General features: G+C 46.4%; 58 protein-coding genes (1 of these 58 running past the window's edge). 37 read left to right on the plus strand and 21 right to left on the minus strand.

The window, feature by feature from the left end; all coding sequences use genetic code 11:
• From I8U27_RS06020 to I8U27_RS06045, 6 genes are all read left to right on the plus strand, one after another.
• Nucleotides 1-726, plus strand: partial view of an ABC transporter ATP-binding protein gene (locus tag I8U27_RS06020; protein ID WP_269751004.1) — the 3' portion only. Its footprint begins 261 nt before the window's first position; 726 of the gene's 987 nt are visible here — the last part of the coding sequence; its start codon lies off the left edge, out of view; its stop codon occupies nt 724-726.
• Nucleotides 723-1,709: an ABC transporter ATP-binding protein gene (locus tag I8U27_RS06025; RefSeq protein ID WP_181750927.1), complete on the plus strand. Its 987-nt coding sequence runs from the start codon at nt 723-725 to the stop codon at nt 1,707-1,709. Before I8U27_RS06020 ends, I8U27_RS06025 begins: the two co-directional genes overlap by 4 nt.
• Nucleotides 1,710-1,795: 86 nt before the next feature.
• Nucleotides 1,796-3,409, plus strand: coding sequence for an ABC transporter substrate-binding protein (locus tag I8U27_RS06030; RefSeq protein WP_181750928.1), 1,614 nt, complete (start codon nt 1,796-1,798; stop codon nt 3,407-3,409).
• Between the two features lie 82 nt (nt 3,410-3,491).
• Nucleotides 3,492-4,502 carry an ABC transporter permease gene (locus I8U27_RS06035; protein WP_181751034.1) on the plus strand — a complete coding sequence of 337 codons (1,011 nt, stop codon included), beginning with the start codon at nt 3,492-3,494 and terminating at the stop codon, nt 4,500-4,502.
• 6 nt (nt 4,503-4,508) lie between these two features.
• Nucleotides 4,509-5,429, plus strand: a complete 921-nt coding sequence (locus I8U27_RS06040) for an ABC transporter permease (RefSeq protein ID WP_181750929.1) — start codon at nt 4,509-4,511, stop codon at nt 5,427-5,429.
• A gap of 167 nt (nt 5,430-5,596) precedes the next feature.
• Nucleotides 5,597-6,388, plus strand: coding sequence for a TIGR00266 family protein (locus I8U27_RS06045; protein WP_181750930.1), 792 nt, complete (start codon nt 5,597-5,599; stop codon nt 6,386-6,388).
• Nucleotides 6,389-6,525: 137 nt separating this feature from the next.
• Here the strand turns inward: I8U27_RS06045 and I8U27_RS06050 are convergent, their stop codons facing one another.
• Nucleotides 6,526-8,286, minus strand: coding sequence for a UbiD family decarboxylase (locus I8U27_RS06050; protein ID WP_181750931.1), 1,761 nt, complete (start codon nt 8,284-8,286; stop codon nt 6,526-6,528).
• Nucleotides 8,287-8,516: 230 nt separating this feature from the next.
• The gene (locus tag I8U27_RS06055; RefSeq protein ID WP_181750932.1) at nt 8,517-9,812 is read right to left on the minus strand and encodes an amidase domain-containing protein; all 1,296 of its coding nucleotides are present in this window, start codon (nt 9,810-9,812) and stop codon (nt 8,517-8,519) included.
• Between the two features lie 202 nt (nt 9,813-10,014).
• On the opposite strand from I8U27_RS06055, the gene I8U27_RS06060 reads away from it, so the two are divergent.
• Nucleotides 10,015-10,248 carry a glutaredoxin family protein gene (locus I8U27_RS06060; protein ID WP_181750933.1) on the plus strand — a complete coding sequence of 78 codons (234 nt, stop codon included), beginning with the start codon at nt 10,015-10,017 and terminating at the stop codon, nt 10,246-10,248.
• A gap of 145 nt (nt 10,249-10,393) precedes the next feature.
• Entirely contained in the window at nt 10,394-11,869 is a 1,476-nt protein-coding gene (locus I8U27_RS06065) for an amino acid permease (protein ID WP_181750934.1), read from the plus strand.
• A 50-nt stretch (nt 11,870-11,919) separates the two neighbouring features.
• On the opposite strand, the gene I8U27_RS06070 is transcribed toward I8U27_RS06065, so the two are convergent.
• Both I8U27_RS06070 and I8U27_RS06075 read right to left on the minus strand, forming a co-directional pair.
• Entirely contained in the window at nt 11,920-12,960 is a 1,041-nt protein-coding gene (locus I8U27_RS06070) for a M23 family metallopeptidase (protein WP_181750935.1), read from the minus strand.
• Nucleotides 12,961-13,090: 130 nt separating this feature from the next.
• Nucleotides 13,091-14,050 carry an ABC transporter substrate-binding protein gene (locus tag I8U27_RS06075; RefSeq protein ID WP_181750936.1) on the minus strand — a complete coding sequence of 320 codons (960 nt, stop codon included), beginning with the start codon at nt 14,048-14,050 and terminating at the stop codon, nt 13,091-13,093.
• A gap of 296 nt (nt 14,051-14,346) precedes the next feature.
• Between I8U27_RS06075 and I8U27_RS06080 the strand changes: the two genes are divergently transcribed.
• The 3 genes from I8U27_RS06080 (at nt 14,347) to lipA (ending at nt 17,473) form a co-directional block, all read left to right on the plus strand.
• Nucleotides 14,347-15,351, plus strand: coding sequence for a FecCD family ABC transporter permease (locus I8U27_RS06080; RefSeq protein WP_374057908.1), 1,005 nt, complete (start codon nt 14,347-14,349; stop codon nt 15,349-15,351).
• A complete protein-coding gene (locus I8U27_RS06085; protein WP_181750937.1) occupies nt 15,348-16,403 on the plus strand; it encodes a FecCD family ABC transporter permease in 1,056 nt (351 codons plus the stop codon). The genes I8U27_RS06080 and I8U27_RS06085 overlap by 4 nt, the downstream gene beginning before the upstream one ends.
• 164 nt (nt 16,404-16,567) lie before the next feature.
• Nucleotides 16,568-17,473: a lipoyl synthase gene (gene lipA, locus I8U27_RS06090; RefSeq protein WP_309506100.1), complete on the plus strand. Its 906-nt coding sequence runs from the start codon at nt 16,568-16,570 to the stop codon at nt 17,471-17,473.
• Between the two features lie 254 nt (nt 17,474-17,727).
• On the opposite strand, the gene I8U27_RS06095 is transcribed toward lipA, so the two are convergent.
• Nucleotides 17,728-18,384, minus strand: a complete 657-nt coding sequence (locus I8U27_RS06095) for a YhcN/YlaJ family sporulation lipoprotein (RefSeq protein ID WP_181750939.1) — start codon at nt 18,382-18,384, stop codon at nt 17,728-17,730.
• A gap of 146 nt (nt 18,385-18,530) precedes the next feature.
• Here I8U27_RS06095 and I8U27_RS06100 point away from each other — a divergent pair, with 146 nt between their 5' ends.
• Nucleotides 18,531-18,806 carry a YutD family protein gene (locus I8U27_RS06100; RefSeq protein WP_181750940.1) on the plus strand — a complete coding sequence of 92 codons (276 nt, stop codon included), beginning with the start codon at nt 18,531-18,533 and terminating at the stop codon, nt 18,804-18,806.
• Nucleotides 18,807-19,073: 267 nt separating this feature from the next.
• Here the strand turns inward: I8U27_RS06100 and I8U27_RS06105 are convergent, their stop codons facing one another.
• The 6 genes from I8U27_RS06105 to I8U27_RS06130 form a co-directional block, all read right to left on the minus strand.
• Nucleotides 19,074-19,337, minus strand: coding sequence for a hypothetical protein (locus tag I8U27_RS06105; protein ID WP_181750941.1), 264 nt, complete (start codon nt 19,335-19,337; stop codon nt 19,074-19,076).
• A 49-nt stretch (nt 19,338-19,386) separates the two neighbouring features.
• Nucleotides 19,387-19,659, minus strand: a complete 273-nt coding sequence (locus I8U27_RS06110) for a DUF3055 domain-containing protein (RefSeq protein ID WP_181750942.1) — start codon at nt 19,657-19,659, stop codon at nt 19,387-19,389.
• Nucleotides 19,660-19,724: 65 nt separating this feature from the next.
• Nucleotides 19,725-20,348 (minus strand): MerR family transcriptional regulator, encoded by a 624-nt coding sequence (locus I8U27_RS06115; protein WP_181750943.1) that lies wholly within the window; start codon nt 20,346-20,348, stop codon nt 19,725-19,727.
• Nucleotides 20,349-20,529: 181 nt separating this feature from the next.
• Nucleotides 20,530-20,889: a spore coat protein gene (locus tag I8U27_RS06120; protein ID WP_181750944.1), complete on the minus strand. Its 360-nt coding sequence runs from the start codon at nt 20,887-20,889 to the stop codon at nt 20,530-20,532.
• Nucleotides 20,890-20,904: 15 nt separating this feature from the next.
• Entirely contained in the window at nt 20,905-21,123 is a 219-nt protein-coding gene (locus tag I8U27_RS06125; RefSeq protein ID WP_181750945.1) for a hypothetical protein, read from the minus strand.
• 46 nt (nt 21,124-21,169) lie between these two features.
• Complete coding sequence (locus I8U27_RS06130) at nt 21,170-22,099, minus strand: DUF4349 domain-containing protein (RefSeq protein ID WP_181750946.1); 930 nt, start codon at nt 22,097-22,099, stop codon at nt 21,170-21,172.
• 89 nt (nt 22,100-22,188) lie between these two features.
• Here I8U27_RS06130 and I8U27_RS06135 point away from each other — a divergent pair, with 89 nt between their 5' ends.
• The 5 genes from I8U27_RS06135 to I8U27_RS06155 all read left to right on the plus strand — a co-directional run bounded on the left by I8U27_RS06135 (nt 22,189) and on the right by I8U27_RS06155 (nt 25,896).
• On the plus strand, nt 22,189-22,620 hold the full coding sequence (locus I8U27_RS06135; RefSeq protein ID WP_181750947.1) for a DUF86 domain-containing protein: 432 nt from the start codon (nt 22,189-22,191) through the stop codon (nt 22,618-22,620).
• A 49-nt stretch (nt 22,621-22,669) separates the two neighbouring features.
• Nucleotides 22,670-23,302, plus strand: a complete 633-nt coding sequence (locus tag I8U27_RS06140) for a helix-turn-helix transcriptional regulator (protein WP_181750948.1) — start codon at nt 22,670-22,672, stop codon at nt 23,300-23,302.
• 121 nt (nt 23,303-23,423) lie between these two features.
• A complete protein-coding gene (locus I8U27_RS06145; RefSeq protein ID WP_181750949.1) occupies nt 23,424-24,155 on the plus strand; it encodes a class I SAM-dependent methyltransferase in 732 nt (243 codons plus the stop codon).
• On the plus strand, nt 24,152-24,916 hold the full coding sequence (locus tag I8U27_RS06150) for a TIGR01457 family HAD-type hydrolase (protein WP_181750950.1): 765 nt from the start codon (nt 24,152-24,154) through the stop codon (nt 24,914-24,916). The genes I8U27_RS06145 and I8U27_RS06150 overlap by 4 nt, the downstream gene beginning before the upstream one ends.
• Before the next feature lie 14 nt (nt 24,917-24,930).
• Nucleotides 24,931-25,896 carry an MBL fold metallo-hydrolase gene (locus I8U27_RS06155; protein ID WP_181750951.1) on the plus strand — a complete coding sequence of 322 codons (966 nt, stop codon included), beginning with the start codon at nt 24,931-24,933 and terminating at the stop codon, nt 25,894-25,896.
• Nucleotides 25,897-25,943: 47 nt separating this feature from the next.
• Here I8U27_RS06155 and I8U27_RS06160 read toward each other — a convergent pair whose 3' ends face one another.
• Nucleotides 25,944-26,465 carry a phosphatidylglycerophosphatase A family protein gene (locus tag I8U27_RS06160; protein ID WP_181750952.1) on the minus strand — a complete coding sequence of 174 codons (522 nt, stop codon included), beginning with the start codon at nt 26,463-26,465 and terminating at the stop codon, nt 25,944-25,946.
• A 138-nt stretch (nt 26,466-26,603) separates the two neighbouring features.
• Between I8U27_RS06160 and I8U27_RS06165 the strand changes: the two genes are divergently transcribed.
• From I8U27_RS06165 to I8U27_RS06180, 4 genes are all read left to right on the plus strand, one after another.
• A complete protein-coding gene (locus tag I8U27_RS06165) occupies nt 26,604-27,398 on the plus strand; it encodes an SDR family oxidoreductase (protein ID WP_181750953.1) in 795 nt (264 codons plus the stop codon).
• Between the two features lie 55 nt (nt 27,399-27,453).
• Complete coding sequence (locus I8U27_RS06170; RefSeq protein ID WP_181750954.1) at nt 27,454-28,536, plus strand: phosphotransferase; 1,083 nt, start codon at nt 27,454-27,456, stop codon at nt 28,534-28,536.
• A 674-nt stretch (nt 28,537-29,210) separates the two neighbouring features.
• Nucleotides 29,211-30,839, plus strand: coding sequence for a hypothetical protein (locus I8U27_RS06175; RefSeq protein WP_198065852.1), 1,629 nt, complete (start codon nt 29,211-29,213; stop codon nt 30,837-30,839).
• A gap of 2 nt (nt 30,840-30,841) precedes the next feature.
• On the plus strand, nt 30,842-31,294 hold the full coding sequence (locus I8U27_RS06180; protein ID WP_181750955.1) for a hypothetical protein: 453 nt from the start codon (nt 30,842-30,844) through the stop codon (nt 31,292-31,294).
• Nucleotides 31,295-31,389: 95 nt separating this feature from the next.
• Here I8U27_RS06180 and I8U27_RS06185 read toward each other — a convergent pair whose 3' ends face one another.
• Together I8U27_RS06185 and I8U27_RS06190 are read right to left on the minus strand one after the other, a co-directional pair.
• Nucleotides 31,390-32,775 carry a (Fe-S)-binding protein gene (locus I8U27_RS06185; protein ID WP_181750956.1) on the minus strand — a complete coding sequence of 462 codons (1,386 nt, stop codon included), beginning with the start codon at nt 32,773-32,775 and terminating at the stop codon, nt 31,390-31,392.
• A complete protein-coding gene (locus I8U27_RS06190) occupies nt 32,751-34,181 on the minus strand; it encodes an FAD-binding oxidoreductase (RefSeq protein WP_181750957.1) in 1,431 nt (476 codons plus the stop codon). Before I8U27_RS06190 ends, I8U27_RS06185 begins: the two co-directional genes overlap by 25 nt.
• A 180-nt stretch (nt 34,182-34,361) precedes the next feature.
• On the opposite strand from I8U27_RS06190, the gene I8U27_RS06195 reads away from it, so the two are divergent.
• Nucleotides 34,362-35,096 (plus strand): FadR/GntR family transcriptional regulator, encoded by a 735-nt coding sequence (locus I8U27_RS06195; RefSeq protein WP_181750958.1) that lies wholly within the window; start codon nt 34,362-34,364, stop codon nt 35,094-35,096.
• Nucleotides 35,097-35,376: 280 nt separating this feature from the next.
• On the opposite strand, the gene I8U27_RS06200 is transcribed toward I8U27_RS06195, so the two are convergent.
• On the minus strand, nt 35,377-35,694 hold the full coding sequence (locus I8U27_RS06200) for a hypothetical protein (protein ID WP_181750959.1): 318 nt from the start codon (nt 35,692-35,694) through the stop codon (nt 35,377-35,379).
• 219 nt (nt 35,695-35,913) lie between these two features.
• Between I8U27_RS06200 and I8U27_RS06205 the strand changes: the two genes are divergently transcribed.
• The 3 genes from I8U27_RS06205 (at nt 35,914) to I8U27_RS21275 (ending at nt 38,585) form a co-directional block, all read left to right on the plus strand.
• Nucleotides 35,914-37,809: an OPT family oligopeptide transporter gene (locus I8U27_RS06205; RefSeq protein WP_181750960.1), complete on the plus strand. Its 1,896-nt coding sequence runs from the start codon at nt 35,914-35,916 to the stop codon at nt 37,807-37,809.
• A gap of 21 nt (nt 37,810-37,830) precedes the next feature.
• Nucleotides 37,831-38,193, plus strand: a complete 363-nt coding sequence (locus I8U27_RS06210) for a PqqD family protein (RefSeq protein WP_232345270.1) — start codon at nt 37,831-37,833, stop codon at nt 38,191-38,193.
• A 146-nt stretch (nt 38,194-38,339) separates the two neighbouring features.
• The gene (locus tag I8U27_RS21275; protein ID WP_374057905.1) at nt 38,340-38,585 is read left to right on the plus strand and encodes a DUF1450 domain-containing protein; all 246 of its coding nucleotides are present in this window, start codon (nt 38,340-38,342) and stop codon (nt 38,583-38,585) included.
• Here the strand turns inward: I8U27_RS21275 and I8U27_RS06220 are convergent.
• A complete protein-coding gene (locus tag I8U27_RS06220) occupies nt 38,573-38,953 on the minus strand; it encodes a DUF3899 domain-containing protein (protein WP_181750962.1) in 381 nt (126 codons plus the stop codon). The two genes, I8U27_RS21275 and I8U27_RS06220, sit on opposite strands and share 13 nt — an antisense overlap.
• A gap of 185 nt (nt 38,954-39,138) precedes the next feature.
• Between I8U27_RS06220 and I8U27_RS06225 the strand changes: the two genes are divergently transcribed.
• The 6 genes from I8U27_RS06225 (at nt 39,139) to I8U27_RS06250 (ending at nt 46,845) form a co-directional block, all read left to right on the plus strand.
• Nucleotides 39,139-40,797: a peptide ABC transporter substrate-binding protein gene (locus I8U27_RS06225; protein ID WP_181750963.1), complete on the plus strand. Its 1,659-nt coding sequence runs from the start codon at nt 39,139-39,141 to the stop codon at nt 40,795-40,797.
• 391 nt (nt 40,798-41,188) lie between these two features.
• Nucleotides 41,189-42,811, plus strand: a complete 1,623-nt coding sequence (locus tag I8U27_RS06230; RefSeq protein ID WP_181750964.1) for a peptide ABC transporter substrate-binding protein — start codon at nt 41,189-41,191, stop codon at nt 42,809-42,811.
• Nucleotides 42,812-42,929: 118 nt separating this feature from the next.
• Nucleotides 42,930-43,859 carry an ABC transporter permease gene (locus tag I8U27_RS06235; protein ID WP_181750965.1) on the plus strand — a complete coding sequence of 310 codons (930 nt, stop codon included), beginning with the start codon at nt 42,930-42,932 and terminating at the stop codon, nt 43,857-43,859.
• Nucleotides 43,860-43,866: 7 nt separating this feature from the next.
• Entirely contained in the window at nt 43,867-44,796 is a 930-nt protein-coding gene (locus tag I8U27_RS06240; protein ID WP_181750966.1) for an ABC transporter permease, read from the plus strand.
• A 13-nt stretch (nt 44,797-44,809) separates the two neighbouring features.
• On the plus strand, nt 44,810-45,826 hold the full coding sequence (locus I8U27_RS06245; protein ID WP_181750967.1) for an ABC transporter ATP-binding protein: 1,017 nt from the start codon (nt 44,810-44,812) through the stop codon (nt 45,824-45,826).
• A gap of 101 nt (nt 45,827-45,927) precedes the next feature.
• Complete coding sequence (locus I8U27_RS06250) at nt 45,928-46,845, plus strand: ABC transporter ATP-binding protein (RefSeq protein ID WP_269751006.1); 918 nt, start codon at nt 45,928-45,930, stop codon at nt 46,843-46,845.
• A gap of 124 nt (nt 46,846-46,969) precedes the next feature.
• On the opposite strand, the gene I8U27_RS06255 is transcribed toward I8U27_RS06250, so the two are convergent.
• From I8U27_RS06255 to I8U27_RS06265, 3 genes are all read right to left on the minus strand, one after another.
• A complete protein-coding gene (locus I8U27_RS06255) occupies nt 46,970-48,220 on the minus strand; it encodes an MFS transporter (protein WP_181750969.1) in 1,251 nt (416 codons plus the stop codon).
• 442 nt (nt 48,221-48,662) lie between these two features.
• Nucleotides 48,663-49,937 (minus strand): Nramp family divalent metal transporter, encoded by a 1,275-nt coding sequence (locus tag I8U27_RS06260; protein ID WP_181750970.1) that lies wholly within the window; start codon nt 49,935-49,937, stop codon nt 48,663-48,665.
• A gap of 162 nt (nt 49,938-50,099) precedes the next feature.
• Complete coding sequence (locus tag I8U27_RS06265; RefSeq protein WP_181750971.1) at nt 50,100-50,321, minus strand: NifU family protein; 222 nt, start codon at nt 50,319-50,321, stop codon at nt 50,100-50,102.
• Between the two features lie 317 nt (nt 50,322-50,638).
• On the opposite strand from I8U27_RS06265, the gene cysK reads away from it, so the two are divergent.
• The 6 genes from cysK to I8U27_RS06295 all read left to right on the plus strand — a co-directional run bounded on the left by cysK (nt 50,639) and on the right by I8U27_RS06295 (nt 54,758).
• On the plus strand, nt 50,639-51,565 hold the full coding sequence (cysK, locus tag I8U27_RS06270) for a cysteine synthase A (RefSeq protein WP_181750972.1): 927 nt from the start codon (nt 50,639-50,641) through the stop codon (nt 51,563-51,565).
• Between the two features lie 4 nt (nt 51,566-51,569).
• A complete protein-coding gene (locus tag I8U27_RS06275) occupies nt 51,570-52,703 on the plus strand; it encodes a bifunctional cystathionine gamma-lyase/homocysteine desulfhydrase (RefSeq protein ID WP_181750973.1) in 1,134 nt (377 codons plus the stop codon).
• A gap of 20 nt (nt 52,704-52,723) precedes the next feature.
• Nucleotides 52,724-53,053, plus strand: coding sequence for a YuzD family protein (locus tag I8U27_RS06280; RefSeq protein WP_181750974.1), 330 nt, complete (start codon nt 52,724-52,726; stop codon nt 53,051-53,053).
• A 280-nt stretch (nt 53,054-53,333) separates the two neighbouring features.
• Nucleotides 53,334-53,705 carry a hypothetical protein gene (locus tag I8U27_RS06285; RefSeq protein WP_181750975.1) on the plus strand — a complete coding sequence of 124 codons (372 nt, stop codon included), beginning with the start codon at nt 53,334-53,336 and terminating at the stop codon, nt 53,703-53,705.
• Between the two features lie 54 nt (nt 53,706-53,759).
• Nucleotides 53,760-54,134 (plus strand): hypothetical protein, encoded by a 375-nt coding sequence (locus I8U27_RS06290; RefSeq protein ID WP_181750976.1) that lies wholly within the window; start codon nt 53,760-53,762, stop codon nt 54,132-54,134.
• 384 nt (nt 54,135-54,518) lie between these two features.
• Nucleotides 54,519-54,758, plus strand: coding sequence for a DUF1450 domain-containing protein (locus I8U27_RS06295; protein ID WP_181750978.1), 240 nt, complete (start codon nt 54,519-54,521; stop codon nt 54,756-54,758).
• Between the two features lie 65 nt (nt 54,759-54,823).
• Here I8U27_RS06295 and mqnE (I8U27_RS06300) read toward each other — a convergent pair whose 3' ends face one another.
• Together mqnE (I8U27_RS06300) and mqnE (I8U27_RS06305) are read right to left on the minus strand one after the other, a co-directional pair.
• Entirely contained in the window at nt 54,824-55,921 is a 1,098-nt protein-coding gene (mqnE, locus tag I8U27_RS06300; RefSeq protein WP_181750979.1) for an aminofutalosine synthase MqnE, read from the minus strand.
• 26 nt (nt 55,922-55,947) lie between these two features.
• Nucleotides 55,948-57,060, minus strand: a complete 1,113-nt coding sequence (gene mqnE / locus I8U27_RS06305; protein WP_181750980.1) for an aminofutalosine synthase MqnE — start codon at nt 57,058-57,060, stop codon at nt 55,948-55,950.
• Between the last annotated feature and the right edge of the window lie 217 nt (nt 57,061-57,277).

Consider the following 57,277-nt stretch of genomic DNA (forward strand, 5'->3'; position numbering starts at 1 on the left):
AGCATACGTGGGAATGAAATGGCGATGATCTTTCAGGAACCAATGACTTCTCTCAATCCTCTGTTTACGATTGGAAATCAGTTGATCGAAGCGATTCGCACTCATCGTAAGTGTTCCAAGAAAGAAGCAATATCCATGGCGTTGCAGATGTTGGAAAAAGTGGGGATCAAACGTCCCGGTATTTTGAACGATTATCCGCATCAGTTGTCCGGCGGGATGAGGCAGCGGGTGATGATTGCCATGGCAATGGTATTAAATCCCCGCCTTTTGATTGCCGATGAGCCGACAACAGCGTTGGATGTGACGATTCAAGCGCAGATTTTGGACTTGATGAAATCGTTGAACAAAGAGTTTGGTACCGCTATTCTGCTTATCACACATGATTTGGGAGTGGTGGCGGAGATGTGTGACCGGGTGGTCGTCATGTATGCCGGCCAAGTGGTGGAAGAGACCGACCGGCACCGCTTGTACCGCGATCCCAAACATCCGTACACGCAGGGACTTCTCAAATCCATCCCCAAGCTGGATGACCAGAAAGAGCGCCTGTACTCCATCCGCGGACAAGTTCCCAACCCGCTCCAAATGCCACAGGGATGCCGGTTTGCACCACGCTGTGAATATGCGATGGAGATTTGCCGCCGGAAAGAACCACAGCTTCTCCCTGTAGAAAAAGAACATCTCAGCCGGTGCTGGCTGCATCAGGAGGAGAGTGAGAAGCAACCATGAGCCAGACGACACCTTTATTGGAAGTACGCAATCTGAAAAAATCATTTCCCATCCGCGGCGGAATTTTTGGCAGAAAATTGGGGGAAATCAAAGCAGTCGATGATGTCAGTTTTACGGTAAAAAATGGAGAAACACTGGGTATTGTCGGCGAAAGCGGGTGTGGGAAATCAACGACCGGCAGGACGATTCTCCGCTTATATGAGCCGACCGGAGGAGAGGTGAAATTTGAAGGGAGATCACTTCTCCGGCTGGGAACCGAAGAAATGCGGCAGGCGAGAAGAGAGCTGCAGATGATATTTCAAGATCCCTTTGCTTCGCTCAATCCGCGGCAGAAAGTGGCGGACATTCTTGAAGAACCGTTGATCGTTCACAAGATGGGAGATGACCGGGAGCGCAAGGAACAGGTACAGGAATTACTCCGGGTTGTCGGGCTGGACAAGATGCATGCCGGCCGGTATCCGCATCAGTTCAGCGGAGGGCAGCGCCAGCGGATCGGCATCGCACGTGCCCTTTCAACCAAACCCAAGTTGATTGTAGCAGATGAGCCTGTTTCTGCCCTGGATGTCTCCATCCAATCCCAGGTATTGAATCTGATGGCAGACCTCCAGGAGCAGTTTGAATTGGCCTACCTGTTTATTGCCCACGATCTCAGTGTGGTCAAGCATATCAGCGACCGCGTTGGAGTGATGTATCTCGGGCAGATGGTGGAACTTGCAGACCGTGAAGATCTTTACCGCAATCCTCTTCATCCTTATACCCAGGCTCTGATGTCTGCTGTCCCGATCCCCGATCCCGAGGTGAAAAAAGAGCGGATCATCCTGGGAGGAGATGTGCCGAGCCCGTCCAATCCTCCGAAAGGGTGTGCTTTTCATCCGCGCTGTCCACATGTGATGGAAATCTGTAAAGAAGTGAGGCCCGCCTTTGAAGATCAAGGCGGCGGGCATTTCGTCGCCTGCCACTTGATGAACAAAGCGGAAGTGTAATCCCATAGATGTTTAAGGGGGTGATGGGTCAAAGAGTCAAAGAAGTCTCATAAATCCAAACCGATCCATTTCAAGGGGGTAGACAGATGAAAAAGAAAGTCTGGATCATCACACTGGCACTGCTATTTGTCTTATCATCTATTTTAGCCGGTTGTTCAGGAAACAAGCCTTCAAGTGCCAAATCCAAAACATTGATCTTTGGCCGCGGGGCAGATTCCAAGTTGCTGGACCCGGCTCAAGTGACTGATGGCGAATCTTTGCATGTAACGGAACAGATCTTTGAAACCCTGGTCAAGTATGATAAAAAAACCACTGAGGTTCAGCCGCATCTGGCGGAAAGCTGGGAGACCAGCCCGGATGGACTGGTATGGACTTTTAAGCTGAAGCAGGGGGTTAAATTCCACGACGGCACGCCTTTTAATGCAGAGGCAGTCGTTTATAACTTTAACCGCTGGATGGACAAAAGCCACCCTGAACATAAAGGCGGCGAATTCCCTTACTATGGCTACATGTTTGGCGGCTACAAAGGTGACAAGGGTCACGTCATTAAAAGTGTAACCGCTGTAGACGAGCATACTGTGAAATTTGAGCTTAATTTTCCGCAGGGTCCTTTCTTGAGCAATCTGGCAATGCCGCCATTTGCAATCGCCTCACCGGCAGCTGTGAAAAAAGGCCCGGACCAGTTTGCGCAAAAACCCGAAGGGGGAGGAACGGGGCCGTTTAAATTTGTAGAATGGAAGAAAAATGACTCCATCACGCTGGAGAAAAACAAAGAATACTGGGAAAAAGGGCTGCCCAAGCTGGATAAAGTCATCTTCAGGTCAATCCCGGATAATGCTGCCCGCTTTACCGCTCTGCAATCCGGGGACATTGATATGATGGATGGGTTAAATCCCAACGATGTTCAGTTAATCAAAGGCAATAACAAATTAAAATTGTACGAACAGCCTGGTATGAACGTGGCTTATCTTGCCTTTAATACCCAGAAAAAACCGTTCGACAATCCTAAAGTGCGCCAGGCCTTAAACCATGCAACAAACAAAGAAGGCATTATTAAGAGTTTCTACGCGGGTATGGCCGTACCGGCAGTCAACCCGATGCCCGATATCATGTGGGGATATAACAAAAATATCAAAGATTATGAGTATAACCTGGAAAAAGCAAAACAATTACTGGCGGAAGCCGGTTATCCCAACGGTTTTGAAGTGGAATTTTATGCGATGACGGAACCGCGCCCGTATATGCCGGATGGTAAGAAAGTAGCCGAGTATATGGCTGAGGATTTCGCGAAAATCGGTGTGAAAACAAAAATTGTTACCTATGACTGGCAAACGTACTTAGACCGGACGGGTAAAGGGGAGCATTCAATGGCCCTGATGGGGTGGAACGGAGATAACGGTGACCCTGATAACTTCCTCTATGTCCTGTTGGATAAAGATAATACCCGGACACCGGATGCCGGGAATATTGCTTTCTATAAGAGTGACGAGCTGCATGATGTCTTAATTAAGGCACAACGCGCGACCAAGCAAGAGGAGCGCACACAGCTGTATATGAAAGCTCAGGAAATTATCAAGCGGGATGCTCCATGGGTTCCATTGGTTCACGCCACGGCACCGCTGGCTTCCAAAGCGGAGGTTACCGGGTTTGTTCCCCATCCCACCTCAAACGTTGATTTGCGTGAGGTAGATATAAAATAGTTGAACAATTAAAAAGGTGGCATTGCAAGATGCAAGCAATGCCACTTTCTACATATGGATTCCATGGGTGGTGAAATCAAACATGCTCGCTTATACAATCCGAAGAATTCTGATGCTGATCCCGGTGTTGATCGGGATGTCCATCATTACATTTGCAATTGTCCATGCCATCCCAGGGGACCCTGCCAAAACCATTGTCGGGGATAAAGCAACTCCTGAACAGATTGCTGAAGTAAGGGAGAGTTTAGGTCTTAATAAGCCCGCCTATATCCAGTACTTTCATTACCTCGGTGACTTGTTGCAAGGAGATCTTGGTACATCCCTGACCAGGAAAGTGCCTATTTCAGAGGAAATCGGCCCCTTTTTGGCGGCGACGACGGAATTGGCTGTAGCCAGTTTGCTGATTGCGATCTTTTTCGGAGTGAATCTGGGGATTCTGTCGGCCTGGCGGCAAAACTCCTGGCTTGATTATAGCGCGATGTTAATCGCTCTGATCGGTGTGTCGATGCCGGTTTTCTGGCTCGGTTTGATGGAACAGTGGCTTTTTGCCCAGAATTTGGGATGGCTGCCGTCCAACGGGCGGGTGGATGCCCGGATGGGATTTGAAGGAATCACGGACTTTTATGTCATTGATGCCTTAATAACGGGAGATTTTGTATTTCTTACCGATGTGCTGACTCATCTGATTCTGCCAGCTGTGGCTTTAGGAACGATTCCGATGGCAATCATTGCCCGTATGACCCGCTCCAGCATGTTGGAAGTGATGAGATCGGATTATATCCGCACGGCCAGGGCAAAGGGGCTGTCAGAGTTCTGGGTGGTTTATAAACACACCTTAAAAAATGCCTGTATCCCCGTATTAACCGTTGCCGGTTTACAGCTGGGACTTCTTCTGGGGGGAGCAGTACTGACAGAAACGATCTTTAGCTGGCCGGGTGTTGGAAGGTATATTTATGATGCGATCAATGCCCGGGATTATCCGGTGATCCAGTCGGGAATTTTGATATTGGCCACCATCTTTGTTGTCATTAACTTAATCGTCGATCTGTTGTATGCCTGGATCGACCCGAGAATTCAATACGGGAAGGAGTGATTCTCCATGTCATCTGAATCAAATATCGCTTCCATACCACCTGATCTTTCGTCCGGGCAATCGCCGGCACCTGACCACTCCTCCGGCTATGAAACACCTGTGAAGGACTTTATGCGTACCTTTTTTCGCCATAAATCAGCACTTATTGGAAGTATTGTGGTCCTCTTTTTTATCCTTATGGCGATTTTCGCTCCGTTTATCGCTCCGTATGAATATACCGAACGCAGCGAAGACCGTTTGCAGCCTCCTTCAGCAGAGCATTGGTTTGGCACGGATGAAATGGGAAGAGATCTGTTCACCCGTGTTGTCTATGGTTCCCGCATTTCCCTGTGGGTTGGCTTTTTTGCCGTTTCCGGTTCCATTATCGTCGGCAGTTTTTTGGGATTGATTGCCGGTTTCTATGGTGGCGCAAGAGATACGATCATTTCGCGCTTATTTGATATCCTGCTCGCATTTCCGGGAATCCTGCTGGCCATTGCGATTGTAGCCATGCTGGGTCCGGGATTGAATAATGCCCTGATCGCAATTGCAATCATTAATATTCCTACCTTTGGGAGATTGATGCGCTCCCGGGTGTTTAGTGTCAAAGCAGAAGACTTTGTTTTAGCTGCCCGGGCGATCGGAATGAAAAACAGCCGAATTTTGTGGAAGCATATTTTTCCCAACTGTTGGGCCCCGATCATGGTACAGGGAACTCTCGGCTTTGCCACTGCAGTCATTGAAGCGGCTGCTCTCGGCTTTCTCGGATTGGGAGCACAACCGCCGGAGCCGGAGTGGGGAACGATGCTTTCCGATGCGAGACAATTTATCCAGCTCGCCCCCTGGACGATGATTTTTCCCGGCTTGGCGATGATGTTGACAGTGTTGGGCTTTAACTTGCTCGGAGACGGTCTGCGTGATATTTTTGATCCCCGGATGAAACAATAGAGGAGATATGGAAAAGTCAGAGTTCAGAAACAAGCAGACTGAACTCTGCTTTTTTTACTTAACAATATAAATCCATGTCAAATATGGACAAGTTAAACATGATTCGACATCCATTTGGTAAAATAAAAAAGAAAATGTGACTATTCTCGACTTGGGGAGGACCGCCCATGGCAAATGCACACGAGATTGATTACAAGATATATGGCGATGATATGCAGTTCGTAGAGATTGAGCTGGACCCGCAAGAAAGCGTGATCGCTGAGGCGGGCAGTTTGATGATGATGGAAGACGGCATTCAGATGGAGACAATCTTCGGGGATGGGAGCGACTCGGGCAAAGGCTTAATGGGCAAATTGTTTGGGGCCGGAAAACGGCTCCTCACAGGTGAAAGTTTATTTATGACCGTCTTTACTCACATGGGTCAAGGAAAGAAACATGTTTCCTTTGCTGCTCCCTACCCGGGAAAAATTATTCCGCTCAACCTGGCTGAACTGGGTGGAAAAGTTATTTGCCAAAAAGACGCTTTCCTGTGTGCGGCCAAAGGAGTATCGGTGGGAGTGGAGTTTCAACGCAAGCTGGGAACCGGATTCTTCGGCGGTGAAGGTTTTATCATGCAGAAATTAGAAGGAGACGGTTTAGGTTTTGTTCATGCCGGGGGTACCATCTTTGAAAAAGAACTGCAGCCGGGAGAACTGATCCGGATCGACACAGGATGTTTAGTAGCAATGACACAGCATGTAGATTATAACATCGAATTTGTGGGCGGAGTCAAAACAGCTTTGTTTGGAGGGGAAGGTTTATTCTTTGCCACATTGAGAGGGCCGGGAAAAGTATGGGTGCAATCCTTGCCATTCAGCAGGCTCGCCAGCCGCGTCTTTGCCGCTGCACCGCAAGGAGGGGGAAGCAGCAAGGGGGAGGGCAGTATTTTAGGAGGGCTTGGTGACTTGTTTGAGGATTAAATGCCCATAACAATCGCTTCCCGGAAAATATACCTTCCGAGGATTGTTAAAACAAAAGCAAGCACGTGACAAAGGAAGATCTGTCTCGTGCTGCTTTTTGATTGGAAAGGAAATTTCAAAAAGTGGGGAAGCAGATTTTAGCTGTGAAAGTACTCTTTCCAGCGTTCATCGACGATCTTTTTGATGGAAGGCTCTGTCTCCAGTTCATCAGGATAACCTGGCTTCATCCGCGCATCTACCACAATGGGGAAGCGGTAACTGGGATGATGGCGAATCAGTTCGGTACGGGCGTAGATGTCGTATGCCGGGTCGAAGCGCGTAAAAACTGTCCAGAGGAAGGGAGTTTGTCCAGCCGCTGCATCGATGTTGTCCACAAGGAAGATAAAGGGCCATTCTGCCAGGGAATCTCCGTAGTGGTCCAGCAGATGGTCCGCCATTTCAGGCCGGCTCTCAAATGATTCCGTTTCCAGGACAAGCGCTCCCCTGCAGTAAATAGCCGCCTGACGAACACCGGTCATCTGAGGTCCGGTAAATTGGACGGGAAGCTGGCGTTTGGGCTCCCCTGTGCCGACAAGAACCGCTTTGCTGCCGTGGTTAAGCCGCCGCCCGGTGTAATCCAGTGTATCCATCGAGGTATGGCCAAACACAAATAAATCGGTTGCCGGGTCAAAACGTTCCATCACCGTTTCCAATAACTGTGGAAAGTTATCAAGAGGCAGGGATTGATCTGTCACGATTAAAAATTTAGTGAGTGTCAACTGGCCTTCACCAAGAATGCGAAAGGCATTTGCCAGCGCTTCCCGTTTATAGCTTTCCCTCACCACAGCGGCAGCCAGGGGATGAAAACCTGTTTCGGCATAGGTCCACAAGTCGCGCACACCGGGCATGGCCATCGGGAATGCCGGAGACAGGAGGCGCTGCAAAAACTCACCGAGATAATAATCTTCCTGTTTCGGCTTGCCCACCACGGTTGCCGGATAAATCGCATCTTTGCGATGATAAACCTCCCGGACACGGAAAACAGGGAATTCATGGGCCAAAGAGTAGTAGCCATAATGGTCGCCAAATGGCCCCTCAAGGCGGCGTTCATGGGCGGGGACGATCCCGGATAAAATAAATTCCGCTTCGGCGATATAGGGATAACTGCCATCAGCGGGGCGAACAACCGGGAGCTTTTGTCCGAGAATCAATGATGTGAGCATAAGCTCCGGCAAAAATTCCGGAACGGGTGCAATCGCAGAAGCGATCAAAGCGGGGGGACCGCCCAGATGAACCCTTACCGGCAAGGACTTGTTGCGAATTTCCGCCTCATGATGATGGAAACCGCCACCTTTGTGAATTTGCCAGTGCATTCCCGTCGTCTGTTTATCAAAGATTTGCATACGATACATGCCCACATTGTGCTGTCCTGTTTCCGGATGCTGTGTATAGACGAGGGGGAGAGTGATAAACGGCCCGCCGTCTTCCTGCCAGGATGTGATCACCGGCAGTTTTGTCAGGTCTGTTTCTGTTTGTTTGCACTCCAGGGATGGTGCCTGTGATGCGGGAACATTTTTTAAGCCCACTTTGAGAAGGTCGGCGATCCATTTTCGTTCTGTCCAAAGGGCTTTCGGAGTGGGCGGCATCAACTTGTGCGCCATTTCGACCGTTTGTTTCATCAATTGCTCCGGACGCGGCCCAAAAGCGAGATCCACTCGTCTTGATGTGCCAAACAGATTTGTAACGACGGGAAATGTACTGCCCTTCACATTGGTAAACAGCAGTGCAGGTCCCTCTTCGGCGATGACACGGCGGTGAATTTCAGCCAGTTCCAAATAAGGATCTACGGAGGCATCAATTTCAATGATGTCATTTTCTTTTCTTAATTGGTCAATAAAGGTGCGCAGATTGGTATGCAAGAATCATCTCTCCCGGTTTGCATTCTAATGCTTATTATAGCGGAACCGGAGTGCGAGTGGGATTGCTTCACAGTTCTGTGACAATGAATCTTAAGCTCACAACTTTTTTCACTGTACTTGAAAAAGTGTACCCGAAATTGATGCAGTCATGGAAAATGAAAAAAAGCGAGTAGATGGCTCGCTTTTTTTCATTGAATCCGGTAAGGAAAAGATTATTTCTTTTACCAGGTTTATTTTGCTTTTACATTGTCATTGGCCGTGTCCATTTTCCAGGCATATACATCATATCCTGCTAAGATCCAGGAACTGAGTGGGCTGTTCTTTTTGTCGGTAGAGTGTTGGGTTACGTAAACGTCAAATTTATCGATCTTGGTAATAATTGCGGAATGTTCAATGTCTCCGTCATGGTCAAAATCTACATTGACTACATCACCAACTTGAAGTTCTTTGAAGCTTTTTGCCTGTTTTGCACGGTCTTTGAAGTGGTTGTAGAAACTGTTTGCTACTCCCCAGGCATAAGAAGGCTTTTTATCGCTGTAATACCAGAAGGTTCCTTCACGTTTTTCTAAAATCCCGCCCGCTTTGATCGCCTGGGAGACAAAGTTGGTGCAGTCGGGCCAACAGTTGTAGCATCCGCCACTCACGCGGCTGTAGTAACCGTATTCTTCATTATTGCGGGCATTCCACCATTTGTAGGCATAATCCCTGGCGGCAATCCGGTCGTATTCCCCGGCTTTTGGTTTGTCATCGTCTTGCTTCGGTTTGTCTTTCGGTTGATCGGCCGGAGGCTCTTCTTCACCGCCGGTTGGTGGCTTGTTGTTATTTTTGTCTGAATCTGATGGTTTCTCTGAGTTGCCGGGTGCCTTTGGATTGGTCGGCCCCTTTTTCAGTTTGGTTCCTTCCTTAACAGGAAGCAAACTCAATAATTGAAGTTTTTCTTCCGCTGTTAATGGTGCACCAGCCTTTAATCTGTTTACAAAAATTTTGATCTTGCTATTTTTGGCTTTGTTCTCGTAAGAGTCGATATACTTGGCATATTCTGCAAGCAATTTGGCTTCCTCTTTAGACAGTGAACCAAGATCAGTGGCTGCATAGAGAACAAAGTTGCGATAGTCTGCGTTGTTGATATCCGGTGTTATGTTTACTCTTTCTTTTTTGGCAATTTTTTGGATTAATTTAATAATGTCTTTAAATTTGTCTTCGTTTGTAGTTGCATTGTTGTTTTCATTTTTATTTTCGTCTTTTTGCTCCGGTTTTTTGTCGGCTTTAGGGGTTTCTTTCACTTCTTTATAGTATGTCACTTGCTTTAACAATTGCTTATTCATATCACTTTTTTTAGAAGACTGTTGCGCAGAAATTTGATATGTACTGTCCTCCAAACTTTTAACTTCAGGTTCAGTCACTTCTGCGGTTGGTGCTTGATCCGCTGGTTTTTCCTTAGCAGGTTCACTGGCTTGTTTTGGATTGGATTGGCACCCCACGGCAACCACGCATAGCATTAACAAGATCAATACAACTCTTTTCAAGTCTTTCGTCCTTTCTGAGTTGATTTTACAAGGTTGACCTGACTGCATAGAACCATTATAAATGTTTGTTTTTGATATTAGAAGTTGTTTTGTTCATTTATTATGTGAACTTTTTAAGAAATAGTATGAAAGTTAGTTAAGGTATTTTTTATGTCATGAACCAGTTTCTGTTGTGATATATTTATTTAAAGGAGTGGTACATGTGGCAGTTATTGTTTATTCAAGACCACATTGCATTGAATGTAATGTACTCAAACGATTTTTAAATGATTATAAGATTGAATATGAAGTAAAAGATTGCGGAACTCATCCGGAATATCTGGAGGAAGTGAAGCAGATGGGCTTTCTGGGAGTTCCCGTTACGGTTGTCAACGGAAAGGCTATTCACGGTTTACAACCGGAGGCCATCTTGGATGCATTAAAAGTGGAAGAATAAAAATAGATGAAAGCCTGACTAAAATTAGCAGGCTTTTTTCTTTATTAAAAGAAGGAATATATATAAAGTTGTCAAATTTAAATTTATACTTGGTTAAATACTTGTTAATGGATAAGGAGGATGGTATTAAAATAGTTTTACTTTTATGATTTCTAATTTATTAGTATACGGACATTATTTAAAATTGTCCGTCAAGGGAGGGGTTCGTGTGGATTTATTTAGAAAGAAAAGTATCGATACGTTAATTGCCGGAAGCCAACAGGGAAAAACATTAAAAAAAGAGCTATCAGCCTTTGATTTGGCTTTCCTTGGAATTGGTGCAATTATCGGTACAGGGATTTTTGTACTGACTGGAGTTGGAGCTTTAGATGCTGGACCCGCATTGGTTATTTCATTTATTATTGCAGGATTGGCCTGTGCATTCGCGGCATTCAACTACGCAGAATTTGCTTCGCTCGTTCCTGTATCTGGTTCTGTATACACTTACAGCTATGCCACTCTGGGTGAATTTATTGCATGGGTTATTGGTTGGGATTTAATGCTGGAATATATATTGGCTGTAAGTGCCGTATCGGTTGGATGGTCGGGGTATTTCACAAATTTCCTTGCAGGAATCGGGATCGAAATTCCTGCTTCATTGACTGCAGCTCCCGGCAGTGATCCTGGTGCTATCATAAATTTACCTTCACTTGTTATTGTCATGATTATCGCTTTCTTACTATCCATCGGTGTCAAAGAATCCAAGTGGGTCAATAACCTGATGGTTGCATTGAAACTCATCGTTGTTGCACTCGTTATCGTGGCCGGGGTGTTCTATGTAAAGCCTGACAATTGGACTCCCTTTATGCCCATGGGATGGGACGGAGTCGGTTTAGCGGCAGCCACTGTTTTCTTTGCTTATTTAGGTTTTGATGCTGTCAGTACAGCTGCAGAAGAAACACGGAATCCTAGCCGTGACCTGCCTAAAGGAATCCTGTGGTCTTTAGGGATTTGTACTCTTCTGTACATTTTGGTATCGGGAATTGTAACCGGAATTGTTCCCTGGCAAAAATTTGCCGACCATCAAGATGATCCTGTCGCTTTTGCTTTACAGTTTGCCGGACAGGATTGGGTTGCAGGGATTATCAGTGTCGGTGCTGCAATAGGTATGATGACGGTTATGCTGGTAATGCTTTACGGGCAAACCCGGGTCGGTTTTGCCATGTCGCGGGACGGGTTGTTGCCGAAATGGATCTCCAAAGTCCATGACAAGTATCGTACTCCGTTTGCCTCTACCTGGTTCTATGGAACTGTCTGTGGATTGCTGGGAGCATTTGTACCGCTGGATGACCTGGTTAAACTGGTCAACATGGGAACGCTGGCAGCCTTTGTGCTAATTTCAGTAGCAGTCTGGGTGCTTCGGGTAAAACAACCCGATCTGCCACGAAAGTTCCGCTGCCCGTGGGTTCCTGTTCTTCCTATTCTTGCCATTATATTCTGCGGTTACCTTATGTTCCAACTGCCAGGATCAACTTGGCTCCGGTTTGGAATCTGGTTGTTGATCGGTATTATCTTTTATTTTGTGTATTCCAGAAAGAATTCCAAACTAAATTCAGCTTCCGAAGCTGAAAAGGCAAGTTAAAGGCATTGAAAAGCGGAAGAGCTGTTAACCGGCCGGTTAGCAGCTCTTATTTAGTCAATCCATTTTAATGTTGTCTGGCTTCGTTTATGTTTACGTTTCTTCCGCAGTTCTTTCCGCTTTTGGTAGGCGTTCCGTTCCCATTTTTTTAAGAAGGGGTAAGGGTCAAATGAATAGGTGTTGCGACCATTAAATTTGTAGATGCCGTAATGAAGATGGGGCGGAAATTTTCCGGATGTTCCCGGCGGTCCATAACCGGAGGAGCCTACAGATCCAATCACCTCGCCCGGCTTTACGATGTCTCCCTGTTTTAACCCTTTGCGGAATCCGTTTAAATGAGCGAAATAATGATAGTTGTTGTTGGTGTCCCGAATGCCGACCCGCCATCCGCCAAAACGATTCCAGCCGAGCAATTCCACATAGCCGTGGCAGGTACTCAGGACGGGAGTGCCGTAACCGGCAAAAATATCTGTTCCTTCATGGATGCGCAATCCCCCCCAGCCCCGGCGGTCTCCCCATGTATTGTGATAGGTGAAATTATATTGCAGAGGAATGGGGAAAGACCTGTCCTGCAGGTTAATCGTTTGGTTTTTGGCAATTACTCTGGCAATATGTGTAATCACATCTACGGAAGTCGGATGCTGGTAATATTTCCAGAGTTGTTCACGGACATTTCTTTCCGAACTCCCGTTTTTGGTGAGATAGGAGGCAACAGAATAGAGTACATCAGAATCATCAGCCGGATCAACTTTTCCATCACCATTGGCATCCCGGCCAATCCCCTCAAAAAATTGTATCGACTCGGGAATGATATCGTTCGGGTTTGGATTGCTTAAGCCTGCCCACAGATGGGAGGGCACACGAATGGAAATAAGCCCTTTCGGTTTGGGCGCATCCGGAGGACGAGTGTTTTGTTCATACTGGTCCATGGCTGCCAGATAGGGCCAGGGCACTCCGGTCAAGGTTTCCATCGTTTCATACAAACGCTGTCTGAGCTTTTCTGAATCTCCTGCCCGGGCATGGAATGTTTGAGTTGGAAAAATGGAAAATAAAAGTGAAAGGATTAACAAGGAAGAACATACCTTTACCTTCATAAGATAATCACCCCACTTCTTAACTCGCTATGTATCATTAGTTTGGCTAAGCAAGCCGGAAAACATATTTGGAAGTTACAGGGATAAAAAAAGAACCGCCCAAAAGCGCGGCTCCATGATGTCCTGCGATTTAAGATTGCTGTTTAAATTTGTTGATATAATCATTCAGCTCATCGAGCATCAAGTTGGCTGCTTTCACTCCCCCGGCCGTGTTCCAAATCACATCATCAACTTTAAAGGCACGGTTATTTTTTACGGCATTCAGATTTTTCCACAGCGGGTCCCGGGTCCACTCCTGCTCCTGTTTGTTTCCATTATTGTCGCCGGTCTCATAGGTGAAGTAGAAGAGGATATCCCCGTCCATATCCGGGATGCGCTCTTTGGTTACTTCGATTGCAAATTCGTTTTTGTTTTGAAGTTCCGGGCGGGCGAATCCGATATCCTTGAGAATCGTACCGGAAAAGCTGTCCAGCTGGTAAATTCTCGTTTTTCCGGCCAGAAAGCGGACGATGGAAACTTTTTGTTTTAAAAGGTCTCCGGCATTTTCTTTCACTTGTTTTACTTTTTGATCATAAGCAGCCAGCACTTTTTGGCCTTCAGCTTCTTTATTCAGAGCTTTGGCATACAGTTTAAAGTTAACTTTCCAGTCGCCTCGCAATTCTTCTGCAAACACGGTTGGGGCGATCGCAGATAGTTGTTCATACACTTTTTCCTGGCGCATTTTGTTACCGATGATCAAGTCCGGATTTAAACTGGCGATTGTTTCAAGATTAGGCTGATGCTCGTCTCCGACTACTTTCACACCCTGAAGCTCATTTTCCAGATGTTTGTACCACGGGTTACCAGTAAAAGATTTAACAGCCCCAACCGGCTTTACTCCCAGGGCAAGAAGTGCTTCCGTTCCTTCGTTGGTCAGGATGACAACGCGCTTGGGATGTTCCGGCACCTCTGTTTTTCCCATCGCGTGTTCAATCGTCCGGGTTTTCCCCGTTTGCTCAGCTCCCTGGTCAGCAGCCGGTTTGCTGCAGCCAACGGCAACGAGGGTGATCATAGAGATCAGGCATAAAAAGAAGAATAAGGATTTTCTCATCAATAAACTCCCCTTGAAATAGATGATAATGATTCTCATTTCCCATAGACTAATATATTTAACAGGATGTGAGAAGTCAATACTTTTTGATAATGATTTTCAAACTCGTTGACACGTTTCTTTTCATATCATAGACTGAAGTTGATTTAACCGGAAACTATATCAAAACGGAAGAATGAATCGGCTTCCGAACGCATAACAAAAGCGCCGGAAGCCGCTTACGCGATTTTGTGAAAATATGGTTGAAATCATAACCATTGGGAACGGCAGAAAGAAAGGTGACATCGTTGAATGCAATCTTAAAAACCGGGCCGGGTAAATGGTTTGGCCTGGTTGCAGGCATGATCCTGGTTCTTTTACTCATGGGTGTAAGTATCAGTGTGGGGGTTACAAATATCCCTTTGACGAAAGTGATAAAGTCGTTCACTCAGTTTAACGGTTCCAATGAACATTTGATTATCCAAACAACCCGCGTCCCCCGGGCGATCATCTCTGTGGTTGTCGGAGCCGGTCTGGCCGTTGCCGGAGCGGTAATGCAAGCGTTGACCCGCAATCCGCTCGCTTCACCGGCAACGCTGGGTGTCAATGCAGGAGCCAGTTTGTTTATTGTAATAGCGGTTTCTTTTTTTTCAATTACTTCATTAACTTCATTGATGAGTATTGGTTTTGTCGGAGCGGCTGTCGCTTCATTTACCGTGTACTTTCTGGGGTCTGTCGGCAAAGAAGGGTTAACCCCGGTAAAGCTGACACTGGCGGGAGCGGCCATTGCTGCTCTTTTCTCTTCGCTGACCCACGGATTGCTGGTGATGAACGAGAAGGGGCTGGATGAATTATTGTTTTGGCTGACTGGCTCGGTAGAGGGGCGGAAGCTGGAGATGGTTTCTCCGGTATTTCCTTTTGTGATCGGTGGATGGGTTCTCGCTTTTTTGCTGGCCAAACCGATTAATGTACTGGCAACGGGGGAAGATGTGGCAAAAGGACTGGGGCAGCGGACCGGATGGACAAAACTGGCGGGAGCAGCTGTTATTATCCTGCTGGCAGGCGGGTCTGTCGCCATTGCAGGCCCGATTGTGTTTGTGGGTCTGGTCGTTCCACACTTAGCCAGAACACTGGTAGGCATTGACCACCGTTGGCTAATCCCTTACTGTGCTGTCCTCGGGGCGTTGCTGCTGCTGGGTGCAGATATCGGCGGCCGGTTTATCATGGTGGATCAGGAGATCCCGGTGGGAGTGATGACAGCAATCATCGGGACTCCCTTCTTTATCTATATCGCGCGTAGAAAGGTGACCGAACAAGCATGAAAAGGTTTATACCCATCCGGATCGGAAGCGGCCGTTTTAGCTTCTTATTAGATACAAAAGCAGCGATTGTGATAGGATTATTGGGGATCACCGCCTTTTTTGCCGTGGTCATCAGTGTGGGAGTGGGGGACTTCTATATTCCGCCGCTTGATGTCATCAGCGTCTTTATGGGCTCCGGTTCTGATATGCATACGCTTGTGATTGAAAAGCTTCGTCTGCCCCGCATCTTAATTGCCTTGATGTCCGGAGCGGCTCTGGCGGTATCCGGCGCCATTCTTCAGGGAGTGGTGCGAAATCCGCTGGCTGCTCCGGATATTCTCGGTATCACAGGCGGGGCATCTGTAGCGGCTGTTTCGGTGATTACGTTTTTTAGTGACAGCACCGACTCTTTATCGGTCAGTGTGAATTGGATTCCGGCGGCAGCATTTGCAGGGGCGACGGTTGTAGCTGCACTTATTTATCTTTTGTCATGGAAAAACGGTGTTTCCCCTTTTCGGCTTGTTTTAATCGGAATTGGATTTTATACAGCAACGCAGGCAGCTACCAACTTAATCATTCTTCTCGGACCCGTATTCCGTGCCGTACAATCGAAAACCTGGCTTACCGGGAGTGTCTACGGGAGCACATGGGAATATGTTTTTACCCTCCTGCCATGGGTGGGAATTTTAATTCCGGTGGCCATTTTGTTGGCCCCTAATGTAAATGTACAACAATTTGGAGACCATCTTGCCCGGGGGCTGGGCAGTAAACTTCAGTCCCAGCGGCTGGTATTGCTATTGATCAGTACCGGTTTAGCCGGCTCAGCGGTTGCTTTTGCCGGAGGGATCAGTTTTGTCGGCCTGATCGCTCCTCATGCGGCGAGGCGGTTGGTTGGCTCATCGTTTGGAGCATTGTTGCCTGCATCCGCCCTGCTGGGGGCCACAATTGTGATGTTAGCCGACTTATTGGGAAGAACGCTGGTGCCGGCGACCGAAATTCCTGCCGGCGTGTTTACAGCCGTGATCGGAGCTCCCTATTTTATCTATCTTCTTTTCCGCAGCCGAAGGAGATAGCCACAAATATGTTTTCTCAGCCAGAGTACTCATCGCTTTCACAGAAAAAGACGATGGACCGGGTAAGAGGAATGTTTTTGTGGTAATATAAACGGGGAAATAGAAGGGAATAAATTCGGGGAAACGGAATGAAACCCGGATTTTCGATACAGGAGGGATTACCCGTGGCATCAGAACGTTCAAAGGTGACGCGAGAGCGAAAGCCTGAATGGTTGAAAGTGAAACTAAGCACCAATGAAAACTACCAGGAATTAAAAAAAATGATGCGCAGCAAGACGCTGCATACCGTATGTGAAGAAGCGCGTTGCCCGAATATATATGAATGCTGGGCCAACCGGACTGCTACTTTTATGATTCTTGGGGATATCTGTACCCGTGCCTGTCGTTTCTGCGCAGTGAAAACAGGCTTGCCCACCGAACTGGACCTGGCGGAACCGGAACGTGTCGCTGAGGCGGTGGAGCAGATGGGAGTACGCCATGCCGTTGTTACATCTGTAGCCCGTGATGATTTGCAGGACGGCGGAGCGGCCATTTTCGCGGCGACGATTCGAGCGATACGCAAACGGAACCCTTTTACCAGCGTGGAAGTGCTAATCCCCGATTTTATGGGGAACTGGGAGGCATTGAAAACGGTAATGGATGCCAAACCGGATATCTTAAACCACAATATTGAAACAGTAAAACGGCGTTCTGACCGTGTGCGCTCCAAGGCAAAATATCCCCGCTCCCTGGAACTCCTCAAACGGGCCAAAGAAATGCAGCCACAGATCCCGACCAAATCCAGCATTATGGTCGGTGTGGGAGAAACGTTTGCAGAAGTGGTAGAGGCAATGCAAGATTTGCGGGCTCATGATGTAGACATTGTAACGATCGGGCAGTATTTGCAACCAACGAAAAAGCATTTGAAAATCGAACGTTATTATACGCCTGATGAGTTTGCCGAGTGGAAAGAGATCGGTTTAAAGATGGGCTTCTCCCACGTTGAATCAGGCCCGTTGGTACGCAGCTCCTACCATGCTCACGAACAGGTACAGTCTGCGCAAAAAAATGAGCAAAAAATGGCTCAGTAATACATTTGGGGTAAACAGATTTTCGTTCCCTTTTCCCCGGATATACACATTCAAAGAAAGCCCTCATAACCTGCGACATAACCCTGTCATGAAACCATGATTTATGTGGGGAGGCAGAATTCTGGAGAGCGACTTTTGGCGACGCAGAGTGCTGATTGGGAGCGAGACAGAATTCTGCCTTCCCCCTTAGACACACACTTTCACAGAAAACAGGACGGCTCCTTTTGAAAGGGTCGTCCTTGTTTACTTTTGGTTTAATCTTCCTCAGGGTTTACCTGCTTCCGATGTTGAGGGTAAATCGATTCGTTAACATCGGGCGGAGTGTTATCCCCCATTTTTCGGAGCAACTGTTCCAGATCTCCTCTGACTCCTTCTACATCTGAATTCCCGTTTAACCGCATCCCGATTCTTGTTATTTGTTGTTCTAACGTACGGTTGCCGGTTACATGGACTTTAAAATACCGGGGTGTAATACTTTCGGCCGTTCGTTTTGCCTCTTTCACTGTTTTGGGGTCCAGTTTTCCGTTTTTGGTTTGTATCCCCACAAAAATATGGTCATCTGTTACAAGGGTGGTTGCTTCCTTCACATTGGGCAAAACGGTTACCATCTGGGAAATATGGCGTGCAAGCAGGGAACGGTCAACAAATACATTGGGACCGGGGGCTTTGCCATCCGTTTTATAGTTTTCTGGTTGGTATCTGAAAAAGCCGATTTCATTTTGTCCGCCGCCATAAGCAGACTCGTGTCCGTTAATTTGATCGTTTCGTACCAAACCGTAACGGGTATCTGTTTGTTCTTCACGATAAAGAGGCTCTTGGGCGCCACCCATTCCTTCCCTTCTGGGAGGAGAACAGGCGGCAACGGATAGCACCATCACCGTTGCCATAAATCCCATCATCACTCGTCTCATCGTTTTCGGAACACCTCCTGCCCTTAGCTTGCCCTGAACCAGTCACATTACGCTTCCATTTTTAAGTGCACCAAAAGGTTGCAGATGTTCAGCTTTGGATGTGGTAACATATAAATGAAGAATTGGAATAGAAAAGGTTGATTTAAATGGGGCGAATTCACATACAAGGAATAGATTATGAACTGTTAACCGACCATCGAAATGCCTGGAATCCGGAGGCTTTCAAGAAAAGGTACAGTGAAATCCTGAATAAGTACGATTATATCGTGGGGGATTGGGGCTATGGCCAACTGAGATTAAAAGGTTTTTTTTCCGATGAGCATATTCGTGCCACCACAGATACGAAGATCAGCCATTTGCAGGAATACTTAAATGAATTCTGCAACTTTGGATGCGCCTATTTTGTATTAAAACGCATCTGAGTACCGGAAAAAGCCAGCCTTATTTTGATATTATTCCCTCTAAGTAGACAGGAAGAAGAAAACCAGTTACTGTTTGCTTGGAGGGGATTTTTGTGGGGAAAATTCGTAAAACGTATTCATTGGAGAAGTTGAAAGGTTTCAAAAACGACTTCGCGACCGTTCACCGGTAGAATACCGGAAAACGGTCGCCGTGGGATGAAAGGCGGCAAAATTCTGTAACACAAAGCTGACACCGGTATCGTAGGTGTCAGCTTTTTTGAAATCTGATTATTCATCTTCCTGCTCTTCCGGTTCATCATGGGTAGGATGGCTTCCCGGGATCACCCTTGGCAATCCCTCATGAAACTGGCGCATTTCATACGTAAAGGCGGAAACAGAGCGCTGTCCGGGTCGCCATGGTGAAGTTTTCCCCGGCTTTTCGGGGGTTGTGGCTGCACCATAAGGGCCTTCGGGAAACTCTTCCGGAATGATTTCGTTATGTACAGATTGGACAGTCTCTAATTCCTCAAAGGAGTCTTTGTCCCTGGCCATGCTTTTCACCTCTCACCTTAGCATGAGCGGTGAACGGTACAGGTATTCCTTAAAGAAGAGAATAAATAAACTGTTTTAGTTCCTCTGCTTCTTCCCCGGACAATTGGTACACATGCTCAAGATAACCCGGCTCCTCTAAATCGTCCTCACCGATGATGGCAAAGCGGTTAGACTGCAAGTTAAGAATCAGCAGTTTTCCGTAAAAGCGCTCGGTGGTAGTAATTGCCAGATCGAAGCGGTTCGTCTCACCCATAAAGCTGACAAATCGGGTTCGGGTATTTTCTGTATCGTCGTATAAAAACATCCACTCTTCCGATGACATTTTGTTAGCTCCTTTTTCTTCGTTTCCTCATCATTATACATGAGAAAAACCCGACCCGAAACGGCTTAAAACATCCCGAAAAAACGGGCTTTTTTTTGCCGGCGGGGAAGAAGCCCCTGCTCACTGGTTGCGGATGTCAGGCGTTGTGTGAAGTTTACATTTCGCAATTCGATTCTCAGTTGATCCTGCTTTTTGCGGATGTCCTCAAACATTTGCTGGACTTCGTTTGAGGATACTTTGTCATAATTGACGGCAATTAACTTTTGTTCCATATCTTCAAACGAATCAAACAAACTAAACATATGGTCTTCCAGGCGCTCCATCCGGTCAAATAACTCTTCCATCATGTCGCCTACATTTTCCATGCTTTCAATCAGGTAGGTTAATGTTTTGGCAGTATCATTGCTATTTTCTTCTTCACTCTTTTGAAACGCTTGATCGCCACGCAGCTTTCCCTCGCGCATAAGGTCTTCACGCACTTGCTTCATTGATTTGCTCGGCTCCTGCAACCGGTTTTTGATTTCCGCTAAGCGCAACAGGCTGTCCTCTGTCAGTACATAATGGCCTCTCTCGTTCCAGTCCGGGCAAATATATTCTTCAAAAGTATCGATCCATTTACGGACCGTCCGCGCATGGACCTGGAGGCGTTCTGCGGCTTCGCGTGTGGTGATATATGCCGCTTGATTCATATGCAATCTTCCTCCCAAATATTGGTTTTTATACGATTTCGAGGAAATTGTATAGATTCCTTCTTTCCGGACAAACGAAGTCAACAGATGACAAAACTAGTGGATGTTTAACAGAGATCTTGACAAAACTTTTTCACAGAAAAATACCCTCCCAGTGTGAACCGGGAGGGTGTGTAAGTGATCAGTATGGAAATTGGGTTCGATAGTTGGCAAATTGTTGTGCTTTTTGGCTAACCTTATTCAGATCGGCGTTATCAATTTTGTACCAGCCTTTTTGCTTCATCAAATTATAGCAATCGCGTTGGGCCTGGTGAATTTCGTTTAACATTTGGAACTGCATTTGAAACAGCTGCTGGTTACCCGCTTCATTTAAAGCGACATTATACCCGTATGACAGATACTTTTCCAGGGCCAAGCAATCGTTAATTCTGTCCCTGTCATTCATTTCCGGCCCTTTCACCTTGGGTAAGCCGGCTGATTGTTGTGTTCCCGAGGCCTGATTGGCTTTTGACTGTTGCCACTGCTGGTATGTTTGCTGCATCTGTCTGATCCTCCCTTACTGAGTCATTGTTGGCATCGGCATACCGCTTGCTGATTGCAACTGGGATAAAATGGTTTCATAATGTTGCTGATGCATTTGCCCAACGCGGTCAATCATCTGGGCGATTTGCGGGTCCTGGCACTCCCGCGCATAATGGTAGCATTTTTTCATGGCTAACAGCTCCCAGGAAAGTTCATCGACCAGATAGTTTAGATCTTTTGAAGAGATTTGCATGTCGATCCACCTTTTTTGCAAATAATTTCTGCGTCTGCGCGGGGAATTATACTCCCTTTTTTTGTATGTGTCGGCGGACAAACAAATAAGTGGGAACGCCTATGAGAGTCAGTAAAAGGAGGATCGGAAATGCTCCCGCAAGAAAAATAAGGAAATTTTCCCCCGCCACTCCCAAACCGGTCAGGCTTGACCAAAAAGAATGGCTCATTTGTTTTCCTAACGGTTGGTCCGGAGTGGAAGGAGGAACAAAGTTTTGCGTGATCTGAACATGAATGGTTGCCAGATTAACTTTATTATTTAAATACTGAAGCCGCCCTTTAATCTGTTCAATTTCCACCTGTGTTTCGTCCAACTGTCGGGAAATATCCAACAGGTCTTTCGTATCCTTTGCCTGTTTCATCAAGTCCAGCAGACGCTTTTCCATCGCTTTTTTTGCTTTCAACCGGGATTCAAGATCAACCAGTTCTTCAGTTACATCGTTGCCGGTGATGGTAATATCCGGTGTTGAATCGCCGATTTTTTGAAGCTCTTTAAGAAGAGACTGGAATTCTGCCTGAGGAACGCGAAAGGTTAAATTTCCGGATTGAGATTCCTTATTTTTAGATTCCGAGCTGGTAATGAGAAAGCCCTGGTGTTGATCCACAATTTGTTCCAATTTTGTGCGGGTTTGCTTATAATCTTTAACGGTTAGTTTTATATTGGCGGTATAGATCACTTTTCTCTGTGCTGCTGCTGTAGGAAGGGACAGGCGCTCGCTTGTGCTGTTCGTTTTATCCTTGTCTGTGGCGGCTTTCGCCATTTGTGAATCGGAAGCCTGACTCTTGCCCGTATCGGACATTTTTGTATTTAGAGAAGGTGCTGTGCCGATTTCAGCACGATCCTGTAGTTTAACTTGGGATTCCGAACTGCAGCCCCAGAGAGATCCCAGTGCCAAAAGCACAACTATAGGAGCAATCCATCGTTTATAATAATGCATAGCAGACCCCCTAAAATGGTTTCGATTTGTTGACGGAAACCCGATAAAAAAAGTTGCATGGAATTTAAAAGAGTCGGAGGAAAGCAGTAATGATCTATGAAGTTGATGTGGAAAGAATTGAGAGCCAGCTGAGATATCTGGAAAAATGCATAGAAGTGATCAATCGGTCAGCCGCGACGCGTGGGGAGCTGGTGCAGCGTTTTGCTTTGGAAAGGGCGCTCCATCTGGCAGTCGAGTGCATGATCGATGTGGGCAGCGTGATGATTGATGGTTTTATCATGCGTGACCCCGGCGGATATTTGGATATCGTTGATATCCTGGAAGACGAAAAAGTAATTCCGCCGGAGTTGGCGGGCAAACTGAAAGAACTTGTGCAAATTCGTGAAAAACTGGTGCGATATTATGATAAGCTTGAAGAAGAAGCATTGGTGGCTGGCAGGGATACGGAGGTATATCGATCTTTTATTCAGCATGTACGGAAGTACTTGCACCAGGAATTAGGTGAACAAATACTCAAATAACGGGTATAAGCATAATAGAATCAAAAATCTGGAGAGGAGGGTGAGCAGGATGAATGAGACCGGTTCAACCCGGAAGCAAATTATGTTGATGCTGAAAACCGGGGGGCCTTTAACTGTCAGCGATATGGCTGAACAATTAGGAGTGACAGAAATGGCCGTACGCCGACATCTAAACACCCTGGAACGAGACGGATTGATCGGATCTAAATTATTGCGCCAGTCGATGGGACGGCCCACTCACCAATATTACCTGACTGATAAATCGGAGGAACATTTTCCAAAGAGTTACCATACATTTACCCTTGACTTATTAAACGATTTAGAACAGAATTACGGACCTGCGATCATTGATCAATTATTTAAAAATCGCGAAAAGCGTTTGACAGACTTGTATCAATCAGAATTTACCTCTCAATGCCTGCGTGACCGTGTCCGTGCCTTGGCGGAATTGCAGGATTCCAAAGGTTATATGGTTGAATGGGAAGAGTTGGAGGACGGCAGTTATAAACTGACTGAATTTAACTGTCCGATCGCACAGGTCGCCAATAAATATAATCAGGCCTGTGCATGTGAAATTAATTGGTTTCAAAACCTCCTGGATGCTGAGGTGGAGCGTTCGGAGTGTAAGGCAAAAGGCGGGCAAAATTGCATCTACTATATCCGAAAAAGAAAAACCGGTTGAAAGAACCGACACGAGTCTTCGTGTCGGCCTTCTATTTTTTATGCTTTTTAGGTGGAAACAAAGCTGTGGTACAATCAGTATAAGTATTTGGGCCTTTAAGTACAAAGCAGGAGGGACATAGATGCCGCAATGGTATGAAGAAAGCTTTGGAGAAGACTATTTACTCGTTTATAAGCATCGGAACAGGCAAAACGCATCGTTTGAGGCGGAGCAGATCACCCGTTGGCTGCAATTGAGCAAACAGGATCTTATTTTAGACCTGTGCTGCGGGACTGGCCGGCATACGATTGCCCTTGGCCGCAATGATTTCCGAGTCGTGGGCCTGGACTTGTCCAAAACGCTATTGTCACATGCTGTCAGTGAATCGGCAGGTTTGCCTATTCCATTTGTTCATGGAGATATGCGGACTTTGCCTTTTATGGATCATTCTTTTGAAGTGGTGTTAAATTTATTTACTTCTTTTGGTTATTTTACCCAGGACAGGGATAATCAGCAGGTACTGGCGGAGATCAACCGTGTGCTGAAACCGGAAGGACGGTTTTTGATCGACTTTATGAACCCGGAATCGGTAAAGAGAAAGCTGGTACCCGTGAGTGAGAGGGAAGAACAAGGGATACATATTCGTGAAGAAAGAAAAATTGCAGGAGATTTTGTGCTTAAAGAGATTTGGGTGCGGGATGACAAGGGGGAGCGTCACTATCAAGAGCGGGTGAAGATGTATTCAATGGACCGGATGGAAGCAATGATGGAGCAAGCGGGTCTTACGATTGAGCAGGTCTATGGGAACTTTCGCGGGGAACCTTATCAAACCATGAGTGATCGTATGATCTTTTTGGGGCGTGTGTACAAATGAAGTCATATCGCGGTTACTTGATTGATCTGGATGGAACGCTGTTTCGCGGGACAGAGGTGATTCCGGAGGCTCTTTCCTTTATGGATCAATTAAGCAAGGCCAATATTCCATACCTTTATCTGACCAATAACTCCTCCCGCCCGCCGGAGAAGGTAGCTGAAAAATTACGCGATTTTGGTTTTCCTGCCGCACCGGATCAGGTTTATACTTCCGCTCAGGCAACAGCGCAGTATCTGCAAGATGAAATGAACTCTCCTTCCGTTTTTGTCATTGGTGAAGAAGGATTGGTCCGGGCTGTCGCCGGAGCGGGCTGCGAAATAACGGAAGACCGGCCGCAGGCAGTTGTGGTCGGGATTGATCGCCAGTTCACCTATGAAAAAATGAAAAAAGCCAGCCTGGCGATTCGCGCGGGAGCAGCCTTTATCGGAACCAACGCAGACAGAGCCTTGCCGACCGAAGAAGGATTGCTGCCCGGCAGCGGTTCACTGTCTGCGGGGATTGCTGCAGCGACAGGTATTGAGCCGCTATTTATCGGGAAACCGCAACCGATTATCCTGCGCTATGCTCTGCAAAAATTGAGGACCACCCCTGAAGAGACACTGATAGTGGGAGATAATCTGGAAACGGATATCCGTGCCGGGGTAAATGGCGGAATTGATACTCTGCTTGTTTTTACAGGAATCACCACTCCTGAAATGGCAGAACAGTCCTCTATTCGGGCTACTTACGAGGTAAACCGGTTAAGCGAATGGAACATCTGAGAGGAGACACGGAGATGAAACAATGGGGAGAAATCATTCAAGTTCCTTTACCGTTGCCCTTTGCTCTGAAGATGATCAATGCTTACATCATTAAGGGAAGCCGGGGCTGCACGATTATTGATACCGGCCTTCATACCGAAGAAGACCTGGAGATGTGGAAACAGGCCCAAACTGAATATGGATGGAATTGGAAAGATGTCGAAAAAATTGTTTTAACCCATTACCACCCTGACCATTATGGATTGGCCGGAACGCTGCAAGAGTTGACCGGCGCTCCGGTTTATATCTCGGAAACAGATAAGATCCAGGCAAGGATTTTTCTGGACAGGGAGAGTGACATGCCCGAAATAATGGCTGATTTTTATAGCAAGCATGGATTAGACAAGGAATGGACGGCCAAGATTTCCGGGCATCTGCGAAGCTTTTACAGGTGGGTGGAACCTCATCCCCGCCCGTCTTTAATCGGAGCGGGGGATACAATCCAACTGGGGGATCGTGAATATACAGTGTACCATACCCCGGGGCATGCGGACGGCCATCTCAGTTTTTTTGATCCGGAGCGGGGCTGGCTGATCGGGGGAGATTTTCTCTTGCCTAAAATTACGCCGAATATCAGTTTATGGCCCAGGTGCAATCCCAATCCGCTTAAAACTTATCTGGACACGTTGGAAAAGATGAAAGACTTGCCGGTGAAAAAGGTATTTCCCTCCCACGGCCGCGTATTTGAACATTATCGCGAACGTATTGACGAGTTAAAGCGACATCATGAGGAGCGTTTGCAAAAAATGAAAGAATGGATTGCACAAGCGGATGGAGCAACAGCATTTGAGGTATGTACTTATCTGTTCGGCACCAGTCTGTCCATCCATAATTTGCGCTTTGCCCTGGCGGAAACGCTGGCTCATCTGGAATATCTGCGTTTGTCGGGGGAATTGAACCGGATGGAGGAAAAGGAGAAATTTGTGTACCATCTCAGCTGATCAGCTGCCGTCCGGTAAAATCGCCGGAAAGACCTGTAGCCAGGTTTTTATTCTTCTTGTTGTTTTTTGCGGTTATGAGCGAGACGGGCTGCAGCTGAAGCGGCAATTGCACCGACGAGATCATCCAAAAAAGTATGGATTTCTCCGTCATTTTTATTGTTCAGTCTGGCCAGAACCCCCGGCTTGACACGGTCGATAAAACCATAATTGGTCAATCCGATACTTCCGTAAACATTTAAAATAGCCAGAGATAAAACTTCGTCAATTCCATACAGACATTCATCGCGGACAACCATATCCTGAAGGGGCTCCAGCAACTGTTCTCTCTCTGCCAGTACATCCATCTGAATACCGGTAAGAAGGGCATTTTGAACCTCCCTTTTTTCAATCACCTGTTTTACATGGTGCAAACATTCCTCCGGGGTTATATCAGGGACCAAATCTTTTTGCAGATAAAAAGTGAGCTCAGCAATCTCATTCAGGCTGACACCTCTTCTTTTCAGCCAGTCGAGGCAAATCTGGTGAACCTCTCTTTCTGTTGCGGGAACTTCCTTCATTTGTACCTTCATGCTCTCTTCCCCTTTTGATTATATTTCTTCTTATTTTTTCCTCGGAAGGGCAGATTATGAAGCGAAGGCTGAGATATATATGGAAAGGGTACAAGTAAAACTCTGCGAATGCGTTTTCCGATCAAAAGGAGGATGAATATGGCCGAAACAAGGGTGGCCCTGCTCACGGGAAGCACGGAAGGGCTTGGGAAGATGACGGCGCTTCTGTTCGCTGAACAAAAGTGGACCATCGCCGTAAACAGCCGCCGCTCTGATGAAAAAGCAAGTCGTCTGTTGAAGGATTTGCGGGAACTGGGGGCAGAAGCACAATCTTTCCCCGGGGATGTAACCCGGCGTGACGAGGCATCCCGTGTGGTTGCGGAAACACTGGAGCGTTTTGGGCGTATTGATGTACTGGTACATGCCGTCGGCCCCTTTATCCGTGAACGAAAATTGTTTGTGGAACATTCCGGAGAAGAAGTTGAACAGATGATCCACGGAAATTTGCTCAGTGCGATCTGGATGGCACATGCCGCACTTCCGGTGATGCGGAAGCAAAAGTGGGGACGTGTGATCTTTTTCGGATTCGGGCGGGCGGGAGAGGCTCCTGCATGGCCGGATCGCTCTGTTTACGCTGCCGCAAAGACCGGTTTAGTATCACTTACCAAGACATTAGCGGTGGAAGAAGCCCCTAACGGGATTTCTGTCAATATGGTTTGCCCCGGAGATATTGTGGGAGAAAAGAAAGAGATGCGCATCCGGGAAGTATCCCGGCTGCGAGATGAAGAAACTCCGAGAGGACGCCCGGGATCAGGCGAAGACGTGGCGCGGGTGATCCGTTTTCTCACGGCTGATGCCTCCGATTTTGTGACTGGAAATATTATCAACGTGACAGGTGGACTCGATGTGATTCATCCTGTCTCCAAAAAGCATCCCCCATTCTCTTCTGTGTAGGCACATATCCCTCCTCTCTGACATAAGCTGGTCATGAACCAGAGAGGTGAGGGCGATGTCAAACGCAATCGAAGAAGTAACTCAATTGACAGGAGAAAAGCGGCTGCCGGATTTGTTAAAGAACCACTATCAAATTCAAGTACTGGGCGCAAAGCCGATGGGCGGTGTGCTCAAACTGGAGACGGACCAAGGGCTGTTCGTGTTAAAACGGGTACGGCACGGGGAAAAAGACCGCTGGCGAATGGTGAGTGAACTGGCCAAACATGTGGCAAAAAGCAAACCGGACCGGACCGGAATCCCCACTCCGGTTCCCACCACCTCTGAACAGCCGCTTTTTAATGGTTATCGTTTTTCATATGTGCTGCTTCCGTGGATTGATGCCAATTTGGTTTCATTGAGCCAAATAGAGGACTGGAAAAGAACCAGCCGGGATTTGGCACATTTTCACCAGTCTACACGGGGATTTGTTCCAACTGTTCCTTACCGCAAGTATCAGCATACCGGAAAGTGGATGCCTGAGTGGGAGCGTTCGCTTGGACAACTGGAAATTTTTCAAATGGCAGCCAAATGGACGGACACCCCTACTGAAACTGATCAGTACTGGTTGGAAACATCTGCGTACACCAAGGCCATTTTGGAAAATTTAATCGGATATTATCAAAAAATCGGCGGCGACAAATTATGTAAAAATACCGTTCAATACGGCAAAGCTTGCCATTATAATCTGCACCGCCATAATCTGCTGACAGATGCCAGGGGACGGACACATTTGGTCGATTGGAATGAAACTGTTTTAGACGTCCGCACCCGTGATTTGGCTAAGTGGCTTTTATACGGGTATGGACGCACAGGCAGCCGGGCTGTATTAACATCTATTTTACAAGGGTATCAGGAGATTGCCCCATTAGATGAGGCAGAATACCCCCTTCTTTATGCACGCTTATTATTTCCCGAGAAATTATTAAGGCTCCTTCAGGGGATTTACGATCAGCAATCCATCTCCATCGAATCAGCCGCACCCGATGTAAGAAGGGCTGCCTATATGGAAGAGAAGAAAACAGACTTGCTGAGACTATTTCCGATCATAGTGAAAGAGGAGTTTAACGTCTCTATTCCACAGTTGGACTGGTTGCGTTGATGGTGCCGCTGATCCGACACAACTCTGGGATGAAAGTATGGAGTATGCCGGGTGGCAAAATTCCGGGAAAAGCTTATTTGGCGGCCATTTCGACTTCCGCGCTGGGCTGTAAGGGGTGAGACAGAAATTTGCTCTCCCCCTATACTTTTTAGATCCAGAAAGATGGAAACCACATAGCCGGTTCCTATTGATATAAGTTGTTAGAATTCGAAACCAGCTGATATATCTTGGGGATTTAAATATTTTCTTTTTTGAAAGATTTGATATTGCGAAATAAATGAATATTCATATATAATTTAAATACATCATCTTGTGAATTTAAAATGGGTTTCAGATGTTATATAGTTTAATTCATCCAGCATTTTCAGACAAAAAGGGAAAAATACGGACAATCCTTTAAACCGTCATTATGTACTTCTGAAAACAACATTCGGTCAATCGGACCAGGCTTGATAGGGTTCATTTGTTAAGAAAGCCGGGTCTCCATGGCACATTACTTTTGATTGGACAGAGTTGACTTCAGGTCGAGTCTGTCTTTTTTTGATGAAAGGAGGGGAATCCGTTACGGAGAACGTATACTCTATATCAGATGTGAATATTGTGTGTCCTGGATAAACAGGCACAGAAAAGGAAGCCATTTCATAGAGCTTCTTAAGTTTTCTGTAACGGGTAATATGGGTAAATATTTTCCGCGATTTGTTGTCCTCATCCTTTTTACTTTTGTGGGCATCGGGATCTTGGGGATCGGAGAGGGATACGCTGATCCCAGCTTTGAGATTCCCCGTGTCGATGACCATTTTGACAAGGTCGAAAAAGGCCCGGCACCACAGAAAACGGAGCCGGTGAATCAGAATGCACCGGAAGAGGGCGGAGCCTGGGATTGGATTACGGAAAAAGCCTCCGGTGCTTGGGAATGGACGAAGGAAACCGTCTCCGATGCCTGGGAGTGGACAAAAGAAACAGCGTCCGACTTTTGGGATTGGTTTGTTGAGGTCTTATCGAAGATTACCGAAGTCGTGATTGATGCCCTCTCTGCCGCCTGGGACTGGATCGTTGACAATTATGAATATATCGTAAGTGGAATCGTCCTGGTTGTCGGGATTGTGTTATGTTTTTTTGCCCCGCCCCTGGGAGCATCGATCCTGATCGGCTGGGCGGTATCGTTTGGCATCAGTTTCGCGATGAATGGCTGGAAAATAGATGAAACCACCTGGCTGGATGCAGGCATCGGCGGATTGCTTGGCCTGGTAGGAATGGGCTTCGCCGGCGGGATAGCCAGAGGACTGGCAACCGGACTAGGCCGAAAAATGATTACAGGGCTGGCTAATGCCAAAATACTGGGGCCCATCTTAAAAGGCGGCGGCAAGCTGATCAGCAAACTGCCAGCGCCGATCCAAAAGATCTTCTCCAAAGCCGGTTTTATCGGTTCGGTAGAAGGTGCGGGAACCAGCATCGTTGATGATCTCTTGCGCGGAAGGGAGATCAACTGGAAAAATGCATTGATCGCCGGATTTGGCGGGGCTCTTTTTGTTGGTGTGGGAGCGTTTGTGGCTCCCAAAATCGACCCGATTGTAGACAAGGTGACAACGGCGTTCAAAGAGTACACCAGACCTATTGTCGCGAAAGTAAGTCCTGCTGTTGAGAAGTTGGACGACTTTGATATAACAAAATGTTTTAGCTATCAAAAGCAACCAAGATATTCAGCTTTTATTGATTTACCATCGATTGGAAATTGTTTTCGTTCACCGGACACAGGCAGGGGTACGGGATCGGGAAATGGTTTACTTTCTTCCAATGGAAAATTTATAGACCCAAAATTAGAGTCCGATTATGAGAAGTATCTTCAACGTAAAGCGAGGGAAGGAAAAACTCCGAGAAACCGGTTAGATTGGAAACAAGCAAGGGATTATTGGTTGAAAGATTCCCCAATGGCGAGAGGGAATACATTTAACAAAAAAGCTGTTAAAGAACAATGGTATCCATATCATGAAGTTCATTTAAGTAATGGTAAACGTTTAGATTCGTATGATCCAATCAAAGGAGAAATTGTATCACGGAAAGCGACAGACTTAGATGTGATTGACATAGCTACATTTGAACAATATCTAGGGGAGTTGAAAAATAAATACAGGCCCGGTATAAAAATACGATCAAATAAATACAAAAGAATTGATGGACAAGAACTTAAAGGAAAGCAAATACTCGAAATCCCTGCATCGAATCGACATTTTAGTGAAATACAAGATTATATTGATTTGGCTAAAAATAAATATGGGATTGAAATACGGTTCAGGGAGGAATAACCATGCAGTTACCGCCAGAAATCAGAATGGCTTTAGAGAATATTGATTTTATTAACAGGTACAAGAGCATGTCTGCGAAGTATGATTTTGATGATGAGTTTGAATATGACAACCATGAAGTATTGGATATGTTGAATGAATTAGGTTATCATGCTCGTTTTGACAAGAGGGAAAATTTCTTTAACATTGTGGAGGAATTACCTCCGTGTAAATTTGAATTTAACATATCTCTCAAATACAGTCTCTTAGAGTTTATATGGACGGTATGGAAGTACGGGGAGTTACAAATAGGTGATCCGTGGGGAATATTAAAGAAATTATTGGACGGATCAGACGAAAGTGTAAGGCTACCCGGATTCCGTAACTACAATGATTTGAAAGAAATATTAAAAGAGGCGTTTTTGATGTATGAGGATTTCAAACGGGAATTACTTTCTGTCTACAGTAAAGAATAGTAAAGGTAAAAACACCCTTTTATTCTTTTTGACACTTCACCAGTGGTTGCGAGATCTGATGTACACCTTCACACAAGAAAAAGCCAGGAAGAGAATTAAATCTCTTGCCCGGCTTTTTCTTGTTTATTCTCAGATTGATCCAAACACTCGGCTAAAAAGTCGATCAAATGGACCGCACGCATCTGTTTTTGCAGGCCCGCTCTTTCAATCCCGAGTTTCATCTGTAACAAACAACCGGGATTGCTGGTGATAAGGATGTCGGCACCGGTTGTTTTGACATGCTCCATTTTTTCGTCAAGAATATTCATCGACATCTCTGGCTGGGTTAAATTGTAGATTCCTGCCGAACCGCAACAACGGTCTGCTTCAAACAATTCGACAAATGTGACGCCCGGGATGGAGCGAATCAGACGGCGGGGTTCGACAGTTATCTTCATGCCGTTGCGAAGATGGCAGGAGTCCTGGTAGGTGACACGTTGCGGAACCTTTGCCCGAAATGGCAGGGAATCACCGGCTTCCACAATCAACTGGCTGACATCTTTGATGCGTCCGGCAAACCAGTCAGCCTCTTTTTCCCAATCCGGTTTTCCTTCCAGCAGATGGGGATATTCAATCAGCATGGCCCCGCACCCGCCCGCGTTGGAGGCGATCCAATCCACTTCCCACTCTTTAAAAGCGGCAATGTTTTGTTTGGCCAATTCAATGGCCAGTTCCTTTTCCCCGGCATGGGCATGCAACGCGCCGCAACAGGTTTGCGTATCGGGAAACACAACCTCATATCCAAGTGCAGTCAACAGTTTCACTGTATTTTGATTGGTCTCCGTAAATATGATATCCATGATACAGCCACGAAACATTCCAACTCTTCCAATCGGTTTCCCTTCAGGCTTTACGATTTCTCCCGTCCGGCTCCGTGAACCGCGCGGGTCTGCCGTGGGGAGAATGCAGTCCATCTGTCTCAGATGAGCAGGTAATACGCGTGAGAGTCCTGTATGATGAACCAAAGCCCGCAGACCTGTCCGCTGGTAGAAGGCGAGCAAATAGCTGCTTAAACGGAGTCGTTCAGGGTGAGGGAACAGATAACGGAAAAAGAAATCCCTTATTGCTTTTTCCAATTTTGACCGGGGGTGGTGTGTTTGAATGGAAGCACGGGTTTGTTCCAGTAACCGGCCGTAAGTCACTCCGGCGGGACAAGCAGGTTCACAAGCACGGCAGCCAAGGCATAGATCCATTTGAGCAGCAAAGGACTGGTCCGGTTTTATCAGCCCGTCATGTACTGCTTTCATCAAGGCAATCCGGCCACGGGGTGACGCGGCTTCCAGTCCTGTTTCCCGGTAAGTGGGACAGGCGGGCAAACAAAAGCCGCAGCGCATACAATTGGTGAGTTGATCCTGGTCAAGCGTCAGTTGGATCTGATCTGCTACTTGATCCCAGCGGGAAGCGGAAGGATCAGCGGCTACTTTTCGCGTGTTTCCGGACATGTAATCACCACCCGGGGGCGTGTTTCTTTAGCAAATATCTTGCCGGGGTTTAATAGATTAAGAGGGTCAAATGCCCGTTTAATTCCTTTTAATACTTCAATCCCGGCCTTTCCGGCTTTCCATTCCAGATAGGGAGCCTTGGCGAGGCCGACTCCGTGTTCTCCGGTGATGGTTCCGCCCAGCTCAAGGGCGGCGGCAAAAATCTCGGCAAATGCCTCTTCTACACGTTCAATTTCTTCTTGATTGCGGGCATCTGTCATACAAGTCGGATGCAGGTTTCCATCCCCGGCATGACCAAAGGTACAGATACGAACACGGTTTTTGCGGGCGATTTCATTGATTGTCCGCACCATTGTTGCGATAGCAGCCCGGGGTACAGTGGCATCCTCTAAGATGGTGGTAGGTTTTGAACGTGCCAGCGCGGAAAGGGCACTGCGGCGGGCAGCGAGTAATTGATTTCCCTCCTCCGGTGTCCGGGCCACCTGGACATGGGCTGCATTTCCTTTGCGGCAGATTTCTTCCATCCGCAGGATATCCCGGTCAACTACCGCTTGAGGGCCGTCTTGTTCCATCAGCAAAATCGCAGCCATGTCTGTTGGGAGGCCAATGTTGGCAAATTCTTCAACCACTTGTATGGTTCCCTGGTCCAGAAACTCCAGCGTACAAGGAATAATCCGGTTGGCAATAATTTCTGAAACTGTTTGCGCCGCCGCTTCCAGATCGGTAAAATGAGCAACCATGACACGGCGGTACTCGGGTTTAGGAAGCAATTTCAGCGTTGCCTCTGTCACAATTGCCAGTGTTCCTTCCGAACCGACCAGCAGTTTGGTCAAATCATAGCCAGCTACGTCCTTGGCCAGCTTTCCTCCCGTCCGAATCACTTCGCCTGAGGCAAGTACCGCTTCCAAACCCAATACATAATCTTTCGTTGTCCCGTATTTGAGCCCTCTCAGTCCGCCGGCACACTGCGCGATGTTGCCGCCGATCGTGGAAACAGCCATACTGCCGGGGTCCGGCGGATAAAAGAGGCCCAGTTCTTCTACTGCCTGATGGAGTTCTTTTGTAATCACGCCCGGTTGTACAGTGGCGGTCAAGTTTTCCTGATCAATCTCCAGGATGCGGTTCATCCGGGTCATCACCATCACAATCCCGCCTTCGGCCGGAACAGTGGAAGCGCTTAAATTACTGCCGGAGCCCCGGCTGATCACGGGAATGCGATAATTAGCCGCCACCTGCATGATTGCCTGTACCTCTTCCGTCCGGCAAGGAAAGATCACGCCGTCCGGCAAAGCTTGAAACATCGGGGTGGCATCATACGAATGAGTGACAAGCGTTTCCATATCTGTTCGAAAACGCTCTTCGCCAACAATGGCTTTCAACTCTTGCACTGCCTCGGGAGCTAACATGACCCCTCATCTCCTTCGGTGGAATGGAAATCAATAAGTTAAAAATATTTTAATGGCTCTTATTCTTTTAGCATGAATATAAACAGGTGATCAGATGATCTGTTCTAATGTTAACACAACCGAATGAGTTCTAACATGTTAAAATAAGGCGACAGGAACCAAAGCTTGAGGTGAAAAAGATTGAAGTTCAAACAAGTCCACAGAAAAAAGCTGTATGAACAAGTAGCTGAGCAAATCCAGGAAATGATTACGGGCAAAGAGCTGAAGCCGGGAGATAAATTAGCTTCTGTCCCGGAGCTGGCAGAACAGTTTGGCGTGGGAAGGTCGGCAATTCGGGAAGCACTCTCTGCACTAAGAGCCATGGGGTATTTGGAAATGAGGCAGGGAGAGGGGACTTTTGTGCGTGAATTTGACCCGGGTACCCTGTCCCGGCCGATCAGTCCGGCAGTGCTTATGAAAAGCGATCAAATCCTCGAGCTATTGGAAGTGAGAAAAATCATGGAAGTTGGATGTGCCGGAATGGCCGCCCTGCGCAGAACAGAGCAAGATTTGGAAGCGATGGGTGAAGCCCTGGTTCAGATGAAGGAAAGTATCCACGAGTCTGAAGAAAAGGGAGAACAGGCGGATCTCGCATTCCATCAGTCGATTGCCGAAGCGACGAAAAATAAAATGCTTATGCATTTTATGCAAACACTATCCAAAGCGATGCAAGGAACGATGAGAGAAAGCCGGCGGATCTGGCTCTATGGCGAAAAAGCAACTCTGGAACGTTTATACCAGGAACATGAGGGGATTTTCCTGGCGATTCGTGAACATGAACAACATCTGGCCCAGGAGCGCATGTTTCAACATATAGCCAAGGTAGAGCAAGTATTGCGGCAGATGATGAAAAAAGACCCGCCGGCATTCCCTTAATCGTGTGAAAAAGTAGGAGATTTGAAAGGAGAGGGGACATTCCGTGCCGGATATACTGGTAAAACGGCATGACTTACCGGAGATCCATCTGATCATAACCCGGGATCAACGGGAAAGGGATCGAAATTAGTTCCCTTGCCCCAGATAAACATATTGTATCTAACTGGGTAAAGAAACATTTTAGCGCCCATTGGGCCAGTGAATGTGAGGTTGCCTTCTTCAATCATCCTGTCTCGTGCTTCCTGGCTGTCGGGAGAGGAAAACCAGTCGGATTCGCCTGCTATGATGCAACATTTGTCCGGTTAGAGAAGGAATAAAGGATTAAATCCGCTGTCCTGTCACAAAGCACCCCTCTAATCATCAGATTAGTAAAAGTGACCACGGGGGGATATTTAAGGCCTGCCGGATGATGAAAAATGCGAACCAAACTTCGCTCCGTAAGTAGAGGGAGCAAGCCCGGCCCTGTCGTGTCTGCATGCCTTGATCCGGGCCTGCGGCGGCTGCCCAATCCCAACCATAATTTCATGTTTGCAAAGATCGGATCAAGGCTGTCTATTTGGTTGTTAATCCAGACAAGCCTATTCACCTTAAAAGCCATAAGCGGATCCTCGTACGATAGCAAAAGTCCTGCTATTCAACTTGTTCATATGGTTGAATAGCGGGACTTGTTTGTTTTGATGTTTGAACTCCAGGCACAGAGGGATGTGTAAATGAAATTATTTACATTTAATAAAACTATTATTTGTGATATTATGGAAAAGTATTCTTTTAACATCTTTATTTTGTAAAATTTTTAGTACAAAAGGCGGTTTTCAATGTGAAACGAGATACCTCAAAGACTCCATTTGTCCCTTATATACCTGCCTCGCGTTCATTACCTGAATTGACAGTTGTGGCGGTTTTGTTAGGGATTGTGTTAGCCATCGTGTTTGGAGCCGCTAACGCATATCTGGGCTTAAAAATCGGTCTCACCGTTAGTGCTTCCATTCCTGCTGCGGTGATTTCATTGGCTATTTTGCGCGGGTTGTTCCGGCGAAAATCGATTTTGGAAAATAATATTGTACAAACGATGACCACTGCAGGGGAAGCAGTAGCAGCCGGTGCGATTTTTACTCTTCCGGCTCTTTATCTGTGGAAGTTGACTCCAAGCCAGGGAGTTATTGCTTTTATCACGTTAACAGGCGGTTTTTTAGGTGTGATGATGATGGTTCCCCTGCGCCGCCTGCTGATTGTGAATGAACATGAAACTTTACCTTATCCGGAAGGGACTGCATGTGCGGAGGTTTTAAAATCCGGGGAAACAGGGGGAAGCAATGCCCGCCTGATCTTTTTCGGATTTCTGGTAGGAGGGTTGTTTAAAACTCTCGGAGATGGATTAAAATGGTTTAAAACTTCCGTAGAAACGAAAATTGCCGGGTTTAAAGGCGCTGCTATCGGGTTGGATACCATGCCGGCTCTGCTTGGGGTGGGCTATATCATCGGGCCGCGTATTGCCGGGCAAATGGTTGCCGGCGGATTGCTGGCCAGCCTTGTGTTTATCCCGATGATTGCCTTTTTTGGAACAGGAAGTCCCACCACTTTCTTTCCGGCCGATCAGCCGATCAGCCGGCTGGATATCAGCGGAATTTATGACAACTATATTCGCTACATCGGCGCCGGCGCTGTTGCCACAGGAGGTTTGATCACTCTTGTACGAACCTTGCCGATGTTATTCAGATCAATCCGCGATACGCTTGCCGGTTTGAGAACAAAAGGCAGGGAAATCCAATCACGTACCGACCGGGATATCCCCACTCCCTACCTGGTGATTGGAACCCTTGCCCTTATTCTGGTGATTGCCTTTGCCCCCGTCACGCATGTCGGAATCATCGGTGCAGTTGCGATTGCCGTTTTCGGTTTTCTGTTTGTGGCTGTCGCTTCCCGGATCGTGGGAATTGTCGGAAGCTCCTCTATGCCTGTTTCCGGGATGACCATTGCCACTTTGCTAATTGTCACTATGATCTTTAAAGTCGCAGGGATGGGTGGACAAACGGGAATGATTGCCTCGCTGATGGTTGCGGCCATTGTTTGTGTGGCTCTGGCTGTTGCCGGGGATATTTCCCAGGATCTGAAAACGGGTTACCTGGTGGGGGGAACCCCCTGGAAACAACAAATCGCTATGATGATCGGTGTTCTGGCGAGCGCTCTGCTCATCGGATTTTTCCTGGTTCTCTTTGATCAAGCCTATGGAATCGGCGGGAACGAACTTCCTGCCCCCAAAGCGGTTTTGATGAAAATTATCGTGGAAGGCCTGATGGCCGGTAACTTACCGTGGGAACTAATCCTCATCGGCATGGGCCTGGCTGTAGCCATTGAATTCCTGGGGCTGAATTCCTTAACAGTAGCCGTTGGTTTCTATCTGCCTGTATCGATCAGTACCCCCATTATGATCGGCGGACTGGTCCGCTGGGCAACAGAAGCCTTTATCAAAAATGATAAACAAAAACAAATGCGTGAAGAGACAGGCACCTTGTTTGCGTCCGGTTTAATTGCCGGGGAAGCGCTGGTCAGTGTGGTCATTGCTCTCTTAATCGTACCTGGTATTCTCAACCCGGAAGCGCCGGTAAAAGTGGACAACGGTTGGCTGCCATTCTCTCTCTTCCTCGCACTGGCAGTTCTCCTCTGGTTTGTAACCACTAAATTTACAGGGAAAACTGTAACAAAGGGGAAATAACGAAAGGGAAGAAAATGATTAATGTCCTTCCTTAAAAAGAAAGCAAGTAAAGATAAAAACCTTTTAAAAATGATTCCAGCTCTAAAGCCATCCTTAACTCTGGAATCAAACCCGGACAACCCGGAACTGCTTCAACTGGTTATACCGCGGACCAGCCTGCTGGAGAAGTTCTCGGTCCGATTTTTGAAACAGCCGCCCTATCTGCGGATTCGCCTGGACCGGCTGGGAAGTTTTGTGCTGGCTCGCTGTAACGGGAAACATCAAGTGGAACAGATTCAACAACAAGTGGCTGAACGGTTTGGTGAAGAAGCTGAACCGGTCCTGCCGCGCTTGTTGAAGTTCCTGGAGATGGTGGAGGCCAACGGCTGGATCAATTGGAAATGAGAGCGTACTTTCGCGCTCTCATTTTTTCATCCCTTTTTGACACGGGGGGATTTCTGTTATTTTTATTATTTTTTAAATTAACTATCCCCGTATGTAAAACAAATGATAGTATGTTCATAACGTACTCAGATGGAAAAGGGGAGAAAATGGTGAAAAAAATCACCGTGGAATTCTGTATTTCTAATCTGGTCAAAGGTTCCCTTTCTGCATATTACTGCTTGAAAAACCAGAATCATTCCTGTGTAAAAATAAAAATGAGATATTGTCTGGGCCTCTGCAGCTGCTGTGAACATACATTGTACGCATATGTTAACGACCAGCTGATAGAAGCCGACACCCCTGATAAGCTGTACGAGAAAATCATTCATTATCTTTCTTTCTACAGCAGATAGATCAGAGCAAACGATAGCAGAGTGCAGAACAAGCCCGTTATGAAGGAGACAGTTCCCAGCCACCACGGGAAAAACGACTTTTTATCCTTAGACGGGGAACCGGAATCGTCAACTAGAAAGTCATCATCCAAATTCTCCATTTCACGGCGTGAAAGTTTCATTACCTTTTTCATGCTTTTGCCAAAAGTGCTGAAAAATCCGCCGCGCACTACATACCAGGCACCTGAAACAGTTAACAGGAACAGACCGACCATAAAAAGATGGTTAATAAAAGAGATCAGCTTCCATTTTGAGCTGACTGAGACAAGAACGAGAGAGATCACAGTGAAAATCAATGAATAAGAAAAAATTTGAGCCCTTTTGGACATTGAAATTCCTCCATCTTATGGATATTATATGAAACATTAAGGCTTTGTCGCTTATTCTTTCGCTATACCCTTTTCTATTACACCCGATTCATTTATAATTAACAAGTCGTAATCTAAGTTGTCCGTGTAGTACCTTTGATAACCTGAAAAGATCTTACTATTCGGACATTAAAGGGGGGACAGAATTGCAAACGAGTTGGAAAGCAATTCTAGGAGTGGTTCTTTCGGCCAGCCTGGTACTCGGCGGGTGCGGCGGAATGGGACTGACCAAAGGCGGAAGTGAAGGTGTGAATTCCCTGAGTGAAAACCAGGTTCTGAGGATGAGTGAACAAAAAGAACTTCAGACCCTGGACAGTGCCAAAGCTTCAGAGATGATTTCGTTTAACGTTTTAAATAACGTTCAAGAAGGCTTAATGAGAATGGGTAAGGAAAAACAGCCGGAATTTGGGATTGCCCAGGATGTGGATATCAGCCCGGATAAAAAAACCTACACCTTTAAACTCCGGGACGACGCAACCTGGAGTGATGGAAAACCGGTAACAGCCATGGACTTTGAATACGGCTGGAAACGGGCGTTAGACCCGAAGACGAAATCGGAATACGCTTATATGCTGTACCCGATTGTAAATGCAGAAGAATACAACACAGGTAAAGTATCGAGTGAGAAGGTTGGCGTCAAAGCAACCAATGAAACGACCCTGGTTGTCAAACTGAAACAGCCGATGATCAACTTTCTCAGTATGACCACAATGACCACCTATATGCCACAACGGGCAGACATTGTTGCAAAATATAAAAATGAGTATGGGACCAAGGCCGATAAAGTGGTTTACAACGGGCCATTTAAAGTGACCAAGTGGACAAACCAGGAAGTCGCTTTAACCAAAAATGACCAGTATTGGGACAGAAATGCCGTTACCCTTGAAAAAGTATCGATTATCACAATAAAAGATACGGCTACAGGGATTAATTTGTACAACTCCGGTAATATTGATACAGCACTGTTAAACCAGGCGTTTGTCGATGCATATAAGCAGACGCCGGATTATGTTGAGGTTGAGCTGGCCTCCACCTGCTACATCTTGTTAAACCAGAAAAATGAATTCTTTAAAAATGATAAAATCCGCAAAGCGATCAGTTTGGCGATTGACCGCGAAGACATAATCAAAGTTATGAAAGACGGATCCAAACCGGCAGGAGCCCTGATCCCTCCGTCAATTAACGGAGAAGGAAATAAATCCTTCCGGGAAAATGGAGAATGGGTGAAGCAGGATGTTGACAAAGCAAAAAAATATTTTGCGGAAGGTTTAAAAGAATTGGGATTGGAGAAGCCCCCAACCGATATTGAAATGATCGGCTATGATGCAACAGCGAAACGGGATGTTGCAATGGCGATCGAGGAACAGCTTCGGGTTAATCTGGGGCTGGACATTCAATTGAATTCCCCGCCGTGGAAAGTTCATCTTGATAAACTGAGAAATGGCGATTATGATATGGGAATGCTTACATGGGGAGCCGACTATAATGATCCGATTAACTTTTTTGAGATCTGGCAAGCCAAAAACCCGATGAACTGGTCCAACTTCAACAACAATAGATATGATCAACTGGTGGAACAGACAAGAAGAGAAACAGATCAGAAAAAGCAATTTAAGTTATTTACCGAAGCGGAAAAAATCTTAGCAGGCACTGAAGGAAACGGAATGGCCGGTTTTGTTCCCCTGTTTTATGCATCACAGGCTTATGTGCAGAAGCCGTATGTGAAGGACTTGTATCGCCATCCGTACGGGGCCCAGTACACACTGAAATGGGCATACATCGGAAAAGAAAAAGAAAAAAATTAAACAAGCAAATGTATAATTATGAACTAATCGGTGCGGACCCTACCCGGGTTCGCATTTTTTATATGTATAAAATCCTGTATCTTGCCAGAACATAACTCTTTACAAAAACACGGATTATAGGTTAAATATAATTATGTGGTTTATAGCAATACACACCGAAGGTGAAATTGTTTGAAATTTAAGCGGATTCTACAGCATTCCATAGATGACTCCCCACCCGGGTAAAGAACCTTTTTACGGCTTCTTTGTCATTTTTTTTGCTGTGAATGTTTGCAAGATTTCAGAGATATCATCCAATCGGTTACCGGCATACTTATCTTTCTAATCGGGTTTAAGACCATAGGGTCTAAACTATAAAATTTTTTTCAAGAAATTATAAGGGGGCAAACAGATGAGCAAGAGACTGAAGTTTTCGTCCTTGTTAGCCATTTTATTAGTGGCTTCTCTTGTACTATCCGCTTGTAACTTCAGCGGCGATTCCGGCGGAGCGTCCGGTAAGCAGGTATTAAATTTAACTGACACCGCTGAGCCGCCAAATCTGGACAGTGCAAAGTCAACTGACGTTGCATCGTTTACCATTCTGAACAATACGATGGAAGGTCTTTACCGCCCGGATAAAGATGATAAGCCCATTCTCGGCATGGCTGCTGAAGAACCAAAAATCAGCGAGGACAAAAAGACTTATACGTTTAAAATCCGTGATGCCCAGTGGAGCGACGGCAAACCCGTTACCGCCCACGACTTTGAATACGCATGGAAACGTGCCCTGGATCCTAAAACCGCGTCAGAATACGCATATATTCTCTATCCGGTTTTAAATGCAGAGAAATTCAACACTGGTAAAGGTTCAAGGGATGAAGTCGGCGTGAAAGCTCTGGACGACAAAACACTGGAAGTTAAACTGGAGCAGCCGATTCCTTACTTCAAGGACTTGCTTTCTTTCCCGACCTACATGCCGCAACGGCAGGATATCGTTGAAAAATTTGGCGACAAATATGCACTTGAGGCCAAAAATCTGGTCTTCAACGGCCCATTCATCCTCTCCGACTGGAAACACGAAAAAAGCTTCCAGTACAAAAAGAACGACAAGTATTGGGACAAAAGTACAGTTAAGCTGGCAGAAGTAAATGTCAACATCGTAAAAGACAATGCAACCAGTGTTAACTTGTACAAAACCAAGAAAGTTGACTATTCTCCTCTTGGCTCCGATTTTATTGACGCATATAAAGGAAAGCCGGATGTATTCACCATTCCCGAACTGAGCAGCTGGTATCTGGAATTGAACCAGACCAAACCGCTGTTTAAGAATAAGAAAATCCGTCAGGCGATCGCCATGGCGATCGACAAAAAGACCTTGACGGAAAGCGTGTTGAAAAACGGTTCTGTACCGGCGAACGGCATTGTTCCCCCGGAGACACAAGCCAATGACAAACAAAAATTCAGCGAAGTAACACAGGCCAACGTTGAGTACAACCCGCAAAAAGCTAAACAGCTGTTTCAGGAAGGCTTGAAAGAACTGGGCATGACGTCCCCCGGTAAAGTTGAATTATTAACTCAGGATACCAGCCAGGCCAAGAAAGACGCAGAATTCTTTAAAGAGCAATTGCGTGTAAACCTTGGATTGGATGTAAGTATCACCGCAGTTCCGTTCAAGGAGCGTTTGCAAAGATCCAAAGACGGTAAATTTGATATCGTATATTCCGGTTGGGGTGCTGATTACAACGACCCGATGACCTTCCTCGACATCTTTATCACCGGTTCTTCTTACAACCGCGGTAAATGGAGCAACAGCGAATATGATGCACTCATCAAAAAATCCCAATCCAACCCGAACTTTGAAGAGCGTCTGCAAGACCTGATCAAAGCTGAGAAAATCTTCATTGATGATGCCGGGGTTGTACCTCTCTACTACAGAAGCCGTCTGGCTCTGAAGCAGCCATATATCAAAGATTGGCCATGGCATCTCAAAGGGCCGGAATACAGCCTCAAATGGGCTCACATTGAAGGAAAATAGTAATTAAATTATTCTTGAGGAAAACGGAGTAACATGGTTAGATGAAGGTATATGTCACCATGACATATACCTTCATCATTGCTTGCTAACGTGTGATTGAGAGAGGATGTGAATCGATGTGCTCAGGTATACGCTCAAACGGCTGTCCTACATGGTTGTAACCCTTTGGATCATCATTACGGTTACTTTCTTCCTTATGCATTCCCTTCCGGGTACACCGTTGAAAAATGAAGAAAAGTTGCCGGAACAGATTAGAGAACAAATTATGGAACATTACGGGTTGAATGATCCGCTCGGTGTCCAGTACCTGAAGTTTTTAGGAGATGTGGTTCAGGGTGATCTTGGCATGTCACTGGCCTATGACGGACGCAGTGTAACAGAAATGATTCTCACAGGCTTTCCTGTATCCGCTTTTATAGGCACACAGGCAGTTATTTTTGGTACCTTGATAGGTTTAATTCTCGGCATGGTTGCTGCTTTGCGGCGCGGTACAATGATTGACAACCTGGCAACCATAACTGCTGTTTTCGGAGTCTCTGTTCCCAATTTCGTCTTGTCCGCATTGCTTTCTTATTGGGTTGGAGTAAAATGGGGCATTTTACCGCCGGCTCTCTGGGAATCATATAGCTCTTCCATTCTGCCGTCCCTTGCTCTTGCTGTATTTGTGATTGCGCAAATTTCCCGGTATATCCGTTCGGAAATGGTAGAGGTTCTTGATCAGGATTATATGAAAACGGCAAAAGCGAAAGGGTTGAACCGTAAAGCAGTTGTGTTCCGCCATGCTCTCAGAAACGCACTCATTCCAGCTGTCACTGTTCTTGGTCCACTGGCTATAAACATTATTACCGGGTCCATGGTGGTAGAGGTCATCTTTGCACTTCCCGGAATCGGACAGTACTTTGTAACATCGATCTTCAGCAATGATTATACGGTGATTATGGGCACAACCATTTTCTACAGTGTACTGATCATTCTTACCATCTTTATTGTAGATATCTTATACGGCATTATTGACCCACGGATTCGGATTGCGGGAGCAAAGGAGTGATACTGGAATGAATGCTACAAAAGACCTGACACCTGATCTGTTTCAACCGGTTCAGATTGAAGACAGCGATAAAAACAGTCTTTCCCGGGAGTCTGTCGGTTTCTGGAAAGACGCATGGCGCCGGTTTCTTTCCAATAAGGGAGCGATACTTGGCCTTATCCTTATCTTTGTGATTGGATTTTTCGCCCTTGTGGGCCCTTCGATGAACAGCTATACTTATCAAGTTCAGGATTTTAAGTCCCTAAACCAGGAGAGCTTTACTGGTGATCATTATTTTGGGACAGATGATCTTGGCCGGGACGTGTGGACCCGTACCTGGTACGGTGCTAAAGTTTCCCTGCTCATTGCCTTTTTAGCCGCCTTTTTTGACCTGGTGATCGGAGTTACCTTTGGCGGAATCTCCGGTTATTTTGGAGGCCGCATCGATAATATCATGCAACGGATGATTGAGATTTTAGTGGGGATTCCCAATCTGATTGTCATTATTTTAATGTTGTTGATCTTTGATCCTGGTATTGTGCCGATCGCTATTGCTCTGTCGATTACCGGGTGGGTGCCGATGGCACGGATTGTGCGGGCCCAGATGATGAAGTTGAAAACCCAGGAATATGTACTGGCATCACGCACGCTGGGAGCCAGTCACCAGCGCATTATTATCAAACATATGATTCCTAACGTGATGGGTCCCATTATTATTGCCGTTACCTTTGCCGTTCCGTCAGCCATTTTCTTTGAAGCCTTTTTAAGCTTTATTGGATTAGGGCTTCGTCCGCCGGAAGCAAGTCTGGGTGTGCTTGTCAATGAGGGTAAAGATGTTTTGCAGATTTTCCCGTACCAATTGTTCTGGCCGGCCCTGGTACTCAGCTTGATTATGCTGGCGTTTAACCTGGTGGGCGACGGCTTGAGAGATGCACTTGACCCGAAAATGCGCAAATAGGGGGGAAATCAGGATGACAAAAGTGTTAGAAGTTCGTGATTTACACGTCTCTTTTAAAACTTATAACGGAGAAGTACAAGCCGTCCGCGGGGTCAGCTTTGATGTAGACGAAGGAGAAACCGTAGCCATTGTTGGGGAATCCGGCTGCGGGAAAAGTGTCACTTCCCAAACCATCATGCGCCTGATTCCCAACCCGCCGGGTTTTATCAAAAAAGGAGAAATTATTTTTGACGGCAAAGACCTGGCCAAAGCTACTGAAAAGCAGATGGAGAAAATTCGCGGTGCAGATATCGCGATGATTTTCCAGGATCCGATGACTTCACTGAACCCAACCATGACTGTGGGAAAACAGATCATGGAAGGCTTAATGAAACATCAAAAAATGAGTCAGGGAGAAGCAAGGCGAAAAGCGGTTGAAATGCTGAAACTGGTTGGCATTCCAAGCCCGGAGTCGCGTCTGAAACAATATCCGCACCAGTTTAGCGGAGGAATGAGACAACGTGCCATGATCGCGATCGCACTCTCCTGTGCGCCAAAAGTATTAATTGCGGATGAGCCTACAACAGCTCTTGATGTGACCATCCAAGCCCAAATTATTGACTTGATGAAAGAACTCCAGGAAAAGATTAACACCTCGATCATCTTAATTACGCACGATCTGGGTGTGGTAGCTGACATTGCTGACCGTGTTGTCGTTATGTACGCAGGAAAAGTAGTGGAAACCGGCAATCTGGACGAAATTTTCTATAATCCGAAACATCCGTATACCTGGGGCTTACTTGCTTCCATGCCGCGTTTGGACCAATCGGAAGACCAGGAATTGCTGCCGATCCCCGGTTCTCCGCCTAACTTGCTTTCCCCTCCCAAAGGATGCCCGTTTGCGGCGCGCTGTAAACATGCGATGAAAATTTGTACCGAGCAGATGCCGGAAGCCACAAAAGTTTCCTCTTCACATCAAGTGGCTTGCTGGTTAGAGCACCCCATGGCCCCTGAAGTGAAACCACCAGCACTCGCGGTAGGAGGCGAATAAAAATGAGTCAGGTTCAAACCATTAACCGTGACAATTCCACGGATCGTCAGGCGAAAAAAGATGTGATTTTGGAAGTCAAGAATCTGAAAAAACATTTTCACATGGGCCGCAATCAGGTCGTTCAGGCTGTTGACGGAGTTACTTTTGATGTCTACCGCGGGGAAACTCTTGGCCTTGTGGGAGAATCCGGTTGCGGTAAGTCGACCATTGGACGGACTCTTATTCGGTTGTACGATGCGACAGAGGGTACGGTTAAATTTAACGATCAGGATGTCTACAGCCTGAAAGGAAAGGAATTAAAGAATTTTAACCGGAAGATGCAGATGATTTTCCAGGACCCCTATGCTTCATTGAATCCGCGCATGACCGTCATGGATATCATTGCCGAAGGGATTGACATTCACGGCCTGGCGAAAGGGGAAGAGCGCCGCCGTCGGGTGGTTGAACTTCTGCAAACGGTTGGCCTGAATGAAGAGCACGCAGACCGTTTTGCTCACGAGTTCAGTGGCGGACAGCGACAACGGATCGGGATTGCCCGCGCCCTTGCCGTGGAACCGGACTTTATCATCGCTGACGAGCCCATCTCTGCCCTTGACGTTTCGATTCAGGCCCAAGTTGTTAATTTGATGAGAAAACTGCAAAGGGAAAAAGGGCTTACCTACCTCTTTATTGCACACGATTTGTCAATGGTTAAATATATTTCCGACCGTGTGGGTGTGATGTATCTTGGAAACCTGGTCGAGCTGGCAGAAAGTGATGAACTGTATGATCATCCGCTGCACCCCTATACCGAAGCCCTCCTTTCCGCTGTACCGATTCCGGATCCGGAGACAGCGAAAACCAGAGAACGAATCATTCTGGAAGGGGATGTTCCCAGCCCGATCAATCCCCCGAGCGGTTGCCGGTTCCGGACCCGTTGTCCAAAAGTAATGGACATCTGTTCCGAGGTCGTGCCAACTTGGCAGGAAGCGCGCCCTGGCCATTGGGTAGCTTGTCACTTATATAACGAAAAGGAATAAATCGCGCGTGATAGGCGGTTGCCCTCAACCGTCTATCTTTATTTTGTAAATAAACGACCTTACCCCGGTTGAATCCCGTTGTAAGGTCGTTGTTGAAAGCAATGGATATATGGTTGGCCGAAAACTATTGTGATGTATTTTCCTCCACTTTTTGTACAGCTCCGGGTTTCCATAATGGCAGCAGGACAATGATCCCAACGACGAACAACACGGCGGCTGTTTCAAACATAGCCAAAAGCGAAAATGATTCTTTTAACGAGCCGGACATACTCATTGTGACCACCATTGCTCCCATAAAGAGCGGGCTTAGTATGCCGTTGACGCGGCCAATAAATGAAGCCTCTGTATTTTGTAAGATCATCGTGTTAATGCCGATTTGGATGGAAGGCATGACGAGTCCGGAAATAAACTGGGCTGTCAGGGTCAACCATAACTGCGTTGACAGGCCAGCCGCCAGAAAACCGAATGCGCTGACGGCCATCCCTAACACAAGAAGTTTTAGCGGAGCGATTTTTTTCGCTAATGCCATTGTCAGTCCGCCGCCGAGGATCATCCCGATCCCGTTTGCAGCCATCAACCACTGAAGATGTTCCTTCGGCAAGCCTAAACGTTCGGTAATCAGAAAGACACCAAGCGGTTGAACTAACCCAATGGCCAATCCTGCCGCCGCAAAACAGCCGCCAAGCAGGGTTAAGGTCCGGTTACTGAGTACATAACGGAATCCTGCCATCAGTTCTTGCCGGAGCGTGGTTTTCTCTTCCTTCTTCTCTGCTTCGTGATCCGGCGGCAGAAACAGAAGCACGAGAGCGGAGACTAAGAAGGCGACTCCCATGATGCCAATGGCTGTGTTAATGCCATAATGCTGATAGACAAATGTCCCGAGAACCGGCCCTAAAATCATAAAGACAGCGAAAATCGTCTGGTATATAGACATTCCCATTTGAATCAGATCTTCCTGCACATGCAATTTAAACAATTTCATGCCGGAAGGCTGGGAAAACTGTGACAATATGGACGAGACGAGCGTCGCGAAGAAGACCGCTTTCCAACTTCCAAACACAAGCGTTAACAGTACAACGAAAATGGAGGCAGAACTGAGCAAGTCACACCAAATCATCGTTCGTTTCGGCCGCCAGCGGTCAGCAAACGTGCCTCCGATAAACGAAAACAAAAAGATGGGAGCAAACTCCGCAACGGAAATCAGCGAAACAGCGACCGGGTTTCCATTTGTTTTTTCCATTACATATAACAGGATCGAATAGTTGCGCACCCAGATACCAATTTGCAGAAAAAATACGGAAAGCAGGATGGTACGGATCACCCGGTTGCGGAACAACGCCCCGATTGAAATTTTTGTGGTCGCATTAGCAGTCATAAAATCCTCTCCCTTCATTAATGAATGCTAATCGAATAGTGATTATGCCATCCTTCCCCCACAAAGTCCGAAATAAGATCTATTGCGTTTTTTGATAAAGGTTTTTCGTCGTTGAATCACAATTTTTGCCCCATTTATTTTTGGACACAAAAAAACACCTCACCCTTCGCAGCAGGCAATGAACAGATACATCACAAATAAACCCGATTCCATGTTTAAATGGGTGGGTATAAGTGCTCTGTACTTACTATTACCTGATACGCTTGAATGCAGTGCTCATGAAATACTTTCCTCCGTTTAACTTTTTTGTAAGACAACAGACCTCGTAATTATATCATTATGATTAAGGTGTTGTATACATTTTTTGTTTGGAAATATTGGAGATGGACCGGGTTTACACCCGAAAAAACCCCCGCTCCTGAGCGAGGGTCAAGAGAAATATTTATTTTGAAAGGGTTTCAATCACTTCCTGAATTCCCAAAACCGCAAAGAGTAAGACGTTTACACATAAGATTGTATTGGACAGCCAACGGTTGCGATGTTCTTTGTTGACACGTTTTGAATTGAGCAGCCAGAGGAGAGTGATCGCCAGGAACGGCATGAAGAAAGCACCCAGAACCCCGTATAATATGACAAGGCTCACCGGCTTCCCAAGAAACAGCAGAAGCATCGGCGGGAAAGTCAGCCAGATCAGGTAGGCACGGTAAGCGGGGGATTTTTCGGAAACAGGGTCAGCATCAAGGCTGGAGGGATTTTTCTTCCAGTGGCGCACCAAATCGGCAAAGAGGTAGGGAACTCCATTCCATACACCCAGCAACGAGGTAAAGGAAGCAGACCAAAATCCGATTAAGAAAAGCCAGCGCGCCGGCTCGCCAAAGCGTTCCCCGAGGAGCTTTGACAGCTCGATCAGCCCTTTTTCGCCATCGAAAACCATGCCGGTTCCAAAAAGAAATTGTGCTCCGACAATTAATAACGAGATCGTAAAAATTCCAGTCACAATGTAAGCGACTGCGGAGTCAAGGCGCACCACGGAGATCCAGGAGGGGCCTGTCCAATTTTTTTCCCGAATCCAATATCCATACGAAGCCATTGTTATAGACCCGCCTACGCCTCCAATCAGCCCTAAGGCGTAGAATAAAGAACCCTGGGGCATCGTTGGCACAAATCCGGATAACAGACTTATCAAGTCCGGAAAAACGAGAATGGCCGAGCCTACTACCGTAATAAACATCAAGCCGACAAAAAAAGTCATCACTTTCTCAAATAACTGATATTTCCCCGTCCATACTAATAAAAATCCGGCCAGGGCGTGAAGGATTGCCCAGATTTTAAGATCGATCTGAGGAAATAGTGCGGTAGCAGCAAGAGCACAGGAAGAGGAAACCGCAGCCCCAAAAATAAAACCCCAAATAATTGAATAAATTCCAAAATAGCCACTAGTCCATTTGCCCAAAGATCTCCAACCCTGGAAAATCGTTTGTCCAGTGGCCAATTGCCATCGTCCTACTCCTTCATTGAGGGAGAATTTAAGAATGGCTCCAATAAGAATCGCCCAAATAAAGGTAAAACCGAATTTGGTACCGGCAACAAGTGCTGCTACCAGGTCACCGGCACCCACACCGGTAGCTGCTACAATCAGACCGGGCCCAACGAAAGAAAACCGTTTACCCGGGGGGGCAGATGGAGTGGGGGAAGGGGATTTGCCGGGTGATGACATCAACTTTCCCTCCTTTTTTGATATTTTTTGAAAAATATATTTCTATTATAATTCTTTTCATAGATGCTTTCAAAGATCATATGTATGTACGAGCGGGATCACTCCGTTGGAAACAGATATACAGCAAAGCCTCCTTCGTATAAAAGGAGGCTGAGTGTATGATTACAAGACTTGTTCTACTTCTCTCACTTCCGGAATTTCTTCCATCAACGCACGTTCAATACCGGCTTTGAGGGTAATGGTGGAGCTTGGGCAACTGCCGCAGGCACCCAGCAGGCGAACACGAACAACTCCCTCTTCCACTTCCACTAATTCAACATCCCCGCCATCCCTTTGGATGAACGGACGCAATTTATCCAATACTTCTTGTACACGCTCTTCCATTATCTTCTTCCCCTTTCCATTCGCTCAAAGGGTTAAACTAAATCTGTATAGCTTACCCACTATTTGTATCATACCATGAAATCTTCCAGCCCATAAGGGATTGGAAACATTTGATATACCAAGTTCATTGTAGGATTTTTTAAAAATAAAATCAATGGGTAATTCGACAGGCAAGGGCGAACAACATATACTGGATCAGGAGAAGTGCTTTTTATTCACCGGGTTGTACCGGCAAAAAGAAAATTGATAAGATGGAATTGTATTCGTCCAATGGACACGTACACTTCTGTGATATTGTAGCAAGAAGGGGAACATGGATGAAAAATATATATGAAGATGTAAAGGACTTAATCGGCCATACACCGATGGTTCGCTTAAAGCGGTTGGGAATTTCCGATCAAGTGAAGGTATACGCCAAGTTGGAATTTTTTAATCCGGGCGGCAGTGTGAAAGACCGGCTGGGCCTGGCACTGATTGAAGACGGAGAACGCTCCGGCAAATTAAGGCCTGGCGGCACCATTATCGAACCGACAGCGGGAAATACCGGAATCGGCTTGGCTTTGGCCGCCGTGGGGACTGATTATCGGGTCATCTTTGTCGTACCGGAGAAGTTTTCCGAAGAGAAGCAGGAGCTGATGAGAGCACTGGGAGCGGAAGTTGTTCATACACCGACTGAGGAGGGGATCAAAGGGGCAATCAAAAAAGCGGAAGAGTTGGCGAAGGAGATTCCGGGATCATTTTGTCCGCAACAGTTTGCCAATCCTGCTAATCCACAGGCCCACTATGAGACGACGGGACCGGAGATCTGGGAGCAGATGGACGGGCAGGTGGATATATTTGTGGCCGGAGCCGGCTCGGCGGGTACATTTATGGGAGTTGCCCGGTATCTCAAGGAGAAAAATCCGCGGGTAAAGACAGTGATTGTTGAACCGGAAGGGTCCATCATCGCTGGTGGAAAGCCGGGTCCGCACAAAACAGAAGGAATTGGGATGGAGTTGTTCCCCGGCTATTTTGACCGTTCTTATATTGACGAAATTTATACAGTTACCGATAAAGATGCGTTTCACCTGGTTAAGGAACTGGCGCACCAGGAGGGGTTGCTGGTCGGAAGTTCTTCCGGTGCTGCCTGTTACGCTGCCCTCAAAGAAGCTGAAAAAGCACCGGCTGGCACAAGAATTGCCGTTATATTTCCCGATAGCAGTGAACGTTACTTAAGCAAAAAGATTTATCAAGGCGGGGTGTAGTAAAATGAAAATGGATACCCGATTAATTCATGGAGGCGTTTTTGGAGACCCGCATACGGGAGCGGTCAGTGTCCCCATTTACCAAGTGTCCACCTACAAACAAAAACGTGTGGGAGAGCATGCAGGATATGAATATTCCCGTACAGGCAACCCGACTCGGGCTGCTCTGGAGCAATTGATTGCCGAGTTGGAAAACGGTGCACGTGGATTGGCTTTTGCATCCGGAATGGCTGCGATTTCCACAATTCTCTCGCTTTTTAACAAAGGAGATCACCTTGTAGTCGGAGATGACGTTTATGGGGGAACCTTCCGCGTTGTCAGCCATGTGTTCAACCGGTTGGGGATTGAAGCATCATTTGTGGATACAAGTGATTTGGCCGCAGTCCGGGAAGCGATCAGGAAAAATACCCGTGCCGTCTATATGGAAACACCCAGCAACCCTCTTTTAAAAGTGACGGACATTCGCGGATTGGCGGAAGTTTGCCAGGAAGCGGGGCTTCTCTTGATTGTGGATAATACCTTTTTAACTCCGTACTGGCAAAATCCCCTTGATCTCGGCGCGGATATTGTTGTCCACAGTGCGACTAAATATCTGGGAGGCCATAGCGATGTCGTTGCGGGCTTATTGGCCACAAAAGACGAACAGCTCGGTGAAGAGCTTCATTTCCTGCAAAACTCCATCGGTGGAATCCTGGGGCCGCAAGATTCCTGGTTATTGATGCGGGGCATGAAAACGCTGGGGCTCCGCATGAAACAGCATGAAAGCAATGCCCGGCATTTGGCTGAATGGTTACAGAGCCGGGACCAGGTGGAACGGGTTTATTATCCCGGCCTTCCTACACACCCCGGGTATGAAATTGCTTCACGCCAGGCGAGAGGCTTTGGCGGTATTATTTCTTTTGATGTGGGGAGTGCCGAACGGGCAGACCGGTTGCTGGAACAGGTCAAATTGTTTACGCTTGCTGAAAGCTTGGGAGCGGTTGAGAGTCTTATCTCTGTACCCGCCCGTATGACCCATGCATCCATTCCCCCCGGGCGCAGAGCTGAATTGGGCATTACCGACGGCCTGGTTCGTGTTTCCGTCGGGGTGGAGGATATTGAAGATCTGGTAAAGGATCTGGAGCAGGCACTATCATAAAACAGCTGAGGGAGAGTAATATGGGAGAAACCCGAGTGATAGAGATTGATGTGTACGGCGCGGAGCAACTGTGCCCGAGCTGTGTCCATTTCCCTTCTTCACGTGAAACTGCTGACTGGCTGCAAGCGGCTATTGCGAGAAAATACGGGGAAACGATCAAAGTGCGTTATATTGACATTTACGATCCGCAGGGGGAAAAAGAGACTGCCTTTGCCCGGCGGGTGATCGAGGAAGAGCTGTGGTACCCTGTTGTCGTGATCGAAGATGAAATTATCGCTGAAGGAAATCCAAAACTAAAAAAAATTTATCAGGTGTTGGATCGCCTTGGCATTGTTTCTTCAGAATCATAATCCAATCGTAAGAGAGTTCCGGTATCTATTTCCGGGACTTATTTTTTTATACAAAGATAGCATGAGCCCGGAATCGAGGAACCATGCGGCTCTTGGCTTTAAAAAGATTGTTATTCTAAATTTCTCTGAATCTCTACAACCACTTGCTTTATTTATCTCAACAATTTGATTTAAAAAAAATGGAATCAAAATAAAAATTAAAAAAATAATTGAAATTTATAATAGGGCTGTACCAATAAATGACAAGTATGTAACATGTTAAAGAGACGGAGGATGAAAGATGAAAAAGTATCTGATTCTCATGATCACTGTTTTAACGTTTTTTGCGTTCCCTTTATCTTCGATGGCCGCCGGTTGGTCGTACAATCTTAAAAAAGGGCAAAGCTGGGGGAGCAGCACCTGTACAACATCCTACAAATATATAAAATTTCACATTAAACCTACTAAGAAGGGATATGCAACGGCTTATCTGCAAAAGTATTCTCGTGGGAAGTGGGTAGATACCGGACCGGGGGAAGATTTATATGCGTGGGAACAAGTATTATCAGCACCGGCTGATAGTTCGAGTACAAAATATCGGGTGTTTATTTCTGTTGGATATGATGGAGATGTAGCGGGGAAGATCAGGTGCTATGGCGAAAATAAGCGTTGATCATGATTTCCCAATCTTCCCATTATTCAATCATAGATACTCGGAGGGAAAAATATGAAAAAGAAAATGTTTTCTTTATTAATGATCTTGGTAGCCAGTGTCGTTCTGCCTACTTCCGTATTCGCAGAGGGGTGGCGTTATAATTTGGGTCAATGGTCAAGCTGGGGCAGTTCAACTGTGACCACTTCCTATCCAAAACTGGCATGTACAATTACTAACGAGTTGGGAGAAGGATGGGCAAGAATTCAAGTGAAACATAATGGTAAATGGAAAAACGCCCCTTATCAAAATCCTGAAACTGCTTCGCTTTCAAAAAATAAAAAAATAACTATTAAAGCTCCAGCTAATAAATCATCTATATACAGAATATTTATTTGGACTCAAAATTCTGGAGTACGCGGAGCAGTCTATTGTAAAGGATCAAACTAATTTGATAATGCCGAGCGGGTTTTTTATTGTAATAATGAAAGTCTGCTGCCTTTGCCGGATACGTCATTTCATCGGTTGTTTTGGAAGCGGCAATCAACCCATGCAACTGTTTATAGGCTGATCGGGATTGTTTGGCTGGAAGTGATGATTTACGGGTCTAAGTTGAGCGAGTAGTACAAACAGCTCGATCCGGTGCTTCTGTTCATTAACGGGGGTGGCCATCGGGTTTTTGGTTATTTATAGTGTATGAAAACTCTGTCCGGACTGATTTTATATACAAACATGCAGATGGCTTGGGCAAAACTATAATAGACTGTATAATAGGTATCAGTGAATCAATAAAAGACTTCACTGAAGCTTGGCTGGCAGGACGGAGTGAACAAGATGAGACCTCTGATTGAGTTTTGCATAAATAACTTAACCGACGATGTGCTGGAGATTAAGAAAAAATTAGAGTCAGATCCGTCTCTGGACGTGATTGAGTATGGATGTCTGGGTAACTGTGGAATTTGTGCACAGCAACCTTATGCCCTGGTTAACGGGGAACTGGTGACAGGTGATACAGCTGAAGAGCTTTTGGAGAATATCTATAAAGCGATCGAAGAAATGGAGATCCAGTTCTGAGTGATTCAAAAAAAGCGGCAACCCTGTCTTTACCGGGACGAGGGTGTCGCTTTTTAAATCATGACTTAATAAACTTTAATTTCATTGTAGAAAGTATCTCGTTCGACCGGAACACGGTTTGCCCCTTTGATCAGCCAGACAAGCTCGTCAATGGTGAGTGCCGTTTGTGTCAGTGCTCCGGCGGCATGACTGATCCGCTCTTCAACCAGCGTTCCATGGAGGTCTGAAGCGCCAAACTGCATCGACAGCTGGGCCAATTGGGTACCGATATTAATAAAGTAAGCTTTAATGTGCGGGAAGTTATCCAGCATTAAGCGGCTGATGGCAATGGTGCGCATATCATCCATCGCTGAAGTGCGGCGGCGGATCGAAGCATTGACACTCCGCGGTTGAATCGCCAATGGAATGAAGACCAAAAAGCCATTGGTCTCATCTTGCAGTTCACGGACCCGGATCATATGAATCAACCGCTCTTCAAGTGTTTCAATCGAACCGTACAGCATGGTGGCATGGGTTTTTAAACCAAGGTTATGAGCGATGCGGTGCGCTTCCAACCATTGGTCTGTGCTTGCTTTATCCGGACTCATCTTTGCGCGGTACCGCTCGGTCAGAATTTCCGCCCCACCGCCGGGCATGCTGTCCAGACCGGCATCAATTAACTCTTTTAAAACAGCTTCCATCGACCGGCCCGTCATTCGGGCAAAAAATTCAATCTCCGCTCCGGTGTAAGCCTTAATGGTCACGTTGGGATAATGCTTTTTCAAAATGGAGATCGTATTCAAATAATAGTCAAACGGAACCGTATGATTGTGGCCGCCTACAATGTGGAATTCACGGATTCCGTCGGTAAAGCGTTCCCCTACATATTCAAGCACTTCATCCGGTGTCATGGTATAAGCGCCGTCTTCACCGGGACTGCGGCGGAATCCGCAGAAAGCACATTTTGCTTCACAGACATTGGTCGGATTGATATACATATTTTGGATAAAATAAACACGATCCCCGTTCTTTTTCAGGTTGACCTGGTTTGCCAGTTGGGCGATGGTAAGGAGATCGGGTGAATGATAAAGGGTCAGTCCGTCTTCCAGGGTTAAACGCTCCCCATGTTGCACTTTTTCTACGACCCGTGACAGTTCATGGTCCAATGTGGTTGGAAAAGACATGGATTGTTCTCCTCTCAGTCAAAAACTCAAACATATCTTTTTATTTCTCTATATAAAGTGTCTCTTTCCACAGGTATGCGTCCTGCTTCACGAATCATCTCGATAAAGTCCTGCTTGGGCGTCATCTGTTTTGTTTTTGCCCCGGCTGCATGGACAATCTGTTCTTCCATAACCGTGCCATCGAGATCATCAACCCCGAATTGCAGGGAAACCTGGGCTAACTTCAGGCCGATCATCATCCAGAAAGCACGGATATGTGCAAAGTTATCCAGCATAAGACGGGCGACAGCCAATATTTTCAGATCATAGATCCCTGTTGTCTGTTTCCCGTGCAACCCGAATTCATCCGCCAGCCTGGTATTCTCCGGGTGAAAAGCAAAGCCAAAAAAGGCATCAAATCCGCCGGTTCGGTCCTGATGCTCACGCAAACGGATCAGGTGATCAATCACATGCTCAGGCTTCTCAATATGCCCATACAAAATGGAAGCATTGGATCTCATCCCTAAGCGGTGCGTGATTTCGTGAATTTCAAACCATCGTTTGGCATTTGTTTTATGACCGGAAATAATTTTACGGATTTCCGGGTCAAAGATTTCTGCCCCCCCGCCCAAAATCGAACCTAAGCCGGCTTCTTTCAGGCGAAGGATGGTCTCTTCGACGCTCATTTTGGAAACACGCGCCAGATAATCAATTTCTACAGCTGTGAAAGCTTGCACATGAATGTTCGGATTATACTTTTTGGCAATGTGAATCATATCCTCGTAATAAGAAAAAGGCAGCTTCGCATTGACCCCGCCGACAATATGTAACTCGGTAAAGTTTTGAGTTGCCATCTGCTTGCATTTTTCCTCAATCTGTTCCAGGGACAGCGTATACGAACGAGGATTGTCCGGCTTTAAGCCAAACGCACACAGCTTGCAGTCCAAATAGCAGACATTCGTATAATTGAGGTGCGTATTCACGATGAAATAAACATGATCCCCATTCTTGCGTCTGCGGACGAGATCAGCCATCTGGCCGATGGCAAGGAGATTGTTTGACTTTAACAGGCGTACACCGTCTTCAAACGAAAGCCGCTCCCCCTGTTCCACTTTCTCCCTGATATCGTCCAAAGTGTCTGTCGTGTGTGTGGTCGTCATCAAACAGACTCCCTTTCCCACTTTAAAATAAGAGATATTACGTAACCCTAAATAAAAAAACATCTGCCTGTTTCATTCTATCATAAAGGGTGATTAAAATGAATCCGGAGGCAGGAATCGGTATTTATGATGAACTGATCCTCATTTCGGGAAGCAAAATGGGGTTCGATTCGTTAAATTTTTATGATGACAATCTTTTACATTGATGATGATGATT

The sequence above is a fragment of the Paenactinomyces guangxiensis genome (assembly GCF_016055185.1).
Classification (GTDB): Bacteria; Bacillota; Bacilli; order Thermoactinomycetales; family Thermoactinomycetaceae; genus Paenactinomyces; species Paenactinomyces guangxiensis.

Bases quoted from the DNA above. Each gene is read 5' to 3' on its own strand.
- I8U27_RS06210 (WP_232345270.1), top strand. From the start codon at position 37,831: ATGTCCTTCCTTAAAAAGAAAGCAAGTAAAGATAAAAACCTTTTAAAA.
- I8U27_RS06160 (WP_181750952.1), bottom strand. From the start codon at position 26,465: ATGAAGGTACAAATGAAGGAAGTTCCCGCAACAGAAAGAGAGGTTCAC.
- I8U27_RS06100 (WP_181750940.1), top strand. From the start codon at position 18,531: ATGGGGCGAATTCACATACAAGGAATAGATTATGAACTGTTAACCGAC.
- I8U27_RS06110 (WP_181750942.1), bottom strand. From the start codon at position 19,659: ATGTCATCGGAAGAGTGGATGTTTTTATACGACGATACAGAAAATACC.
- I8U27_RS06265 (WP_181750971.1), bottom strand. From the start codon at position 50,321: ATGGAAGAGCGTGTACAAGAAGTATTGGATAAATTGCGTCCGTTCATC.
- I8U27_RS06125 (WP_181750945.1), bottom strand. From the start codon at position 21,123: ATGCAAATCTCTTCAAAAGATCTAAACTATCTGGTCGATGAACTTTCC.
- I8U27_RS06185 (WP_181750956.1), bottom strand. From the start codon at position 32,775: ATGTCCGGAAACACGCGAAAAGTAGCCGCTGATCCTTCCGCTTCCCGC.
- I8U27_RS06070 (WP_181750935.1), bottom strand. From the start codon at position 12,960: ATGAAGGTAAAGGTATGTTCTTCCTTGTTAATCCTTTCACTTTTATTT.
- I8U27_RS06145 (WP_181750949.1), top strand. From the start codon at position 23,424: ATGCCGCAATGGTATGAAGAAAGCTTTGGAGAAGACTATTTACTCGTT.
- I8U27_RS06260 (WP_181750970.1), bottom strand. From the start codon at position 49,937: ATGTCATCACCCGGCAAATCCCCTTCCCCCACTCCATCTGCCCCCCCG.
- I8U27_RS06075 (WP_181750936.1), bottom strand. From the start codon at position 14,050: ATGAGAAAATCCTTATTCTTCTTTTTATGCCTGATCTCTATGATCACC.
- I8U27_RS06250 (WP_269751006.1), top strand. From the start codon at position 45,928: ATGGGCCGCAATCAGGTCGTTCAGGCTGTTGACGGAGTTACTTTTGAT.
- I8U27_RS06140 (WP_181750948.1), top strand. From the start codon at position 22,670: ATGAATGAGACCGGTTCAACCCGGAAGCAAATTATGTTGATGCTGAAA.
- I8U27_RS06130 (WP_181750946.1), bottom strand. From the start codon at position 22,099: ATGCATTATTATAAACGATGGATTGCTCCTATAGTTGTGCTTTTGGCA.
- I8U27_RS06180 (WP_181750955.1), top strand. From the start codon at position 30,842: ATGCAGTTACCGCCAGAAATCAGAATGGCTTTAGAGAATATTGATTTT.
- I8U27_RS06115 (WP_181750943.1), bottom strand. From the start codon at position 20,348: ATGAATCAAGCGGCATATATCACCACACGCGAAGCCGCAGAACGCCTC.
- I8U27_RS06200 (WP_181750959.1), bottom strand. From the start codon at position 35,694: ATGGCTTTTAAGGTGAATAGGCTTGTCTGGATTAACAACCAAATAGAC.
- mqnE (WP_181750979.1), bottom strand. From the start codon at position 55,921: ATGTCTTTTCCAACCACATTGGACCATGAACTGTCACGGGTCGTAGAA.
- I8U27_RS06165 (WP_181750953.1), top strand. From the start codon at position 26,604: ATGGCCGAAACAAGGGTGGCCCTGCTCACGGGAAGCACGGAAGGGCTT.
- I8U27_RS06295 (WP_181750978.1), top strand. From the start codon at position 54,519: ATGAGACCTCTGATTGAGTTTTGCATAAATAACTTAACCGACGATGTG.
- I8U27_RS06120 (WP_181750944.1), bottom strand. From the start codon at position 20,889: ATGCAGCAAACATACCAGCAGTGGCAACAGTCAAAAGCCAATCAGGCC.
- I8U27_RS06240 (WP_181750966.1), top strand. From the start codon at position 43,867: ATGAATGCTACAAAAGACCTGACACCTGATCTGTTTCAACCGGTTCAG.
- I8U27_RS06105 (WP_181750941.1), bottom strand. From the start codon at position 19,337: ATGGCCAGGGACAAAGACTCCTTTGAGGAATTAGAGACTGTCCAATCT.
- cysK (WP_181750972.1), top strand. From the start codon at position 50,639: ATGAAAAATATATATGAAGATGTAAAGGACTTAATCGGCCATACACCG.
- I8U27_RS06170 (WP_181750954.1), top strand. From the start codon at position 27,454: ATGTCAAACGCAATCGAAGAAGTAACTCAATTGACAGGAGAAAAGCGG.
- I8U27_RS06155 (WP_181750951.1), top strand. From the start codon at position 24,931: ATGAAACAATGGGGAGAAATCATTCAAGTTCCTTTACCGTTGCCCTTT.
- I8U27_RS06290 (WP_181750976.1), top strand. From the start codon at position 53,760: ATGAAAAAGAAAATGTTTTCTTTATTAATGATCTTGGTAGCCAGTGTC.
- I8U27_RS06135 (WP_181750947.1), top strand. From the start codon at position 22,189: ATGATCTATGAAGTTGATGTGGAAAGAATTGAGAGCCAGCTGAGATAT.
- I8U27_RS06085 (WP_181750937.1), top strand. From the start codon at position 15,348: ATGAAAAGGTTTATACCCATCCGGATCGGAAGCGGCCGTTTTAGCTTC.
- I8U27_RS06230 (WP_181750964.1), top strand. From the start codon at position 41,189: ATGAGCAAGAGACTGAAGTTTTCGTCCTTGTTAGCCATTTTATTAGTG.
- I8U27_RS06275 (WP_181750973.1), top strand. From the start codon at position 51,570: ATGAAAATGGATACCCGATTAATTCATGGAGGCGTTTTTGGAGACCCG.
- I8U27_RS21275 (WP_374057905.1), top strand. From the start codon at position 38,340: ATGGTGAAAAAAATCACCGTGGAATTCTGTATTTCTAATCTGGTCAAA.
- I8U27_RS06190 (WP_181750957.1), bottom strand. From the start codon at position 34,181: ATGTTAGCTCCCGAGGCAGTGCAAGAGTTGAAAGCCATTGTTGGCGAA.
- mqnE (WP_181750980.1), bottom strand. From the start codon at position 57,060: ATGACGACCACACACACGACAGACACTTTGGACGATATCAGGGAGAAA.
- I8U27_RS06255 (WP_181750969.1), bottom strand. From the start codon at position 48,220: ATGACTGCTAATGCGACCACAAAAATTTCAATCGGGGCGTTGTTCCGC.
- I8U27_RS06025 (WP_181750927.1), top strand. From the start codon at position 723: ATGAGCCAGACGACACCTTTATTGGAAGTACGCAATCTGAAAAAATCA.
- I8U27_RS06220 (WP_181750962.1), bottom strand. From the start codon at position 38,953: ATGTCCAAAAGGGCTCAAATTTTTTCTTATTCATTGATTTTCACTGTG.
- I8U27_RS06030 (WP_181750928.1), top strand. From the start codon at position 1,796: ATGAAAAAGAAAGTCTGGATCATCACACTGGCACTGCTATTTGTCTTA.
- I8U27_RS06095 (WP_181750939.1), bottom strand. From the start codon at position 18,384: ATGAGACGAGTGATGATGGGATTTATGGCAACGGTGATGGTGCTATCC.
- I8U27_RS06035 (WP_181751034.1), top strand. From the start codon at position 3,492: ATGCTCGCTTATACAATCCGAAGAATTCTGATGCTGATCCCGGTGTTG.
- I8U27_RS06045 (WP_181750930.1), top strand. From the start codon at position 5,597: ATGGCAAATGCACACGAGATTGATTACAAGATATATGGCGATGATATG.
- I8U27_RS06245 (WP_181750967.1), top strand. From the start codon at position 44,810: ATGACAAAAGTGTTAGAAGTTCGTGATTTACACGTCTCTTTTAAAACT.
- I8U27_RS06175 (WP_198065852.1), top strand. From the start codon at position 29,211: ATGGGTAAATATTTTCCGCGATTTGTTGTCCTCATCCTTTTTACTTTT.
- I8U27_RS06280 (WP_181750974.1), top strand. From the start codon at position 52,724: ATGGGAGAAACCCGAGTGATAGAGATTGATGTGTACGGCGCGGAGCAA.
- I8U27_RS06065 (WP_181750934.1), top strand. From the start codon at position 10,394: ATGATTTCTAATTTATTAGTATACGGACATTATTTAAAATTGTCCGTC.
- I8U27_RS06040 (WP_181750929.1), top strand. From the start codon at position 4,509: ATGTCATCTGAATCAAATATCGCTTCCATACCACCTGATCTTTCGTCC.
- I8U27_RS06285 (WP_181750975.1), top strand. From the start codon at position 53,334: ATGAAAAAGTATCTGATTCTCATGATCACTGTTTTAACGTTTTTTGCG.
- I8U27_RS06150 (WP_181750950.1), top strand. From the start codon at position 24,152: ATGAAGTCATATCGCGGTTACTTGATTGATCTGGATGGAACGCTGTTT.